Origin of the sequence: Pseudoxanthomonas composti (assembly GCF_004122095.1) — a bacterium.
GTDB classification, from domain to species: Bacteria; Pseudomonadota; Gammaproteobacteria; order Xanthomonadales; family Xanthomonadaceae; genus Pseudoxanthomonas_A; species Pseudoxanthomonas_A composti.
Genome location: NZ_SAWZ01000003.1, coordinates 57,672 through 113,985, shown reverse-complemented (window position 1 = coordinate 113,985; position 56,314 = coordinate 57,672). Strand labels below are relative to the sequence as shown.

Annotated in this window: 51 protein-coding genes and 1 pseudogene (2 of these 52 only partly in view); 37 read left to right on the top strand and 15 right to left on the bottom strand. The window is 67.5% G+C overall.

Annotated features, from left to right (window positions below):
- The 5 genes from bamE to EPA99_RS06990 all read left to right on the top strand — a co-directional run.
- A protein-coding gene (gene bamE, locus EPA99_RS07010) for an outer membrane protein assembly factor BamE domain-containing protein (protein ID WP_129470500.1) crosses the window boundary here: on the top strand, positions 1-146 show its 3' portion. 430 nt of this gene lie to the left of the window's left edge; the window shows 146 of its 576 coding nt (coding positions 431-576); its start codon lies beyond the left edge, outside the window; the stop codon is at positions 144-146.
- A 75-nt stretch (positions 147-221) separates the two neighbouring features.
- Positions 222-1,133, top strand: a complete 912-nt coding sequence (gene ttcA, locus EPA99_RS07005; RefSeq protein WP_129470499.1) for a tRNA 2-thiocytidine(32) synthetase TtcA — start codon at positions 222-224, stop codon at positions 1,131-1,133.
- 75 nt (positions 1,134-1,208) lie between these two features.
- The gene (locus EPA99_RS07000) at positions 1,209-1,916 is read left to right on the top strand and encodes a hypothetical protein (protein ID WP_129470498.1); all 708 of its coding nucleotides are present in this window, start codon (positions 1,209-1,211) and stop codon (positions 1,914-1,916) included.
- 54 nt (positions 1,917-1,970) lie between these two features.
- A complete protein-coding gene (locus EPA99_RS06995; RefSeq protein WP_129470497.1) occupies positions 1,971-2,876 on the top strand; it encodes a recombination-associated protein RdgC in 906 nt (301 codons plus the stop codon).
- Positions 2,877-2,938: 62 nt separating this feature from the next.
- The gene (locus tag EPA99_RS06990) at positions 2,939-3,718 is read left to right on the top strand and encodes a M48 family metallopeptidase (protein WP_129470496.1); all 780 of its coding nucleotides are present in this window, start codon (positions 2,939-2,941) and stop codon (positions 3,716-3,718) included.
- Between the two features lie 58 nt (positions 3,719-3,776).
- On the opposite strand, the gene EPA99_RS06985 is transcribed toward EPA99_RS06990, so the two are convergent.
- Both EPA99_RS06985 and hemH read right to left on the bottom strand, forming a co-directional pair.
- Complete coding sequence (locus EPA99_RS06985; protein WP_425479185.1) at positions 3,777-4,634, bottom strand: alpha/beta fold hydrolase; 858 nt, start codon at positions 4,632-4,634, stop codon at positions 3,777-3,779.
- A 17-nt stretch (positions 4,635-4,651) separates the two neighbouring features.
- Positions 4,652-5,629 (bottom strand): ferrochelatase, encoded by a 978-nt coding sequence (gene hemH, locus EPA99_RS06980; protein ID WP_425479178.1) that lies wholly within the window; start codon positions 5,627-5,629, stop codon positions 4,652-4,654.
- A gap of 210 nt (positions 5,630-5,839) precedes the next feature.
- On the opposite strand from hemH, the gene EPA99_RS06975 reads away from it, so the two are divergent.
- From EPA99_RS06975 to tatC, 4 genes are all read left to right on the top strand, one after another.
- Complete coding sequence (locus EPA99_RS06975; protein WP_129470494.1) at positions 5,840-6,736, top strand: lipid-binding SYLF domain-containing protein; 897 nt, start codon at positions 5,840-5,842, stop codon at positions 6,734-6,736.
- 109 nt (positions 6,737-6,845) lie between these two features.
- On the top strand, positions 6,846-7,064 hold the full coding sequence (tatA, locus tag EPA99_RS06970; protein ID WP_129470493.1) for a Sec-independent protein translocase subunit TatA: 219 nt from the start codon (positions 6,846-6,848) through the stop codon (positions 7,062-7,064).
- 23 nt (positions 7,065-7,087) lie between these two features.
- On the top strand, positions 7,088-7,501 hold the full coding sequence (gene tatB / locus EPA99_RS06965; RefSeq protein WP_129470492.1) for a Sec-independent protein translocase protein TatB: 414 nt from the start codon (positions 7,088-7,090) through the stop codon (positions 7,499-7,501).
- Positions 7,485-8,252 (top strand): twin-arginine translocase subunit TatC, encoded by a 768-nt coding sequence (gene tatC / locus EPA99_RS06960; RefSeq protein ID WP_129470491.1) that lies wholly within the window; start codon positions 7,485-7,487, stop codon positions 8,250-8,252. Before tatB ends, tatC begins: the two co-directional genes overlap by 17 nt.
- Before the next feature lie 292 nt (positions 8,253-8,544).
- Here tatC and EPA99_RS06955 read toward each other — a convergent pair whose 3' ends face one another.
- From EPA99_RS06955 to EPA99_RS06945, 3 genes are all read right to left on the bottom strand, one after another.
- Positions 8,545-9,480, bottom strand: a complete 936-nt coding sequence (locus tag EPA99_RS06955) for a BPSS1780 family membrane protein (RefSeq protein ID WP_129470490.1) — start codon at positions 9,478-9,480, stop codon at positions 8,545-8,547.
- Between the two features lie 43 nt (positions 9,481-9,523).
- Positions 9,524-10,252, bottom strand: coding sequence for a glutamine amidotransferase (locus tag EPA99_RS06950; RefSeq protein WP_129470489.1), 729 nt, complete (start codon positions 10,250-10,252; stop codon positions 9,524-9,526).
- A 117-nt stretch (positions 10,253-10,369) separates the two neighbouring features.
- Positions 10,370-12,172, bottom strand: a complete 1,803-nt coding sequence (locus EPA99_RS06945; protein ID WP_129470488.1) for a GspE/PulE family protein — start codon at positions 12,170-12,172, stop codon at positions 10,370-10,372.
- Between the two features lie 85 nt (positions 12,173-12,257).
- Between EPA99_RS06945 and glyQ the strand changes: the two genes are divergently transcribed.
- The 15 genes and pseudogenes from glyQ to EPA99_RS06870 all read left to right on the top strand — a co-directional run bounded on the left by glyQ (position 12,258) and on the right by EPA99_RS06870 (position 30,664).
- Positions 12,258-13,181 (top strand): glycine--tRNA ligase subunit alpha, encoded by a 924-nt coding sequence (glyQ, locus tag EPA99_RS06940; protein WP_129470487.1) that lies wholly within the window; start codon positions 12,258-12,260, stop codon positions 13,179-13,181.
- A 27-nt stretch (positions 13,182-13,208) separates the two neighbouring features.
- On the top strand, positions 13,209-15,524 hold the full coding sequence (glyS, locus tag EPA99_RS06935; RefSeq protein WP_425479177.1) for a glycine--tRNA ligase subunit beta: 2,316 nt from the start codon (positions 13,209-13,211) through the stop codon (positions 15,522-15,524).
- 150 nt (positions 15,525-15,674) lie between these two features.
- Complete coding sequence (locus EPA99_RS06930) at positions 15,675-17,711, top strand: autotransporter assembly complex protein TamA (protein ID WP_129470485.1); 2,037 nt, start codon at positions 15,675-15,677, stop codon at positions 17,709-17,711.
- Between the two features lie 29 nt (positions 17,712-17,740).
- Positions 17,741-21,586, top strand: a complete 3,846-nt coding sequence (locus EPA99_RS06925; protein ID WP_129470766.1) for a translocation/assembly module TamB domain-containing protein — start codon at positions 17,741-17,743, stop codon at positions 21,584-21,586.
- 59 nt (positions 21,587-21,645) lie between these two features.
- The gene (locus tag EPA99_RS06920) at positions 21,646-21,936 is read left to right on the top strand and encodes a type II toxin-antitoxin system Phd/YefM family antitoxin (RefSeq protein ID WP_129470484.1); all 291 of its coding nucleotides are present in this window, start codon (positions 21,646-21,648) and stop codon (positions 21,934-21,936) included.
- Between the two features lie 16 nt (positions 21,937-21,952).
- Positions 21,953-22,495 carry a demethoxyubiquinone hydroxylase family protein gene (locus EPA99_RS06915; protein WP_206733713.1) on the top strand — a complete coding sequence of 181 codons (543 nt, stop codon included), beginning with the start codon at positions 21,953-21,955 and terminating at the stop codon, positions 22,493-22,495.
- A gap of 321 nt (positions 22,496-22,816) precedes the next feature.
- The gene (locus tag EPA99_RS06910) at positions 22,817-23,413 is read left to right on the top strand and encodes a hypothetical protein (RefSeq protein ID WP_129470483.1); all 597 of its coding nucleotides are present in this window, start codon (positions 22,817-22,819) and stop codon (positions 23,411-23,413) included.
- A complete protein-coding gene (locus EPA99_RS19065) occupies positions 23,410-23,778 on the top strand; it encodes a TonB family protein (RefSeq protein WP_129470482.1) in 369 nt (122 codons plus the stop codon). Before EPA99_RS06910 ends, EPA99_RS19065 begins: the two co-directional genes overlap by 4 nt.
- A 46-nt stretch (positions 23,779-23,824) precedes the next feature.
- The gene (locus EPA99_RS06900) at positions 23,825-24,202 is read left to right on the top strand and encodes a VOC family protein (RefSeq protein WP_129470481.1); all 378 of its coding nucleotides are present in this window, start codon (positions 23,825-23,827) and stop codon (positions 24,200-24,202) included.
- Between the two features lie 778 nt (positions 24,203-24,980).
- Entirely contained in the window at positions 24,981-26,207 is a 1,227-nt protein-coding gene (locus EPA99_RS06895; protein ID WP_129470480.1) for a pyridoxal phosphate-dependent aminotransferase, read from the top strand.
- Between the two features lie 128 nt (positions 26,208-26,335).
- On the top strand, positions 26,336-26,746 hold the full coding sequence (locus EPA99_RS06890; protein ID WP_129470479.1) for a GFA family protein: 411 nt from the start codon (positions 26,336-26,338) through the stop codon (positions 26,744-26,746).
- 72 nt (positions 26,747-26,818) lie between these two features.
- The gene (locus EPA99_RS06885; RefSeq protein WP_129470478.1) at positions 26,819-27,070 is read left to right on the top strand and encodes an SHOCT domain-containing protein; all 252 of its coding nucleotides are present in this window, start codon (positions 26,819-26,821) and stop codon (positions 27,068-27,070) included.
- Between the two features lie 319 nt (positions 27,071-27,389).
- Positions 27,390-27,938: a GNAT family N-acetyltransferase gene (locus EPA99_RS06880; RefSeq protein WP_129470477.1), complete on the top strand. Its 549-nt coding sequence runs from the start codon at positions 27,390-27,392 to the stop codon at positions 27,936-27,938.
- A 91-nt stretch (positions 27,939-28,029) separates the two neighbouring features.
- The gene (locus EPA99_RS06875) at positions 28,030-30,192 is read left to right on the top strand and encodes a S46 family peptidase (protein WP_129470476.1); all 2,163 of its coding nucleotides are present in this window, start codon (positions 28,030-28,032) and stop codon (positions 30,190-30,192) included.
- Positions 30,193-30,203: 11 nt separating this feature from the next.
- Positions 30,204-30,664, top strand: a pseudogene (locus EPA99_RS06870) (VOC family protein).
- A gap of 66 nt (positions 30,665-30,730) precedes the next feature.
- Here the strand turns inward: EPA99_RS06870 and EPA99_RS06865 are convergent.
- Both EPA99_RS06865 and EPA99_RS06860 read right to left on the bottom strand, forming a co-directional pair.
- Positions 30,731-30,904 (bottom strand): DUF1328 family protein, encoded by a 174-nt coding sequence (locus EPA99_RS06865; protein WP_129470475.1) that lies wholly within the window; start codon positions 30,902-30,904, stop codon positions 30,731-30,733.
- Between the two features lie 97 nt (positions 30,905-31,001).
- Complete coding sequence (locus tag EPA99_RS06860) at positions 31,002-31,811, bottom strand: AraC family transcriptional regulator (protein WP_129470474.1); 810 nt, start codon at positions 31,809-31,811, stop codon at positions 31,002-31,004.
- 84 nt (positions 31,812-31,895) lie between these two features.
- Here EPA99_RS06860 and EPA99_RS06855 point away from each other — a divergent pair, with 84 nt between their 5' ends.
- Positions 31,896-33,110 carry an MFS transporter gene (locus tag EPA99_RS06855; RefSeq protein WP_129470473.1) on the top strand — a complete coding sequence of 405 codons (1,215 nt, stop codon included), beginning with the start codon at positions 31,896-31,898 and terminating at the stop codon, positions 33,108-33,110.
- A gap of 10 nt (positions 33,111-33,120) precedes the next feature.
- Here the strand turns inward: EPA99_RS06855 and EPA99_RS06850 are convergent, their stop codons facing one another.
- Complete coding sequence (locus EPA99_RS06850; RefSeq protein WP_129470472.1) at positions 33,121-34,047, bottom strand: LysR family transcriptional regulator; 927 nt, start codon at positions 34,045-34,047, stop codon at positions 33,121-33,123.
- 95 nt (positions 34,048-34,142) lie between these two features.
- Between EPA99_RS06850 and EPA99_RS06845 the strand changes: the two genes are divergently transcribed.
- The 3 genes from EPA99_RS06845 (at position 34,143) to EPA99_RS06835 (ending at position 38,546) form a co-directional block, all read left to right on the top strand.
- Positions 34,143-35,372 (top strand): MFS transporter, encoded by a 1,230-nt coding sequence (locus EPA99_RS06845; RefSeq protein WP_241688303.1) that lies wholly within the window; start codon positions 34,143-34,145, stop codon positions 35,370-35,372.
- Between the two features lie 103 nt (positions 35,373-35,475).
- Positions 35,476-37,833 carry a Tex family protein gene (locus EPA99_RS06840; protein ID WP_129470471.1) on the top strand — a complete coding sequence of 786 codons (2,358 nt, stop codon included), beginning with the start codon at positions 35,476-35,478 and terminating at the stop codon, positions 37,831-37,833.
- Positions 37,834-38,018: 185 nt separating this feature from the next.
- Positions 38,019-38,546 carry a DUF6538 domain-containing protein gene (locus tag EPA99_RS06835; RefSeq protein ID WP_129470470.1) on the top strand — a complete coding sequence of 176 codons (528 nt, stop codon included), beginning with the start codon at positions 38,019-38,021 and terminating at the stop codon, positions 38,544-38,546.
- Between the two features lie 357 nt (positions 38,547-38,903).
- On the opposite strand, the gene cap2-3 is transcribed toward EPA99_RS06835, so the two are convergent.
- Positions 38,904-41,153 (bottom strand): anti-phage 6A-MBL system cap2_3 protein, encoded by a 2,250-nt coding sequence (gene cap2-3 / locus EPA99_RS06830; RefSeq protein ID WP_129470469.1) that lies wholly within the window; start codon positions 41,151-41,153, stop codon positions 38,904-38,906.
- Complete coding sequence (gene mblB / locus EPA99_RS06825; protein ID WP_129470468.1) at positions 41,154-42,329, bottom strand: anti-phage 6A-MBL system MBL-fold protein; 1,176 nt, start codon at positions 42,327-42,329, stop codon at positions 41,154-41,156. It abuts the gene before it with no gap.
- Positions 42,330-42,454: 125 nt separating this feature from the next.
- Between mblB and EPA99_RS06820 the strand changes: the two genes are divergently transcribed.
- The 3 genes from EPA99_RS06820 to EPA99_RS06810 all read left to right on the top strand — a co-directional run bounded on the left by EPA99_RS06820 (position 42,455) and on the right by EPA99_RS06810 (position 45,139).
- Entirely contained in the window at positions 42,455-43,351 is an 897-nt protein-coding gene (locus EPA99_RS06820) for a BrxR family helix-turn-helix transcriptional regulator (RefSeq protein ID WP_129470467.1), read from the top strand.
- Between the two features lie 40 nt (positions 43,352-43,391).
- On the top strand, positions 43,392-43,994 hold the full coding sequence (locus tag EPA99_RS06815; RefSeq protein ID WP_206733712.1) for a hypothetical protein: 603 nt from the start codon (positions 43,392-43,394) through the stop codon (positions 43,992-43,994).
- Positions 43,995-44,098: 104 nt separating this feature from the next.
- Positions 44,099-45,139 (top strand): hypothetical protein, encoded by a 1,041-nt coding sequence (locus EPA99_RS06810; protein WP_129470465.1) that lies wholly within the window; start codon positions 44,099-44,101, stop codon positions 45,137-45,139.
- 227 nt (positions 45,140-45,366) lie between these two features.
- On the opposite strand, the gene EPA99_RS06805 is transcribed toward EPA99_RS06810, so the two are convergent.
- On the bottom strand, positions 45,367-45,624 hold the full coding sequence (locus EPA99_RS06805) for a hypothetical protein (protein ID WP_164978587.1): 258 nt from the start codon (positions 45,622-45,624) through the stop codon (positions 45,367-45,369).
- Between the two features lie 365 nt (positions 45,625-45,989).
- Between EPA99_RS06805 and EPA99_RS06795 the strand changes: the two genes are divergently transcribed.
- The 3 genes from EPA99_RS06795 (at position 45,990) to EPA99_RS06785 (ending at position 48,902) form a co-directional block, all read left to right on the top strand.
- A complete protein-coding gene (locus EPA99_RS06795; protein WP_129470463.1) occupies positions 45,990-46,712 on the top strand; it encodes an XAC0095 family protein in 723 nt (240 codons plus the stop codon).
- Between the two features lie 218 nt (positions 46,713-46,930).
- Positions 46,931-47,722 (top strand): type I 3-dehydroquinate dehydratase, encoded by a 792-nt coding sequence (gene aroD, locus EPA99_RS06790; RefSeq protein WP_241688302.1) that lies wholly within the window; start codon positions 46,931-46,933, stop codon positions 47,720-47,722.
- 247 nt (positions 47,723-47,969) lie between these two features.
- Positions 47,970-48,902, top strand: a complete 933-nt coding sequence (locus EPA99_RS06785) for an alpha/beta hydrolase (RefSeq protein WP_129470462.1) — start codon at positions 47,970-47,972, stop codon at positions 48,900-48,902.
- A 126-nt stretch (positions 48,903-49,028) separates the two neighbouring features.
- On the opposite strand, the gene mnmG is transcribed toward EPA99_RS06785, so the two are convergent.
- Both mnmG and EPA99_RS06775 read right to left on the bottom strand, forming a co-directional pair.
- The gene (gene mnmG, locus EPA99_RS06780) at positions 49,029-50,939 is read right to left on the bottom strand and encodes a tRNA uridine-5-carboxymethylaminomethyl(34) synthesis enzyme MnmG (RefSeq protein WP_129470461.1); all 1,911 of its coding nucleotides are present in this window, start codon (positions 50,937-50,939) and stop codon (positions 49,029-49,031) included.
- Positions 50,940-51,429: 490 nt separating this feature from the next.
- Positions 51,430-51,981 (bottom strand): hypothetical protein, encoded by a 552-nt coding sequence (locus tag EPA99_RS06775; RefSeq protein ID WP_206733711.1) that lies wholly within the window; start codon positions 51,979-51,981, stop codon positions 51,430-51,432.
- A 181-nt stretch (positions 51,982-52,162) separates the two neighbouring features.
- On the opposite strand from EPA99_RS06775, the gene EPA99_RS06770 reads away from it, so the two are divergent.
- Genes EPA99_RS06770 through EPA99_RS06760 form a run of 3 tightly spaced genes read left to right on the top strand, consistent with a single transcriptional unit; the run spans position 52,163 to position 54,189 of the window.
- On the top strand, positions 52,163-53,125 hold the full coding sequence (locus tag EPA99_RS06770; protein ID WP_129470460.1) for a pyridoxal-phosphate dependent enzyme: 963 nt from the start codon (positions 52,163-52,165) through the stop codon (positions 53,123-53,125).
- Positions 53,122-53,730: a YdcF family protein gene (locus EPA99_RS06765; RefSeq protein ID WP_129470459.1), complete on the top strand. Its 609-nt coding sequence runs from the start codon at positions 53,122-53,124 to the stop codon at positions 53,728-53,730. The genes EPA99_RS06770 and EPA99_RS06765 overlap by 4 nt, the downstream gene beginning before the upstream one ends.
- Before the next feature lie 36 nt (positions 53,731-53,766).
- Positions 53,767-54,189, top strand: coding sequence for a ketosteroid isomerase-related protein (locus EPA99_RS06760; protein WP_241688301.1), 423 nt, complete (start codon positions 53,767-53,769; stop codon positions 54,187-54,189).
- A gap of 150 nt (positions 54,190-54,339) precedes the next feature.
- On the opposite strand, the gene bioC is transcribed toward EPA99_RS06760, so the two are convergent.
- Together bioC and bioF are read right to left on the bottom strand one after the other, a co-directional pair.
- A complete protein-coding gene (gene bioC / locus EPA99_RS06755) occupies positions 54,340-55,218 on the bottom strand; it encodes a malonyl-ACP O-methyltransferase BioC (protein WP_129470458.1) in 879 nt (292 codons plus the stop codon).
- A 337-nt stretch (positions 55,219-55,555) separates the two neighbouring features.
- Positions 55,556-56,314 carry the 3' portion of an 8-amino-7-oxononanoate synthase gene (gene bioF, locus EPA99_RS06750; protein ID WP_129470457.1) on the bottom strand. The gene runs 462 nt beyond the window's last position, so the window shows 759 of its 1,221 coding nt (coding positions 463-1,221); its start codon lies off the right edge, out of view — the gene reads right to left on this strand; it ends in the stop codon at positions 55,556-55,558.

The window sequence follows — 56,314 nt, the reverse complement described above, 5'->3', positions numbered from 1 at the left end:
TGAGCAGCGAGAACCCGAACCTGGATGCGAAGATCTGGCGCTACTGGCGCAGCAGCTTCAGCGAGTTCCAGGTGCAGTTCAACGGCGACCGGGTCAGCGATGTCACCACCGACCCGCAGACCAAGAACCTGATCTGGGTCGACTGAAGGTCCGTCGACGATCTCCCGGGCGCGGGCGTCGCGCCGCGCCCGGATACGCCGCGCCGCTAAACTAGCGGGCTGATGAGCACCCCCCTGCCCCTTCCCCAACTGCTGGCCGACCCCGCCCCGCGGCGAGCGGCGGCCGACCCGCGCCGCCACGCGCGCGAGCACGACAAGCTGGCCAAGCGCCTGCGCCGCCAGGTCGGCCAGGCCATCGCCGATTTCGGCATGATCCAGGCCGGCGACAAGGTCATGGTGTGCCTGTCCGGCGGCAAGGACAGCTACACCCTGCTGGACGTGCTGCTGCAGCTCCAGAAGAAGGCGCCGGTGCCGTTCGAGCTGGTGGCGGTGAACCTGGACCAGAAGCAGCCGGGCTTTCCCGAGCACGTCCTGCCCGACTACCTGGGCCAGCTGGGCGTGGCGTACCACATCATCGAGCAGGACACCTATTCGGTGGTCAGCCGGGTGGTGCCGGAAGGCAAGACCATGTGCTCGCTGTGCTCGCGCCTGCGCCGCGGCGCGCTGTATGCCTACGCAGCCGCGCACGGCTTCACCAAGATCGCCCTGGGTCACCACCGCGACGACATGGTGGCGACCTTGTTCATGAATCTGTTCCACCACGCCAAGCTGGCGGCCATGCCGCCCAAGCTGCTGTCCGACGACGGCCAGCACGTGGTGATCCGCCCGCTGGCCTATGTGCGCGAGGCCGACATCGTCGACTACGCCGCCGCGCGCGCATTCCCGATCATTCCCTGCAACCTGTGCGGCAGCCAGGAAAACCTGCAACGTCGCCAGGTCGGCAACATGCTCAAGGCCTGGGAGAAGGAACACCCCGGGCGCATCGAACAGATCGCGCGCGCCATGGGCGATATCCGCCCCTCGCAGCTGGCCGATCCCAGGCTGTTCGATTTCATGTCCCTGGGACACGCGGCCGATACCGCCCTGCCCGATGCCCGCGCGTGGCTGACGGGCCAGGCCACGGACGAGCACTGACCCATCCCGCAAGACGTTTTTCGAACGGCTGCCGCCCGGTGGCCATGCACCCACGGTAGAAAAAGGAGTTTGCACGTGTCCAGGTCGATCGTTGTCCCCGCCTCGCTGATGCTGCTGTCCGCCCTGTCGCTGTCCGCCTGCAAGAAGGCAGAACCCGAGGCCGCGCCGGCCCCGGCCGAGGCCGCCTCGCCCGCCACCGAAGCGCCCGCGCAGACCGAGCGCGCGCCTGCGACCCCGGCCGAGCCCACCGAGGCCGAGCGCCTGGCCGCGGAGAAGCAGGCCAAGATCCAGCGCGCGCTGGACAACCAGAAGATCCTGGACGACGCCGATGGCCAGTGGGCCAGCAGCGCCACCGCCAGCACCACCTACGCCACCTTGATCAAGAACGACCAGCATCACTACGAGGCCGTCGCCGCCACCGGCGTGCCCGATGCGGAGAACACCAGCAGCACCGACGTGGCCTGGGCACCGGAGAAGGCCAACGCCGGCATCGAGTGGCTGGAGCTGGGCTACGACAAGCCGGTCAATGCCACCGAGGTGCGCGTGCGCCAGGTCAGCGGCCCCGGTGCGATCATCAAGGTCGAGCTGCTGGACGACGCCGGCGCCAGGCACGTGGTCTGGGAAGGCAGCGACACCGACGCGTACGAACCCAACGAGATCAACTGGTTCATGCGCAGCTTCCAGGCCACCCCCTACAAGGCCAAGGGCGTGCGTCTGACCCTGGCGACCAACGCCATCGACAACCGTCCTGGCATCGACGCCGTCCAACTGGTCGGCAAGTGACCCTCCCGCGGGCGCCGCGCAAGCCGGCGCCCGCCCACCTCAACTGGATGTTCGATGTTCTTTCGCAACCTGACGCTGTTCCGCTTCCCTACCTCGCTGGACTTCTCCGAGCTGGACACCTTCCTGCCGCCGGCCGCGCTCAAGCCGGTCGGCCCGCTGGAAATGAACTCGCGCGGCTTCGTCCCGCCCTTCGGCCGCGGCGACGAGGCGTTCTCGCATCGCGTGGGCAACGCGATCTGGCTCAGTTCCGGGGCCGAGGACAAGATCCTGCCCGGCGCGGTGGTCAACGAGATGCTGGCGCGCAAGCTGGACGAGATCGAGGAAAAGGAAGGCCGGCGGCCGGGCGGCAAGACCCGCAAGCGCCTGAAGGACGACCTGCTGCACGAGCTGCTGCCGCGCGCCTTCGTCAAGCCCTCGCGCACCGATGCGCTGATCGACCTGGATCACGGTTTCATCGCCGTGGACAGCTCCTCGCGCAAGAGCGGGGAGACGGTGGTGTCCGAGGTCCGCCGGTCGATGGGCAGCTTTCCGGCGATGCCGCTCAATGCCGAGGTCGCGCCGCGTTCGATCCTGACCGGCTGGATCGCCGGCGAGCCGCTGCCCGAGGGCCTGTCGCTGGGCGATGAGTGCGAGATGAAGGATGCGATGGAAGGCGGCGCGGTGGTGAAGTGCCAAAAGCAGGAGCTGCGCTGCCAGGAGATCGACAAGCACCTGGAAGCGGGCAAGCAGGTGACCAAGCTGGCGCTGAACCTGGATGACCACGTGTCCTTCGTGCTGGGCGATGACCTGATCATCCGCAAGCTCAAGTTCCTGGACGGGGCGGTGGACGAGCTGGAAAACACCGAGCGCGATGACATCCGCGCCGAACTCGATGCGCGCTTCACCCTGATGTCGGCCGAGGTGCGACGCATGTTCGTGCTGCTGGAAGGCGCGCTGAAGCTGAGCAAGGTCGACGGCTGATCCATCGCGCGCCACCGCGCTGACCTCACGCCGCCGGCCGACGCCGGCGGTATGCTTGGCGCATGCCCAAGTTGCTACGACGCCTGATCGCGCCCCGGCCGCAAGTGGTCGAGCGCGACACCGTGCGGCTCTCGCTGGCGTCGGGCGAGATCGAAGTCCTGCGCGTGCGCGATCCGCGCGCGCGCCGCATCCGTTTGAGCGTGGACGAGCGTGGCGCGCGCCTGACCCTGCCGGTGCGGGCAAGCCTCATCGCCGGCGAGCGCTTCCTGCGCGAGCACAGCGACTGGCTGGTCGAGCAGCTGGCGCGCTGCCGCCACGACGATGTGCTGGTGCCACTGCAGCGCGGCGAAGATGGCGTGCTGCCCCTGCGCGGACAGCTGGTGCCGCTGCGCTGGCAGGAAGGCCGCTTCGCGCGGCTGTCGCTGGACGATGACGGGGCGCTGTTCCAGCTGCCCGAGCGCGCCAGCGAGGCGGTCATGCGCCGCAACGTGCGCGAGTTCTACGAGGCGCAGGCGCGCGCCGATGTCGGCCGCTGGATGCCGCGCTACCTGGCTGGCCTGCCGCGCGCGCCCTCGCGACTGCGGCTGAAGGTGATGTCCTCGCAATGGGGATCGCTGGCCCCGGACGGCGCGCTGGCGCTGGACCTGGCGCTGGTGCTGGCGCGGCCCTCGGCCTTCGAGTACGTGCTGGTGCACGAGCTCTGCCATCTCATCCAGGCCAATCACTCGCCCGCGTTCTGGCACGAGGTCGAGCAACGCTTCCCGCAGTGGCGCGCCGAGCGCGACTACTTCCACCAGCAGGGCCGGCCGTTGAAGGCGCAGTTGCGCCTGCTGCTCGGCTGAGGGCAAGGTTCAGTCTCGAAAGAGCGGTCCCGCGCGCAGGCTTCTTCCCGCGTCGCAGTCAAGCCACCGCAAACGGCGCCAGGAACTCGCGCACGATGCGCGCCACCGGCTGCGGGTCTTCCATGTGCAGGTGGTGCATGCCGGGCAGCAGCGCCAGGCGGCCATCGCGCAGCCGGGCCACGCGGCGCTGGCGCATCTGGTGCGGGAAATACGGCTGCGCCGGCTCGGCGAAGATCACCTGCGCCGGGCACTCGATCGCCGCCAGCAGCGCCTCGGCCTGGTCCTGGGTCTGCCGCACCAGCGTGGGCAGGGTCAGGCGCTGGTCGGTGCTCCAGACGTAGCCATCGTCCAGCGCGCGCACGCCGCGCTCGACCAGCAGCCGTGCATTGGCCTGCGACAGCGCGTTGGCCTGCATGCGCGCGCGCACCGGCGCGGCCAGGTCGGCAAAGTGGCGCAGGCGCCGGTTGGGCAGCTCGCGCGTGGCGGCAAGGCCATCGCGCAGGCGTTCGGCAGTGTTCTCAACCGCCTCGCCCAGGGCGCCCAAGGCCTCGATCGCCACCAGCGCACGCACGCGCTGCGGACAGGCCGCGGCGAGCAGGCTGGCAATGCCGGCCCCCATCGAATGGCCTAGGAGATGGAAGCGCGTCCAACCCTGCGCATCGGCCACGTCGAGGATGGCGTTCAGGGCCGTGCCCAGCGTGTATTCGGCGCCCGCGCCCAAATGCGGGCTGCGGCCGTGCCCGGGCAGGTCGATGGCGATGAAATCCCACTCGGCCGGCAGGTGCGCGGCCAGCGGCACGAAGCTGGCCGCATTGTCCAGCCAGCCATGCAAGGCGATCACCGGCAGGCCGCCGGGCGTGCCGCCGCGCAGCGCGGCGATCGGCCCGACCGCCGCGGGGATGGCGACCTCCTGCAGCGACAGCCCGGCCGCGCTCACGCCCATGCGTGCAATTCGCGCTCGATGCACTGGGCCAGCGCGTCGGCGTGTTCGGCCGAGGCGTTCAGACAGGGAATGTAGCGCAGCTGCCCGCCGTGTTCGGCAAAGCCCTCGGCGAACTGCATGCCCACTTCCTCCAGCGTCTCCAGGCAGTCCACGGCAAAGCCCGGGCACGCCACGTCCACGCGCTTGATGCCGCGCTCGGCCAGCTGCTTGAGCACCGCATCGGTGGCCGGCTGCAGCCAGCGCTCGCTGCCGAAGCGCGACTGGTAGGTGAGCGTCCAGGCCTCCGGCGGCAGGCCCAGCCCCTGCGCGATCAGCGCCGCGCTGCGCTCGCACTGCTGCGGGTAGGGGTCGCCGTTGTTGGCCACGCGCTGGGGCAGGCCATGGAAGGAGAACAACAGGTGCTCGCCGGCCCCGTGCTGCTGGCGCCAGGCGGCGATGCTGTTCACCACCGCCGCGAGCCAGGCCGGGTCCTCGTAGTAGTGCTCGATCATGCGCGTGCCGGCGGCGTGTCGGGCCTGGGCGACATCGCCGATCGAGGCGGTGGTGGTGGTCGAGTACTGCGGATACAGCGGCAGCAGCAGCACCCGGCGCCCGGCCTGGCGTGCGGCGTCCAGGCGCGCGCGCAGCGAGGGCGCGCCATAGCGCATGGCGTAGTCCACTTCCAGCTCCGGCAGGCGCTGCTGCACGGCCGCGGCCAGGGCCCGGGTGTAGACCAGCAGCGGCGAGCCACCGTCCATCCAGATGCTGGCGTACTTGGCCGCCGACTTCGGGCCGCGCAGCGGCAGGATCAACCCACGCAACAGCGGCTGCCAGAACAGCGGCGGAATGGCGACCACGCGGCGGTCGCTGAGGAACTCGGCCAGGTAGCGGCGCACGGCCGGCGCGGTCGGCGCCTCGGGCGTGCCCAGGTTGACCAGCAGGACGAGCGGATACGCTGAAGGGGTCGGCATGGCGGCGGCTTGGTTCATGCCGGAATGATGACAGAAGCCGGCGCGATCACCGATGCCGCGCCCCCTGCGCGAGTCCTCTGCGAGCGTTGCGGGGCGGGGCTGACAGCGGCTTCCAACTCATGGCAGATTCACGCGTCGCTGACTACGGTGCCAAGGCAGGCCGCGTTCGTGGCCGGACCGCCGTCCACGCTGGTTTCCAGCGCCCCCTTCGAGTCTTCCGGAGCATCCATGCATCTCAACGGTTTCCGTCGCGCGCGCATTGGCGTCACCCTGCTGCTGGCCCTGGCCGCGGGCCATGCCTGGGCCGGCTCCACCGAGGACGAGCGCGCCCGCAACGCGGTGCGCGTGCTGCAGGACATCCGCGAGATTCCCGAGCAGGCGATCCCGGACAAGCTGCTGGACGAGGGCCGGGCCATCATCGTCATTCCCGACACGCTCAAGGCCGGCCTGGTGATCGGCGGCCGCCGTGGCCATGGCCTGCTGTCGGTCAAGACGCCCGACGGCAGCTGGTCGCCACCGGTGTTCATCAAGCTCACCGGCGGCAGCATCGGCTTCCAGGCCGGCGTGCAGTCCTCCGACGTGGTGCTGGTGTTCCGCAACGACCGCACGCTCGACAGCATCGTCAACGGCAAGTTCACCCTGGGCGCCGACGCGGCCGTGGCCGCCGGCCCGGTGGGTCGCAATGCCGCTGCGGCCACCGATGGCCAGCTCAAGGCCGAGATCTGGTCCTGGTCGCGTGCACGCGGCCTGTTCGCCGGCGTGGCGCTGGATGGCGCGGTGCTGTCCATCGACCGCGAGGCCAACGCCGCGGCCTACGGCAGCAAGGCCACCCCGCGCGCGATCATGGAAAACCGTGGCGGCACGCCCTCGGGCGATGTGATCGCCTTCCGTGACGAGCTGGAGGAGTCCACCAACGCCGCCCGGGTGGCGCGTGGCACCGATGGCGTGCGCCCCAGCGTGACTTCTTCGGCCCCGGTGGCGCCGCCTGCGCCGACGCAGCGCCCGGGCGTGGAAACCCAGGGGCTGAACGGGCAGCCGGCGCCGCAGCCGGCCCAGCAGACCCAGGGCTTCCAGCCGGTGGAAGCCGGCGATATCCGCACCGAGCCGCTGAGCGATTCGCCCTGAGCGCGTGATGGCTGACCCGGAAGCGCCGCCGCCACTGCGCGCGGGGCGCACCGGTCACACGCCTGCGCTATGCTGGCGGTCCCCTTCGCAGGTTTGAACGAGTACTCCCATGGGCGGCATGAGCATCTGGCATTGGGTCATCGTCTTGGTCGTCGTGCTGCTGGTGTTCGGCACCAAGCGCCTGACCAGCGGTGCCAAGGACCTGGGCAGCGCGGTCAAGGAATTCAAGAAGGGCATGAAGGACGAGGAGCCCAAGGGCCAGCTTTCCGACGAGAAGCGCAAGGAAGAGCAGGTCCGCGAGGACGCCCGCGAGCGCGATTCGCGCTGACCGCGCGCTAGCTTCCGTCCGCAATGTTCGAATTCAGTTCCGGCGAACTGCTGGTGATCGCCGTGGTGGCGCTCGTGGTCCTGGGCCCGGAGCGGCTGCCCAAGGCCGCGCGCTTCGTCGGCATGTGGGTGCGCAAGGCGCGCAACCAGTGGAACTCGGTGCGTGACGAGCTCGAACGCGAGCTCGCCGCTGAGGAGCTCAAGCGCGAGCTCAAGGCCGCCCAGGACAACCTGCGCAAGGCCGAGGAAGAGATCCGTCAGCACACCCACGAGGCCGGCCACGATTTCGGCCAGGTGCGCGATGAGGTGCGCGACGCCGTGGAGGATCGCCCCGCCCCGCCCCCGCCGCACCCGGATGAGCCGGTCAAGGTGAACCCGGACGTCGCCTCCCCGCAGGCGCCGCCCAAGCAACGAGATTCCGATGTCCCTACCGGCTGACGAGCAGGCCGAGAGCAGCCTGCTGGAACACCTGCTGGAACTTCGCGCGCGCCTGCTGCGCGGCATCATCGGCGTGGCCGTGGTCATGGCCTGCCTGCTGCCCTTCACCAGCAAGCTCTACAACTGGGTCGCGCTGCCGCTGCTGTCGCAGCTGCCCGTCGGGCAAACCTTCATCGCGGTCAATCCCACCGGCGCGTTCTTCGCCCCGGTCAAGCTGGCCCTGTTCGTGTCGGTGTTCCTGGCCGCGCCGTGGCTGTTGTACCAGGCCTGGTCGTTCGTGGCCCCGGGGCTGTACCAGCGCGAGAAACGCCTGGCCATCCCGCTGCTGGTCTCGGCGGTGCTGCTGTTCTACATCGGCTGCGCCTTCGCCTACTTCGGCGTGCTGCCGGCGATGTTCCACTTCCTGACCACCTTCAAGCCCGACGCGATCTCGATCACGCCCGATGCCACGACCTACCTGGACCTGGTGACGGTGATCTTCCTGGCGTTCGGCTTCTGCTTCGAACTGCCGGTGGCGCTGGTGATCCTAGTGGCGCTGGGCGTGGTGACGCCCGAGCAGCTCAAGGAAGGGCGCGGCTACGCCATCGTCGGCGTGTTCGTGATCGCCGCGCTGCTGACCCCGCCGGACGTGGTCTCCCAGCTGATGCTGGCCGTGCCGATGTGCCTGCTGTACGAGGCCGGCATCATCGCCGGCCGCTGGGTCGTGCCCAGGCCGGGCGATCAGCGGCGCTTCGGATCAAGCGAGGAGTGAGTGGGAGGAGCGAGGAGTGAGGAGTGAGCCAAAGCGGCGCTCTGCCTTTGCTCTTACTCACTTCTCACTCCTCTTCGCTCACTCCTGAACCTGATGCTGGCCGTGCCGATGTGCCTGCTGTACGAGGCCGGCATCATCGCCGGCCGCTGGGTCGTGCCCAGGCCGGGCGATCAGCGGCGCTTCGGGGGCAGCGAGGAGTGAGTGGGAGGAGCGAGGAGTGAGGAGTGAGCCAAAGCGGTGCTCTGCCTTTGCTCTTACTCACTTCTCACTCCTCTTCGCTCACTCCTGAGCCTTATGCGGCAAACGTTCCCGGATCCTGCGGCGCCGGCACCCCCGGCGGCAGCCCGGCGGGCTCGAAGATCTGATGCCAGGCGTGATACGCGGCGGCGGCCACCAGCGGCATCAGCACGCCCATCATCACCAGGTTGATGACGAACATCGCCACCATCGGCCCCAGCACCGCCTGGATCAGCAGGCCGATCACCTGCAGCACCAGGCTGGTGGCGAAGAACACCACCGCCAGGATCACCGCGAACAGCAGCATCGCCGGCAGGTTGCGCAGGTTGGCCACCAGGCTGTCGCGCAGCGCGGTGCCGCCGTGGGTGCCGGAGAACACGATCTGCGGGATCGCTAGCATCACCAGGCAGATCACCAGCGGGGTGGCCGCCACGATCAGCATCAGCCACAGCAGCATGCGCCCGGCCGGCAGCTGCGCCACCAGCGCCTGCACCTGCACCGGGTCCGGTTGTTGCCCCTCGGCGGTCATCGCCTGCAGCTTCTGCAGGACATCCAGGATCTGCTGCACGCCCTCGGTGCCCAGCAGGGCCATCAGCGCCAGCGCCGCCAGCACCACCGCCACGAACTGCGGCAGGGCGGTCACCAGCAGCGCGCGCATGCGCCGGCTGGCGAAGCCCTTGAGCAGGTGCCGCGGCAATGCCGGGCGTCCCTGCTGCACCTCGCGCACGGCCCACAGGATGCCGGCGAACACGAAGCTCGGCACGCCCAGCGCCAGCACGCAGTACAGCGCCAGCGGCAGCAGCGACAGCGGAAACGGGACGCCGGCGGTGAGCTGCATCATCAGGCTGCCCAGCAGCGTGGCCATCAGCGCCAGGGAGAAGCCGAGCACGCTCACGCGCGCCAGGGCCAGCGGGGCGCGGCGGAACAGCACGAGGCCATCCAGCAGCCATTGGGCACCGGCGCTGGCTGGCACCTGGTTGATCTTGGACATCGAAACGACCGATTCGGTGGGGACTTTCGTCCGGGAGCTGGAACTAGCGCCCGCTCAGGCCACGGGCATGGCGGATGAAGCGCCGCAACAGTTTGCGGGCTAGCGGCGCGGCCGTCACGTCCCGCGCGATGGTGCGGGCGCAACGGCCCTCGCTGCGCAGGTGGTCGGCCCTGGCACGGACGTAGCCGCGCATGTGATGCGTGGCGAATTCAGGATGGAACTGCACCCCCCAGGCGCGGTCGCCCCAGCGGAAGGCGTGGCAGGCGTCCTGCACCGAGCGCGCCAGCACCGTGGCCCCTTCCGGCGCGCGCACCACCGTCTGTACATGGGTGGCGTGGGCGGCAAAGCGCAGCGGCATCTGCGCGAACAGCGGGTCTTCGGCCGCCGGCGGGTGCAGGTCGATGTGCACCGTGCCCGATTCGCGCCCGGCCGGGTTGTAGTCCACCTCCCCGCCCAGCGCGTGCGCCAGCAGCTGGTGGCCGTAGCAGATGCCCAGCAGCGGCACCTGCTGGTGGGCGGCCTGGCGCAGCCACTGGGCGCTGCGCTCGGACCAGTCGGCACGGTCGGTGACCATGGCGGCCGAGCCGGTGACGATCACCCCGGCAAAGGCGTCGCTGTCGGGCAGGGCCTGGCCCTGTTCGACATTGCTGACCACCGCCTCGTGCTCGGCCAGCCCGGCGGCCACGCGGATCCAGTGCGGGAACCGACCGTAGCGCCGCATCGCGGGCACCGGCTGGCCGGTTTCGACGATGAGGAAGGGGCGCTGGATCATTGCAGGGGACAGGATTGCGCGAGTGGGCTTGCGAACGATTAGACCGCCCGTCGCAGCGCGCTTCAACCCTTTGGCAGGCCAATGGCGCCCCTGGGCTGATAACCGAATCGCATGGCCTCATTCCCGCGGCGGCAGCACCGTGATGACTTCCTCGATGGTGGTCAGGCCGCGGGCGACCATCTCCAGCGCCGCATCGCGCAGGGTACGCATGCCCTGCACGCGCGCGGCGCGGGTGAAGGCGGCCAGGTCCATGTCGCCCTTGATCATGCTGCGCAGCTGCGGCGAGAGCAGCATCAGCTCGTACAGGCCGATGCGGCCCATGTAGCCGGTGTTGCGGCATTCCAGGCAGCCCACCGCCGTGTGCGGGTCGGCCTCGTCCGGCACGCTGCGGCCGGTCTCCAGCACCGCCTCCCAGGCGTAGGCCGGCAGCGGTTCGGGCCGCTTGCAGTGCCTGCACAGGGTGCGCACCAGGCGCTGGGCGAGCACGCCGGTCAGGGTGGAGGCGACCAGGTAGTGCGGCATGCCCAGGTCGAGCAGGCGCGTGACCGCTGATGGGGCATCGTTGGTGTGCAGGGTGGACAGCACCAGGTGGCCGGTGAGCGAGGCCTGCACCGCCATCTGCGCCGTTTCCAGATCGCGGATCTCGCCGATCATGATGATGTCCGGGTCCTGCCGCAGCAGGGTGCGCACGCCGGTGGCGAAATCCAGGTCGATGTTGTGCTGGACCTGCATCTGGTTGAACTCGGTGGAGATCATCTCGATCGGATCCTCCACCGTGCACACGTTGACGTCCGGGGTGGCCAGCGTGCGCAGCGTGGAATACAGCGTGGTGGTCTTGCCCGAACCGGTCGGCCCGGTCACCAGCACGATGCCGTGCGGCTGTTCCACCAGCGCCTGCCACCCGGCCGCCTCGGTGGCGCTGAAGCCCAGCTCGGCGATCGGCTTGAACGCGGTGTCCGGGTCGAAGATGCGCATCACGCACTTCTCGCCGAAGGCGGTGGGCATGGTGGACAGGCGCATCTCCACCTCGCGCCCGCCCGGCGAGCGGGTCTTGATGCGGCCGTCCTGCGGGCGCCGGCGCTCGGCCAGGTCCATGCGCCCGAGCACCTTGATGCGCGCCACCGCCGCGGTCATCACCGGCGCCGGCAGGTCGAACACCTTGTGCAGCACCCCGTCGATGCGGAAACGGATGCGCCCGGTGTCGCGGCGCGGCTCCAGGTGGATGTCGCTGGCGCGCTGCTCGTAGGCGTACTGCAGCATCCAGTCGACGATGTGCACGATGTGCTGGTCGTCGGCCCCGACCTCGCCGGCCTTGCCCAGGTCCACCAGCGCCTCGAAGCTGGGCATGGCGCCGCCCTGCTCCTTCTCGCGCAGGTCCTTGGCCCCGCGCACCGAGCGCGTCACGCCGAAGAACTCCATCGTGTAGCGATGCAGGTCCAGCGGATTGATCAGCACCGTCTCGATGTTCCGCCGCGCCAGGTGCTGCAGGTCGGACATCCAGCTGGTGTCCAGCGGCTCGCTGGTGGCGATCAGCAGGTGCTCGGGACGCACGTCCAGCGGCAGGATGCGGTGGCGGCGGGCGTAGGCGTGGGAGACCACGCCGGTGACCGCGGCCACGTCCACCTTGGTCGGGTCCACGCGCAGGTAGGGCACGCCCAGCCTGCCGGCCAGCCATTCGGTCAGCCGCTCCAGCCCCAGCACGCCACCGGCGCGGCCGGCCAGCTTGAGATTGGCCAGCAGCACCAGCGGATGCACGTCCGTAGCGCTGCGCGCGCCCTGGGCGGAGAACTGCAACCGCGCCTCGTCGGCCTCGGCCACCAGGCGGTCCTGCCGCAGCAGCTGCGCCACCCGCGCGAAGTCCAGCTTTCCCGCCGGCATCACGCCGTCCTGGGGAAATCGGGTTGCGCCACGCTGGTCCATGCTGCCCCTTTCGCCTCGAGTCGCGGGATGGGCCCGCTGGTGCGCCCGTATACTAGCCCACCCTCTTTTGCGTCCCTCCCGCCGTATGAGTGCAGCGCCGGCCACCGCGACCACCTTGAAGGGCCTGACCTTCCAGGGCTTGATCCAGACCCTCAACCAGTACTGGGCCGGGCAAGGCTGCGTGCTGATCCAGCCGCTGGACCTGGAAGTCGGCGCGGGCACCTTCCACCCGGCCACCTTCCTGCGCGCACTGGGCCCGGAGCCGTGGAATGCGGCCTACGTGCAGCCCTCGCGCCGCCCCACCGACGGCCGCTACGGCGAGAATCCCAATCGCCTGCAGCGCTACTACCAGTACCAGGTGGCGATGAAGCCCAACCCGGACAACATCCAGCAGCTGTACCTGGATTCGCTCAAGGCGCTGGGCATCGACCCGCTGGTGCACGACCTGCGCTTTGTCGAGGACAACTGGGAATCGCCCACCCTGGGCGCCTGGGGCCTGGGCTGGGAAGTGTGGTTGAACGGCATGGAAGTCACCCAGTTCACCTACTTCCAGCAGGCCGGCGGCATCGAGTGCAAGCCGGTGCTGGGCGAGATTACCTACGGGCTCGAGCGCCTGTGCATGTATCTGCAGAACTGCGACAACGTCTACGACCTGGTGTGGACCTTCGGCCCGGACGGCACGCCGGTGACCTATGGCGATGTCTACCACCAGAACGAGGTCGAGCAGAGCACCTACAACTTCGAGCACGCCGACGTGGCCGAGCTGTTCCACCGCTTCGATGCCTGCGAGCGCGAGGCGCTCAAGCTCATCGAGGTGGGCCTGCCGCTGCCGGCCTACGAGCAGGTCACCAAGGCCAGCCACAGCTTCAACCTGCTCGATGCGCGCCGCGCGATCAGCGTGACCGAACGCCAGCGCTACATCCTGCGCGTGCGCGCGCTGGCCCAGGGCGTGGCCAAGGCCTACTACGCCCAGCGCGAGAAGCTGGGCTTTCCGGGGTTGAAGCAGTAGTCGTCGCGGCCTCCCCATCGCGGGGGAATGTTCCTAGGCGCCCGAAGGGCGGATAAGGGCAAGTCCTCCCGCGTCGTGGCAAAACCTCCTCATCCGGCGCTTGGCGCCACCTTCTCCCGCCAGCGCGAGCAGGGAACAACGCAAGTCAGGGTTTCCGACATGAGCCAACACCTTCCCCTCCTGATCGAACTGGGCACCGAGGAACTGCCGGTCAAGGCGCTGCCCGGCCTGGCGCAGGCGCTGTTCGACGGCATCGTCGATGGCTTGGGCAAGCGCGGCGTGGCCGTGGACCGCGGCGATGCGGTGCCGCTGCACACCCCGCGCCGACTGGCGGTGCTGCTGCCCGGGGTGGCGACCGAGCAGCCGGAGCAGACCTCCGAGGTGCTGGGCCCCTACGTCAACATCGCCCTGGACGGGCAGGGTCAGCCGACCCGGGCCCTGGAGGGCTTTGCCGCCAAGGCCGGGGTGGACTGGACCGCGCTGGAGCGCACCAGCGATGCCAAGGGCGAGCGCTTCGTGCATCGCGCGGTCAAGCCGGGCGCGGCTACCGCGGCGCTGCTGCCGGAGGTGATCGCCGAGGCCATCGCCGCCATGCCCATCCCCAAGCCGATGCGCTGGGGCGGCCACGACTACGCCTTCGCCCGCCCGGTGCAGTGGCTGGTGGTGCTGCTGGGCAGTGAGGTCATCGAGGCGGCGCTGCTGGGCGTGAAGTCCGACCGCATGAGCCGCGGCCACCGCTTCATGCACGACAAGCCGGTGTGGGTGAACACCCCCGGCGACTACGTCGATGCCTTGCGTGGGGCCAAGGTGCTGGTCGACCCGGCCGAGCGCCGCGCGCGCATCGCCGCCGAGGTCGAAGCGGCCGCCGCCACGGCCGGCGGCAACGCGCGCATCACCGAGGACAACCTGGAACAGGTCGTATGCCTGACCGAATGGCCGGCCGCGGTGCTGTGCGGGTTCGAGGCCGAGTTCCTCGCCGTGCCGCAGGAAGCGCTGATCGAAACGATGGAGGTCAACCAGAAGTTCTTCCCGGTGCTCGATGCCGGCGACAAGCTCACCGAGCGCTTCATCGGCATCGCCAACATCGAATCCAGGGACGTGGCCGAGGTGGCCAAGGGCTACGAGCGGGTGATCCGCCCGCGCTTTGCCGATGCCAAGTTCTTCTTCGATGAGGACCTCAAGCAGGGCCTGGCTTCGATGGGCCGGGGCCTGTCCACGGTGACCTACCAGGCAAGGCTGGGCACGGTGGCCGACAAGGTCGCGCGGGTGGCCGCGCTGGCCGAGGCGATCGCCCCGCAGGTCGGCGCCGATGCGCAGCTGGCGCGCCGCGCCGCCGAGCTGGCCAAGAACGACCTGCAGTCGCGCATGGTCGGCGAGTTCCCGGAACTGCAGGGCATCGCCGGCCGGCACTACGCCGTGGCCGCCGGTGAGCCGGGCGAGATCGCCCTGGCCATCGACGAGGCCTACCAGCCGCGCTTTGCCGGCGACGATGTCGCCCTCTCGCCGCTGGGCAAGGTGCTGGCCATCGCCGAGCGCCTGGACACGCTGGCTGGCGGCTTTGCCGCGGGCCTGAAGCCCACCGGCAACAAGGACCCCTTCGCCCTGCGTCGTAATGCGCTGGGCCTGGCGCGCACGATCATCGAATCAGGCTTTGATCTGCACCTGCGCGAGCTGTTGGCGCTGGCACGCCGTGCCGCCCTGTCCAGCGCAGCGGGCATCGCCGAGAAGTCGCTGGCCGCGGCCAAGTCGGACAAGGAGCGCGAGACGGCCGACAAGCTGCTCAAGCAGACCATCGCCCAGCGCGATGGACAGGCGCAGGAAGCGGTGGACGAGCTCTACGACTTCATCATCGATCGCCTCAAGGGCTACTACGCCGACAAGGGCGTGCCGGCCACGCAGTTCAACGCCGTGGCCGAGCTCAGGCCCGCCTCGCTGTACGACTTCGACCGTCGCATCGATGCCATCGGCCAGTTCGCCGCGCTGCCCGAAGCGTCGGTGCTGGCCGCGGCCAACAAGCGCATCGGCAACATCGTGCGCAAGGCGCAGGAAGAAGGCTTCCAGATCCCCGACCACGTCCAGCGCGGCCTGCTGAACCACCCGGCCGAAGCCGCCCTGGCCGAGGCCGTGGAAGCGGCCGTGGGCGACACCGACGATGCCCTGCACCGCCACGACTACGTGCAGGTGCTCTCGCGCCTGGCCTTGCTGCGCCCGCAGGTCGATGCCTTCTTCGACAGCGTGATGGTCAACGCCGAAGACCCGGCCGTGCGCGGCAACCGCCTGGCGCTGCTGCACCGCCTGCATGCGCGCTTCAGCGCGGTGGCGGATATCGGGCAGCTGTCCTGAGGCCAGGAACGAGTGCGGAGGAACGAGGAACGAGTGAAGCGCCGACCTGGGTCGCTCTTGCCCTTCCTCGTTCCTCGTTCCTCTCCACTCGTTCCTAGTCCTTACCCCGCCTTAACCAGCCCATTCACAGGCGCCGGTTATCCTGCGCCCATGCGGTTCCTCCCCCCATTCATTTTCGCCGCCGCCCTGTTGACCCTGTCCGGCCCGGCGGTGGCGGCGGGGGTGATCGACAAGGTGGTCATCCGTGGCCTCGATGAAGACGACGCGACCCAGCGGCGGATGATCGAGAACATCCGCGTGGCGCTCTCGCTCAACGACACGCTGGGCCAGCGGCTGGGCGAGTCGCGCCTGGAGTACCTGCTGCAGGAGGCGGCCACCGAGGCGGCCGGGGCGCTGGAGCCGTTCGGGTACTACTCCCCGCAGGTCCGCGTGGAAGCCCCGCGCACGCGCAGCGCCGAGCAGGTCGAGGCCGAGGCCCAGGCCGAGCGCAGCAGCGAGGAGGCCAGCCCGCGCCCGACGCCGCCGGCCGTGGCCGCCGCCGAGCGCGAGGCGGACCAGGACGACGATGACGATGACGACGACGAGCAGGCGCGCAAGGACAGCGGCGAGCCTGCGACCGTGATCGCCGCGGTCGACCCCACGCCCGAGCCCGCCCCGACGCAGAACCAGGGCACTCGCCCGCGCAGCCCGGCCGACCACCTCACCGTGACCCTGCACGTGACGCTGGGCGAGCCGGTCAAGGTGCGCAACCGCGATATCCGCATCGAAGGCGAAGGCGGCCGCGACCGGTATCTGTCCGAAGACATCGCCGCGTTCCAGCCGCAGCAGGGCGCGGTGTTCGACCACGCCACCTACGAGGCTTCCAAGCTCAAGATCGTCAACCGCCTGGCCGAGCGCGGCTACCTGGATGCGGACTTCCAGACGCGCAAGGTCGCGGTGACGCGCGCCGAGCATGCCGCCGATATCGACCTGTCCTGGGTCAGCGGCATCCGCTACGACATGGGTCCGACCCACTTCAACCAGGACTACTTCCGCCCGGGCCTGCTCGATCAGCTGGTCTACTGGGACGAGGGCAGCTATTACCACCAGGGCAAGCTGGACCGGCTGCGGCAATCGCTGAGCGGCCTGGATTATTTCTCCAGCATCGACATCCAGCCCGACCCGGAAAACGCCGTGGACGGCCGCGTGCCGGTGGAGGTGAACCTCAAGCTCGCCCCGCGCAACATCTACAGCGCCGGTGTGAGCTACGGCACCGAGTTCGGCGCCGGCTTCCTGGTCGGGCTGGAGCGGCGCTACGTCAATTCCCGCGGCCACAAGCTCAAGACGCTGCTGGACTACGCGCAGAACCGCAAGACGCTGACCACCGCCTATCGCATCCCGGCGTTCAAGTGGCTCGACGGCTGGTACACCGCCTCGATCCAGCTCTACGACGAGCAGACCGACTACATCGACACGCGCCTGATCAAGCTCACCGGCAGCCGCAGCGGGCAGCTGTCCGAGCGCTGGACCGCCACCGCCTCCATCCACGCCCTGCGCGAACGCTGGCTCTACGAGCTGGTGGATGATGGACAGGGCGATGCCATCGCCGCCCAGTACCGCTACGCCAGCTACCTGTATCCCGAGCTGCAGGCCAAGTACGTGGGCGTGGACGACCAGCTGTTTCCGCGCCGGGGCTTCACCGGCACCATCACCGCGCGTGGCGGCTCCGGTGGCGATTCCACCACCTTCGGTCAGCTGCACGCGCTGGGCTACTGGTTCAAGGGCATTGGCGATGACTCGCGCCTGATCGTGCGCGGCGAGATCGGCCGCACCTGGACCAACACCTTGTCCGACCTGCCGCCCAGCCTGCGCTTCTACGCGGGCGGCGACCGCAGCATCCGCGGCTACCAGTTCCGCGAGGTGGGCCCGCGCATCAATACCGAGGGCGGGCGCTATTCGGTGGGTGGCAAGAACGTGATCACCGGCAGCGTCGAGTTCGAGCACTACTACAAGGGCGGCCCGCTGGGCGGGGCGGTGTTCGTGGACAGCGGCAGCGCCTACGACAACGACATCGACGTGCATACCGGCGTGGGCATCGGCGTGCGCTACCGCTCGCCCATTGGCCCTGTGCGCGTGGATATCGCCCACGGCCTGGATTCGCCGGACTCGGTGGTCGGCCTGTACCTCAACATCGGGACCTCGCTGTGAGCCGGCCGCCGGATCGCATCGACCCGACGATGGGCACGCCGGATAGCGGTGCGGGTGCCCCGCCGCCGGGCGCTCCGCCGCCGCGGCGCCGCCGTTTCTATCGGCGCAAGCGGTTCTGGCAGTGGTCCGGCGGTGCGGTGGCGCTGGGCGTGCTGCTGCTGTTGTTCGCCGCCTACTGGCTGCTGCAGACGGTGGCAGGGCGCGACGTGCTGCTGGCGCAGGTGATTGCGCGCCTGCCGGCAGGCTCCAGCTTCACCTGGGGCAGTGCCGAGGGCCCGGTGGCCGGCCCGCTGACGCTGCGCGATGTGGACTTTCGTTTCGACCAGATCCACTTCACCGCCAAGCGCGTGACCCTGGATCCGGACCTGCGCCCGCTGCTGGGCAAGCGCCTGCGGCTGGACGTGCTGGAAATCGAGGATGCCGCGCTGTCGCTGCCGCCCAGCGCTGAGGAACCCTTCAAGCTGCCGCGCTGGCCGGACGTGCTGCCGGCTATCGTGCTGCCGCTGAACATCCAGGCCGACACGCTGGTGGTCGACGGCTTCCGCGTGTCCCAGGAGGGCAAGCAGGTGATCGACGTGCGCCGCGCGCGTGGCGGCATCGATGTCGGCGATGGCTACGCGCATGCCGAGCGCCTGGCCGTGGACAGCGACCTGGGCATCTTCGGCGTGCACGGCGACTACACCCCGGGCAGCAACTACAAGACCGACCTTGCGGCCACGGCCGTGTTCCCCGCGCCGCGCGGCCGCACGCGGGCGCGCCTGGGCCTGATCGCCAAGGGCAACCGCGACAAGATGCAGGTCGGCATCGGCGGCGCGGCGCCCGCGCCGCTGCGCGCGGTGCTGGACCTGCGCGGAGCCACCGAGCCGGACTGGGATTTCCGCGGCAGCACGCAGGCGCTGGACCTGTCGCTGCTGGGCATCGCCGGCATGACCACCCCGCTGTCCTTCGACCTGTCCGCCAGCGGCACGCAGGGCGCGGCCACGCTGCGCGGCACCGTGGTGCAGGGCCAACAGCGCATCGTGGTGGAGCCCTCCACGCTGCGCATCGCCAATGAAGTGCTGACCGTGGCGCCGCTGGCCGTGCAGGTGCTAGAAGGCCGCGTGGTGCTCAACGGCCGCGCCGACTTCACCACCCCGGACAACCCGGTGTTCCGCTTCGCCGTCAACGCGCGCGGGCTGCGTTGGGGCACTGGCACCGAGGCCCCGGCCGTGCAGGCCGATGCCGACCTGGGCGTGGCCGGGCAGATGAAGGACTGGGCCGCCATCGGCCAGGCGCGCCTGGCCCGCGACGGCCAGAAGGCCACGCTGGATTTCGACAGCCGCGGCAACGATGTGCACGCCGACATCAAGACGCTCAAGGCGTCCATGCCCACCGGCACGCTGGAGGCCACCGGGGCGGTGGACTGGTCGCCGCTGCTGGCCTGGACCCTGGACGCCAGACTGGCCGGCTTCGACCCGGGCTATTTCGCGCCGGGCTGGGATGGCCGCATCGATGGGCAGTTCAGCAGCCAGGGCAAGGCGCGCGATCCGGCGGCCAACCAGGGCGAAGGCTTCGATGCCACGCTCGACATCCCGCGCCTGACCGGCAACCTGCGCGGCCGCGCGCTGGATGGCCGTGGCAAGTTCGCGCTGGCCGGCGAAAGCGGCAACGGCGAGCTGGCCCTGTCCCTGGGCAGCAGCCGCGTGCAGGCCAAGGGCCGCGTGGGCGACACCCTGGATATCGCCGCCGACCTGCAGCCGCTGCAGCTGGCCGACCTGCTGCCGGGCGGGGCCGGCAACCTGAGCGGTTCGCTCAAGCTGACCGGCCCGCGCAACACGCCCACCGTGGAAGCGGACCTGTCCGGCACCGCGCTGAAGTACGACACCTATGCCGCCCAGACCCTGAGCCTGCGCGGGCGCCTGCCGTGGAAGGGCAGCGACGGCAACCTCAGCCTGCGCGCCACCGCGCTGCAGGCCGGTCTGGCGCTGGACACGCTCAGCGCCGACGCCCGCGGTGCGGTGGAGAACCTGCAGCTGCAGCTGGCCGCGCGCAACCCGATGATCGATGCCGCGCTGTCCGGCAGCGCCCGGCGCAACGGCGCCAACTGGGAAGGCGGCCTGGACACGCTACGCCTGGCGCCGATGAAGGGCGATGCCTGGGCGCTGCAGGCGCCGGCGCGTTTCGCCCAGCGCGGCCAGGGCTTCACCCTGTCCGACTCTTGCCTCAAGGCCACCAGCGGCGCCAGCCTGTGCGTATCGGCCGACTGGCCGCAGCAAGGCTTCAAGGCCCACTCCGATGCCTTGCCCCTGGCCCTGGTGCAGCCTTGGTTGCCGGACATGGACGGCCGTCCGCTCAACCTGCGCGGCGAGCTGTCGCTGGACGCCGACTTCCGCCCGCGCGGCAACGCCTGGCAAGGCGAGGTGCACCTGGCCTCGAAGGAAGGCGGCCTGCGCATGGGCAGCAACACGCGTGGCGAGCTGATCCGCTACGACCAGTTCAGCTTCGACGTGGTGTTCGACCCGCGGCGGATCGAAGGACGACTGGGCACCGGCTTTGCCGGCGACGGTTACGTCGATGCCAAGTTCAACACCGGCTGGGAAGATTTCGCTCCGCTCAACGGCGACCTGTACTTCTACAACTCGCGGCTGTTCTGGATGGAGCTGTTCTCCCCGGACCTGGTGCGCCCGCGCGGCAAGCTGGCCGGCCATGTCGGCCTGGCCGGCACCCGCGGCCAGCCCGCCCTCAGCGGCCAGGCGCAGCTGAGCGAGTTCACCGGCGAGCTGCCCGCGCTGGGCATCACCTTGGTCGATGGCACCGCCAGCCTGGATGCCCTGCCCGACGGCAGCGCCAAGATCACCGGCGTGATGAAGTCCAACTCCTCCACCGGCGGCCAGACCCCGGCCAATGGCAGCCTGAACATCAACGGCTCGCTCGGCTGGAAGGGCGATGACGTGCCGCTGCGTTTCAACGTGCGCGGCGACAACTTCCTGGTGTCCGATACCACCGAGCTGCGCGCGGTGGCTGCACCGGACCTGCAGATCCAGCTGGCCAACAACGTCATCCAGGTCGGCGGCAGTGTCACCGTGCCCTACGCGGTGATCAACCTGGAAAAACTCAGCGAGGGCGAATCGGTCTCCGAGGACGTGGTGGTGCTGGACCCGGCCGATCCCGAGCGCGCGCCCAGCTCCCTGCTGGACCTGGACCTGGCCGTCACCCTGGGCGACAAGGTGCGCATGAATGGCTTCGGCCTGGAAGGCGCGCTGTCGGGCACGATGAAGGTGCGCTCGCGCCCCGGCCGCTCCATGTCCGCCAGCGGCGGGCTCAACGTCGATGGGCAGTACACCGCCTACGGCCAGAAGCTCAACATCACCCGCGGCGAGCTGACCTGGAGCAACAGCGACGTCTCCGACCCCAACATCAACCTGCGCGCCGAGCGCGAGGTGGTCAGCGCCGGTGTCACCGCCGGCATCGACGTCACCGGCCGCGCCACCGCCCCACGCGCGCGCATCTGGTCCAACCCGGAGATGAGCGAATCGGACGCCCTGGCCTATCTGGTGCTGGGCCGCTCGCTCAACACCGCCAGCAGTGATGAGAGCCAGCAGATCAATGCCGCCTCCTCCGCCCTGTCCGCCGGTGCCGGGCTGCTGGCCTCGCAGCTGGGCGCCAAGATCGGCCTGGACGATGCCGGCGTGCTGGAATCGCGCACGCTCGGCGCCTCGGTGTTCGGCTTCGGCAAGTACCTCTCGCCCAAGCTCTACGTCAGCTACGGCGTGTCCATGGTCGGCAGTGGCTCAGTGGTCACGCTGAAGTACCTGCTGCGCAAGGGTTTCAACGCCGAGGTGGAGTCTTCCACCATCGAGACGCGCGGGTCGTTGAACTGGCGGAAGGAGAAGTAGCCAGGCGTGTCGGCTGCGGCTGAGTTGCAGCGCTGTGCTTGGCACTTCAGTATCCCCGCATGCGCACCGTCTGCCTCACCACGCTCATGGATCAGGCCACCGAGCTCCTGTCGGATCTGGCGCGCGACCGTGAGCCGATCCTGATCACCCGGCACGGCCTGCCCAGCGCCTGTCTGGTCGACGCGGAAACCTATCGGGCGATGCAAGAGCGGCTGTCGATCCTGGAAGGCATTGCAAGGTGTGATCAGGCGCTTGCCGAAGGCAGGACTGTCGCCCATGCGCAGGCCAGGCGCTGCATGGGAAGGTGGCTCAACTCGTCCGGACGCTCGCTAAGTGAGCTTTCCTTCTGACGGACACGGGGCGAGCATGAGAATGGTCGCGCGCCATGAAGCCACCAAGGATCTTGGCGATCGCATCCTCAAGGTCGATCACGCCGGTGAGCACGGCGCCGTCAACATCTATCGCGGGCAGATCCTCATTGCGCGGCTGACCGCGCGCCACCTGGTGGACGAGCTCAAGGCGTTCGGTGCGCACGAGCAACGGCACCGCGCCATCTTTGCCGCCGAGCTGCATCTCCGCGACCTGCCACGCTGTCGCAGCTATCTGCTGTGTGGGATGAGTGGCTACGCCCTGGGACTGATCACCGGGCTGCTGGGCGCCGGCGCAATCTCGGCGACCACGGCGGCCGTCGAACGTGTTGTGCTCCGGCATCTCCAGCATCAACTTGCGGTTCTCAGGGACAACGACCCGCACGCTGTCGCTGCGATTTCCGCAATCATCGCGGATGAGCAGCAGCACCATGATGCGTCGGCGCTCCATCTCGATGGCGATGCGATCTGGCCGCGCATCCTGTCGCCGCTGGTTTCGGCGTCTACCGAGGCGGTGATCTGGCTCGGCATGCGGCTGTGATGTCGATCGCGAGTCGTGCACTGGGATCAAGCTTGTGGCCCGTCGACCCTCAGGGGTTCGATACAACTCTGCATGGAGCCTCTTTGTGAGACTGACAGATCGAACCGCCGCGCACAGGACAAAGTTGCTGCTTGCGCCGGGGCTGATCATGGCCGCGCACCCTGCCGCTGGTGCCCAACCGCGAGCCTGCTGCCGGAACCGCCGCCTGGGCCGCCGCCATCCAGCAGGCGGTCATGTCGCGATGGACGTATCCGGGCTTCATCAATCAGGACAGGAACGCGATACGTTCGAGGGCGCGAATTTAGTCAGGCGGAAGAAGATATGGATCACATCAACATGCAGAGTCAGCGCGAATTCTGGAAATGGTTCGAAGCGAACGCGGACCGCTTCAAGGAGATCGAGGTCGAGGAAAGGGAAGCGCTTCTGGACGAGTTGCTGGAAAACCTCCACAACTACTGCCCTGATCTGTGGTTCGAGACAGGGCGCGCCGATGATGGGATCAGCGAGTTGATCATCTCAGCCGAGGGCAACGTAGATCACTTCTCGGCCGTGCGTACGCTGATCGCCACCGCCCCGGACGTTCCCAACTGGCGTTTCATTGCGTTCAAGCCTGCGACGGGTCTGGAGTTCAGCACGTCATACGCTGGGCTCACATTCGATCCAAGCACGGCGTGGTTCCTGCCTTTGCGATCGAACAGCGATCCCACGAGGAGAGGTGCAAGGATCGGGTACTCCCACTTTGAGAGCGCCAGATCGGAGGAGTTCCTGACGGGCACTTTCATTATGCTGGAGAGCGTGATCGGTGAGCTCAGTCTGGCTGAGCGATTGCACCATGTGGAAGTCGGGCCACTACCGTCCAGTCCCGGATCGAGTGGATACCTTCCCCTGCGGGACCTCGAAGACTGGCTGGATTCATGACTCGCTCGACAGGCCGTTTCAGGTCGCTCCTCACGCTGAGCCTGCTGCTTGTTGTGCATGCCGCGGCTGCCACACACTCCGAGGCCGACGCTGCTGGCACCGCCGCCTGGGCAGGCGCCATCCAGCAGGCGGTCATGGCGCGGTGGACGTATCCGGACGGGGAGGTTCAGAACGTGCCGTGCCGCCTGTCGCTGACACTCTCTGCAAGCGGCATCGTCGAATCGGCGTCGCTGGTGGCGCCCTGCGGCACGCCGGCCCTGGAGCGCTCGGTGGTCCGGGCCGCGCTCAGCGCCTCGCCGCTGCCCCTGCCCAAGGACCGCAAGCTGTTCCGGCGCGAACTGATCCTCAGCTTTTCAAAGCCCTGAGAACGGCGCACTATCGCCCGCGCACATCCATCACCGGAGGCGGGCGATGCAACGTGTCACAGGGATTGGCGGCATCTTCTTCAAGGCGCGCGATCCGGCCGCGCTGGCGGCCTGGTATCGGGAGCACCTGGGGCTGGACGTGGGCGACTGGAACGGCGCCATCTTCCAGTGGGGCGGCGAGGGCAGCCAGCCCGGCATGACGATCTGGAGCCCGTTCGCCGCCGATACCGACTACATGGCGCCGAGCACCTCGCCCTTCATGATCAACTTCCGCGTGGCCGACCTGGATGCGCTGCTGGCCGCACTGAAGGCCGAAGGCTGCCATGTGATCGACAAGACCCAGGTTTCCGAGCAGGGCAAGTTCGGCTGGGTCATCGACCCCGAAGGGAACAAGGTCGAGTTGTGGGAGCCGGGCGACGAATGACCGAGGCTCGGGTTGCGACCGGCGCGAGGCCCTCGGCGATCAGATGCGCGGTCCGTATCCTGCCAGGTAAGATCGCGTCGCCCTCACCAGATTCACCACGTCAAGGAAAGATGCCATGAGGATTCTCGCGCTCCCCCTTCTGTTGGTGTCATTGACCGCCTTGGCGGCCAGACCGGATCACGTCCAGTTTGTAGGCAAGATTCAGTACGAAGGTACCTCGCCTTACGTGTTCGACCTCAATGTGCCATCCAGGCAGAGCGCAGACCTGGAGCTGCAGGATGGAACTCGCCTCGAGCTGGCAACGCCTGGAAGCGCTCAGAGCCCCGAGGCCGTGAGCATTCGCCTAGTGTCTTCCAGTGGCGTAGTACTGCATACCGCCACGATCCCAGACGCTGGGTTGGCCAGCACATCCTTCGCTTACCTGATTTGCGGGGGACAAGTGCGTTACATCAACCCGGCCCCGGTGGCAGGTCCGCGTTGCGCTCTGAAGTGATGGACTGAAGAGAAGCACTTGAGCGATCCCCATGCATGGCTGAGATCGCATTCGTAGTGGCGCTCGCCATCTAGCGGCAGCACCACGCGTGTTCAGGCATCTAGGTCCGGCTGTCCTACCCGGCCACCCAGGCCCCACCCGCCCGCGCTGCGAATCGACGCGACGCGCAACCTATAGTCCGTAGCGCACCCGCAGGGGCGGCGCTTTCGCCATGGAAGAGCGCCAGACAGCCACAGAATCACCGGTGCGTCGGCCGTCACCGACGCGACACTCGAGGACAGGTCGATGGACACCAAGCAGTCACGCCGCAAGTTCCTGCAGGGCTCGGCGTATGTCGCCGGCCTGGTAGGGGTCGGGCTCCAGGTCGCCGGCAGCCGTGCCGCCGCGCAGGATGTCGCGCCCGGGCGGGTCGGCGCGGCCAAGCCGGAGGTCATCAACCTGGGCGCCAACACCTTGTCCATTGGGCCGGCCAAGTCCGCGCTGCAGCAGATCGCCGAATCGGCCCCCGACAGCGGCGGCTATCCGGGCAAGGAGGCGCGCGACTTCATGAGCACGCTGTCCGAGCAGCTGGGCGTGCCGGAAGACCACATCAGCGTGTATCCGGGCTCGGGCACGCCGCTGGGGCTGGCGGTGATGACCTTCACCGGACCGGAGCGCTCGCTGGTGACCGCCGACCCGACCTACGAGCAGTCCTGGCGCACCGCGCCCAAGGTTGGCGGCAAGGTCATCAAGATTCCCCAGCGCGCCGACAACTCGCACGACGTGCAGGCCATGTGCGCGGCCGATCCCAAGGCCGGCATCGTCTACATCTGCAATCCCAACAATCCCACCGGCGCGATCACCACGCGCAAGGACATCGAGTACGCCTTGGCGCACAAGCCGGCCGGCAGCATCCTGCTGATCGACGAGGCCTACATCCACTTCTCCGACAACGCCGCCAGCGTGGTGGACCTGGTGCCCACGCACCCGGACCTGCTGGTGCTGCGCACCTTCTCCAAGCTCTACGGCATGGCCGGCCTGCGCCTGGGCTATGCGGTGGCGCAGCCGGCCACGCTGGAGAAGATGAACTTCTATGGTGGCGGCAGCGTGGCGTTGACCACGTTCGTGGCCGGCACCGCCAGCCTGCGCGATGCGAAGCTGGTGCCCGAGCGTCGCAAGATGATCGCCAAGGGTCGCAACGAGACCATCGCCTGGCTGGAGAAGAAGGGCCACCGCTGCACCAAGTCCGAGAGCAACTGCTTCATGGTCGAGATCGGCCGCGACGCCAAGGAGTTCCAGAAGGCCATGGCGACCTGGGGCGTGATGGTCGGCCGCAGCTGGCCGGGCTTCGAGACCTGGCCGCGCATCAGCGTCGGCACCGAGGAAGAGATGGCGCGCTTCCGTGCGGCTTTCGTGCAGGTCATGGCCGGCCGCACCGGCCCGCTGCCGCCGCCGCCCTCGCGGCGCACGGCCTCGCTGGATGGCATGGAAGTGGAGCTGAGCCAGGCCGGGTCGGCGCACCTGGTCTGCTGAGCCCGACGCGCCAGCGGCAAGAGGCCGCTGGCGCACACGGCGGTTCGCCCGTCGCAAGATGACGTGGCATGCTCCTGGCCCCGCCGGAACGCAGCGAGCTGCCTTCCGGCATGCGTTCGGGAGGCTCCATGATCAAGTCTGTCGCCGGCATCGCCGTGCTGCCGGTGCACCGCGCGTCCTGCCATTGCGGTGCAATCGTGCTGGAACTGGATCTACCTGACGGCATCGTCGATCCACGCCGCTGCAACTGCTCGATGTGCCGACGCCGTGGCGCCATCGTCGGGTCGGTCCCGCTGGCCGGCCTGCGCATCATCGAAGGCGCCGAGCAGCTGCGCCTGTATCAGTTCAACACCTTCACCGCCAGGCATTACTTCTGCGGCCGATGCGGCATCTATACGCATCATCAGCGCCGATCCAATCCGGAACAGTACGGCTACAACGTGGGGTGCCTGGAGGGGATCGACCCGCTGGCGCTGGGCGAGGTGCCGACCAGCGATGGGGTGCATCATCCGGCGGATCATGCGGATCGGGGCCTTTGATCCTGCGCTCTGGCATGAAGGCATAGACTCACACCTCCACCGGCGAGGCCGGCACACCACAGGGACGCGGACATGGGCGGCTTCAGCATCTGGCACTGGATCATCCTGCTTGCGGTGATCGCGATCCCCGTCGTGGCGGTGTTCCTGATCGTCGTGCTGGTCAATCGCAGCAACAAGCCTCCGGCGGCCACCGGTGCGGCGCCGCCGCCGATCGGGCAAAGCATCGAGGCCCGGCTGCGCGACCTGGACGCTCTGCGCGCGCGCGGTGTGGTCACCGACGCCGAGTATGCCGAGCGCCGGGCGGCGATCCTGGGGTCGTTGTGAGCGGGGAGGAAGGTCTTGAGGAAGGTCTTGAGGAACGTCTTGAGGAACGTCTTGAGGAACGTCTTGAGGAACGAGCGGAGAGGAACGAGAAACGAGTCTGGCTCTGTTGAGCTATCAGGGCCTTCACTCGTTCCTCGTTCCTCGTTTCTCGTTCCTCGTTTCTCGTTCTCGTTTCCCCGTTCTCGCCTCATCCCACCCACACCCTGCCTTCCCACCTCTGCTCGCGCGCAGCTGATCACGGTGCGCCAGAGCTTTAACGCGACGATGCGTAGGCGACCAAGCAAGTCGCTCTGCGTGACTTGACCCGAGGAAATTCCCGATGACCGAGGCTGTGCCGACGCTGGAGACCGAACGCCTACGCCTGCGCCCCTACCACCGCGCCGACTTCGACGCCTTCGCCGCGCACTTGGCCGATCCGGTCAGCGCAGCGCACATTGGCGTGTCCGATCGCGAGACGTCCTGGCGCCGCTTCACTTCCCACGCCGGGATGTGGCTCATCGATGGTGCAGGCTGGTGGTCGGTCGAACTTCGCGAAAATGGACAGCTGGTCGGCAACGTCGGCGCGTTCTTTCGCGAGTCCACGCACGCGATCGAGATCGGCTGGAACACGTACCGGGACTACTGGGGACACGGCTACGCACGCGAAGCCGCCCAGGCCGCGCTGGGCTGGGCCTTCGACGCGCGTGGCGAGCCGCGCGCGCATGCGTTGATCGCCCCCGGCAACGCGTCGTCCATCCAGGTGGCGACCCGACTGGGCATGTCGCTGGATGGCCAGACCGTGAGCCAGGGCAAGGCCGTCGACGTTTACGTCATCCGTCGTTCGGGGGTCGCAACGCCTGCCACTGGCCGTTCAGACGCTACGCCCTGACGCTGGAACACGCGGCTTTGCCGCTGCGCACATTGCCACCGACGGTAACAGCCACTACCGTGCCGGCTCCGCTGGTTCCAGAAGTCGTCCCATGTCCCGCCGCCTTGCCCTGAGCGTCATGAGCCTTGCGCTGTCCCTGCCCCTGTCCGCCCGTGCCGATGAAGGCATGTGGATGCCTTCGCAGCTGCCCGAGCTGTCCACGCAACTGCAGGCGGCCGGCTTTCGCAGCGATCCGCGCGCGCTGGCCGATGTCACCCGGCCGCCGCTGAGCGCGGTGGTCAAGATCGGGGGCGCCACCGGCTCCTTCGTCTCGCCCGACGGGTTGCTGCTGACCAACCACCACGTCGCCTACGGCGTGATCCAGTACAACACCAAGCCAGGTGCGAACCTGATCGATGACGGCTTCGTCTCGCACAGCCGCAGCGAGGAGCTGCCGTCCAACCCGGATTTCCGCGTGCTGGTCACCACCGCCTTCGACAAGGTCACCGACCAGGTGCTGGCGGCCGCAAAGGGTAAGACCGGCAAGGCCTACTACGCGGCCGTGGATACGGCCAGCAAGCAGCTGGTGGCGCAATGCGAGGCCGAAGGCGGCGTGCGCTGCAGCGTGGCCAACATGTACTACGGCAGCGATTTCTACCTGATCAAGCAGCTGGAGCTGCGCGACATCCGCCTGGTCTATGCGCCACCGCGCGCCATCGGCAACTACGGCGATGAAATCGACAACTTCATGTGGCCGCGCCACTCCGGCGACTTCACCGTGCTGCGCGCCTACGTCGGCAAGGACGGCAAGCCGGCCGACTACAGCCCGGATAACGTCCCCTACCGCGCGCCCGCCTTCCTGAAGATCGCAACCGATGGTCCCAAGGCCGGCGACTTCGCGATGCTGGCCGGCTACCCGGGTATCACCTACCGCCATCGCACCGCCGCCGAGTTCGCCTCGCAGGTCGGCCACACCCTGCCGCAACGCGTGGCGCTGCTGGATACGCTGATCGAGGCCATCGAGCAGCGCGGCAAGGCCAGCGCCGAGTCGCGCACGCGCTATGCCTCGCAGCTGGCCTCGCTGAAGAACAACCGCAAGCGCGCGGCCGGCGAACTGGAAGGCCTGCAGCGCAGCGATGCGGTGCGCCTGCGCGAGCAGGACGAACGCGCCATGTTGGCCGCGACCAAGGGGTCAGAGGCGCGCAGCATCGCGCAGCTGCAGCAGATCCTGGCCGAAGGCAGCGCCATGGGCGATCGCGACGTGCTGCTGGGGCTGATCGCCACCCAGACCCAGCTGATGCGCTCGGCGCTGATGCTCGAACGCCTGCGCGAGGAATCGCGCAAGCCCGATGCGCAGCGCGAGACCGGCTACCAGCAGCGCGACCAGGCGCTGATCGAGGGTGTGCTCAAGCAGGTGCAGCGGCGCTTCGATGCGGACACCGAGAAGACGCTGCTGACCCTGCTGCTGGGCCGCTACCAGCAGCTGCCCAAGGACCAGCGCGTGCCGGAATTCGACGCCGCCTTCGGCCGCGATGCCGACAGCCTCAAGGCCGCCCTGGACACGCTTTACGCCAACACCACGCTGGGCACCGAGGCCGAGCGCCTCGCGCGCTTTGCTGCCGCACGCGAGGGCAAGCCGTTGGCGGCCGATGCCCTGATCGACCTGGCGGTCAAGCTGGTGCCGGCGCAAATCCGTCTGGACGATGCGCGTAAGGATCGCGAAGGCGAGCAGCTGCGCCTGCGGCCGGCCTACATGCGTGCGCTGTTCGCCTGGCGCAAGCAGCAAGGCCGCGCGGTCTATCCCGATGCCAACAGCACGCTGCGCGTGAGCTACGGGCAGGTCACCCCGCTCAACCCGCGCGATGCGGTCAGCTATGCGCCAGTGACCACCGTGGCCGGCATTGTGGAGAAGAACACCAACGTCGAGCCCTTCGACGCGCCCAAGCCGCTGTTGACGGCCATCGCCAAGGGCGTCTATGCCGGCACCGAGGACCCCGCGCTGAAGACGCAGACGGTGAACTTCCTCACCAACCTGGATACCACCGGCGGCAACTCCGGCTCACCGGTACTCAACGCGCGTGGCGAATTGATCGGCCTGAACTTCGACAGCAACTGGGAGTCGGTGAGCGCCAGCTGGTGGTACGACCCACGCTACAAGCGCGCCATCCACGTCGACACGCGCTACATCCGCTGGTTGATGGACAAGGTCTACCCGGCGCCGGATCTGCTGCGCGAGATGGGCGTACCGGCGCAGTCGACCGGCCCGTCACGGTGAATTTTTCGGCCATGACCAAGACCACGCCTGTCACTGCTGTGGATCACGCGGGCTTTGCCGTGCCCTCATTGGACGACTCCATCCGCTTCTGGACCCAGGCGCTGGGTTTCACGCTGCAACGGCACTCGGAGATGGGAGGCGATTTCCTGTATCAGGTGACAGGTGTCGATGATCCGAAGGTGCGGGCGGCCATCGTCAGGCCCCGGACGGCTTCGTGGTCGAACTGCTGGAGTATTCCAAGGGTCGCCAGCATGGGGCCGCGCCGGAGAGCGCCGGTGCGATCGGTGCCGCACACCTGGCTTTGACCGTGGAGGACATCCACGCCGCCATCGCGCGCGTGGAGGGCGCAGGGTGGGAAGCCAAAGGCAGCCCCCAGCCCATCCCAGGCGGGCCACGCAAGGGGATCCTGGCGGCCTACGTCTCCGGCCCCGATCACATCACGATCGAGTTCATGCAACCGCCGGGCGAATGATCGGCGTGCGGAGGCGTGAGTCCTGCAGCCTCCCCCTGCTGCGCAGGGGGAAGACAAGGCGAAGCGCTAGGTGACCTTCTTGAACACCGTCACGCCCAGCAGGAACAGGATCACGGCGATGGCGATGAAGGCCCAGAACAGGAACTTGGCGATGGCGAAGGCACCGCCTGCGATCCCGCCGAAGCCCAGCACGCCGGCGATGACGCCAATGATGGCGAAGATGATGGCCCACTTGATCATGTGACACGTCCCGCTTTGGAAAGCGCATCACGCTAGCCCTTCGAAAGTGACGGGGCTGTCATCCACGGTGAGATCCTGATGCACGCGTGCGCACGCTTCAGCGAAAGAACTGGCTCGGCGTCTGCCCGAAGCGACGCTTGAACATCGTCGCGAATGCGCTGGGACTGTCATAGCCCAGCGCCAGCGCCACGTCGATCACCTTCTCGCCCACGGCCAGGCGTTCCAGCGCGCGCAGCAGCCGCGCCTGCTGGCGCCACTGGCCGAAGGTCATGCCCAGTTCGCGCGCGCACAGGCGCTGGATGGTCTTGACATCGATCTTCAAACGCCCCGCCCAGTCCTGCAGCGTGGAGGCATCGTGCGGGTGCGATTGCAGGCGCTGTCCGATCCTGCGCAGCCGTGCATCGCGCGGCTCGGGCAGGTGCAGCGGCAGTACCGGCAGGGTCTGCAGTTCGTCCAGGATCAGCCGCATCAGCCGGCCATCGCGCGAATCCTGCGCGTAGGGCTGCGCCACCTGGGCCGCATCGTGGATCAAGGCGGCCAGCAGCGGCGTGACCGAGACGGCGGAGGCTTCGGCCGGCGGACGGGCGATGGCCTGCGGCAGGATGTACAGGCTGCGCATGCGCACCTGGCCGATGCAATTGACGGCGTGCCCCATGCCGGCCGGCATCCAGATTGCGCGGGTGCTGGGCACGACCCAGCGGCCATGGCCGGCCGTGACCACCAGCACGCCGGTCTCGGCGTAGACCAGCTGATGCCGGTCGGGATGGTGGTGCAAGGGGATCTGGGTATCGCGCGGGTAGTCGCGGGCGCGGCAATAGACCGCCGTGCCGGGCGCTTCGGCCACGGGTCGCTTTCGCCCGGACTGGGCGCCGTCGGCCCGCGGAATGTCCTTTTTGGAAGAGGCCATGACCAGATCGCGCAGGAAGGGCGGCGCCGCGCACCCTACCATGCGCCGCGTCCGCGCAGTCCGCGCGCCTGGCCCGCACCCATCATGTCCACCGCCACGCTCTCCTCCCAGGCTGCCGCCACCACCCGCCGCCCCGTCGCGGTCGGCATCCTGGCCGCCATCACCGGCTCCCACCTGGTCAACGACATGATGCAGTCGCTGATCCTGGCGCTGTATCCGATCCTGAAAGGCCAGTTCCAGCTCAGCTTCGCCCAGGTCGGCCTGATCACCCTGACCTATCAGCTGACCGCCTCGCTGTTCCAGCCCTTGATCGGCCTGCGCACCGATCGCAGGCCCGCGCCCTATTCACTGCCGTTCGGCATGGGCTCCACACTGTGCGGGTTGCTGTTGCTGGCCTATGCGCCCAACTTCGCCATGGTGCTGTGCGCGGCGATGCTGGTCGGCATCGGTTCGGCGATCTTCCATCCCGAATCCTCGCGCATCGCGCGGCTGGCCTCCGGTGGCCGTCATGGATTGTCGCAGTCGGTGTTCCAGGTCGGTGGCAACACCGGCACGGCGATCGGGCCGCTGATCGCCGCGGCGGTCATCGTGCCCAACGGCCGCACCAGCGTGGCCTGGTTCGCCGGCGCGGCGCTGCTGGGCATCGGCTTGCTGAGCTACGTCGGCCGCTGGTACCAGCAGCATCTGACAGCAAGCGCCGCCACCAAGCCGGCCACCACGCACCGCCAGGCCGCAGCTTTGCCGCCGCGGACCGTGGCCTGGGTGATCGCGATCCTGCTGGTGCTGATCTTCAGCAAGTACTTCTACATCGCCGGCCTGAGCAGCTACTACACGTTCTATCTGATCCAGAAGTTCCAGGTCTCGGTGCAGAGCGCGCAGCTGCATCTGTTCGGTTTCCTGCTGGCCTCGGCGGCCGGCACGCTGATCGGTGGACCGGTCGGCGACCGCATCGGCCGCAAGCCGGTGATCTGGGCTTCGATCCTGGGCGTGGCACCGTTCGCGCTGGTGCTGCCCTACGCCGACCTGGGCTGGACCACGGTGCTGACCATGCTCATCGGCTTCGTGCTGTCCTCGGCGTTCTCGGCCATCCTGGTCTACGCGCAGGAGCTGATGCCCAACCGCATCGGCACGGTGTCGGGCCTGTTCTTCGGGTTCGCCTTCGGCATGGGCGGGCTGGGCGCGGCGGTGCTGGGCGTGATGGCCGACCACACCGGCATCTTCCGCGTGTACCAGATGATTTCCTTCCTGCCTCTGCTGGGGATCGTGGCCGCCTTCCTGCCCAGCCGCCGCCACGCCTGAGGCGCCGGGCTTACGGCTCCGGCAGCTGGAACATCGCGTTGGACGCGCGCATCAGCTCGATGAAGCGGCGCAGCTTGGCCGGCTGGTAGCGCGCATGCGGGTAGACCACGAAGGCCGGCAGCGGCGTGGGCCGCCAGGCCGGCAGCAGATGCAGCAGCCGCCCCTGTGCGATGTCCTCACGTACCACCCAGGCCGAGACCAGCGCCGCGCCCAGGCCGGACAGCGCCGCCTCGCGCAGCGGATACAGGCTGTCGGTGCTCAGGCGCGGGCGGATCGCAAAGCGCACCGGCCGGCCATCGCCGGTGTGATGCAGCACCACCTCGTCGCGGTAGAAGGTCTTGATCGCCAGCCATGGCAACTCGGCCAGCGCCTCAGGCGACTGCGGCAGCGGCCGCCCCTCCAGCAGGGCCGGCGCGGCCACCACGATGCGCGGCACCTGGCCGATCTGGGTGGCCACCACGCCGTCGTCCTCCAGTGTGCCGACGCGGATGGCGCAGTCGATGCCCTCGGCGATGAAATCCGGGCTGCGGTCGTGCAGCAGCCACTCCACCGACACGCGCGGGTAGGCCTGCAGGTATTCCAGCAGCGGTTCCAACAGCTGCGACTGGCCAAAGGCATGCGGCACCACCACCCGCAGCAGGCCTTCCGGCTCATCCTCCGCCCCGCGCAGGCCGGCCTCCATCTGCTGCCAGCGCGCCAGCAGGTCGGTGGCCTGTTCGTAGCAGCGCCGGCCGTCCTCGGTCAGGGTCATGGCATGGGTGGAGCGGCGCAGCAGGCGCAGGCCGAACAACGCCTCCAAGGCCTTGAGCCGGCGGCTGACGGTGGGCTGGCTGGTGCCGAGCCCGACGGCGGCGGCCGACAGGCTGCCGGCCTCGACGATGCGCACGAAGGTCTGCAACAGGACGATGCGATCGAAGGACAACGACGGCTCTTGCATGCATATGGCGTATGAAGCTTGTCCGGGTCGCGAGGCTACCACGGCGGTCCGATGCGGCAGAGACTGGCGCCCTCCTCCCTCTCCCTGTTCCCGTCATGTCCAAGATGCATGAAGCCACGGCCGCTCCAACCGGCCTGTCCCGCGCGCTGGTGCTGCTGCTGGCCACCGGCGCCGGCGTCTCGGTCGCCTCGCTGTACTACAGCCAGCCCATGCTGGAGGTACTGGCGCGCGACCTGCACGTGCCGGCCTCGGCCGCCGGCATGCTGCCGATGCTCAACCAGCTGGGCTACGCGCTGGGCATCGCCCTGCTGGCACCCCTGGGCGACCGCTACGACCGCCGCCGGGTGATCCTGGTCAAGTCCGTACTGCTGGCCCTGGCGATGCTGGGCAGCGCCCTGGCCACCGGCTTGTCCTGGCTGCTGGCCGCCGGGCTGGCGACCGGGCTGGTGGCCACGCTGGCGCAGGATTTCGTCCCCGCCGCGGCCACGCTGGCGCCGGCCGCGCAGCGCGGGCGCATCGTCGGCACGGTGATGACCGGACTGCTGCTGGGCATCCTGCTCTCGCGCGTGGCCAGCGGCCTGATCGCCGGGCAGTTCGGCTGGCGTGCGGTCTACCTGCTGGCCACCGCCGCGGTGGTGGCGGTCGGGCTGGCGTCCTGGCGCCGGCTGCCGGCGTTTGCCGCCACCACCCAGCTGGGCTACGGCGCGCTGCTGCGCTCGCTGGGGACGCTGTGGCGGCAGCATCCGGCCCTGCGCCGGGCGGTGGTGGCGCAGGCGCTGCTGTCGGTGGGCTTCAGCGCGTTCTGGTCGACCCTGGCGGTGATGCTGGCGCAGCCGCCGCTGCAGCTGGGCAGCGCGGTGGCCGGCGCCTTCGGCCTGGCCGGCGCGGTGGGCGCCATCGCCGCGCCGTTGGCCGGGCGTATCGCCGACCGCCACGGGCCTGGCTACGTGGCCCGTGCCGGCGCCGCGCTGGCCGCTGCGTCCTTCGCGGCGCTGGCGCTGATGCCGTGGCTGGCGCCGCAGGCGCAGCTGATCCTGCTGGTGGTGGTGACGATCGGCTTCGACCTGGGCGTGCAGGCCAGCCTGATCGCGCACCAGAGCATCGTCTATGGCCTGGACCCGGCCGCGCGCAGCCGTCTCAACGCGGTGCTGTTCACCGGCGTGTTTGTCGGCATGGCCGCCGGTGCGGCGCTGGGCGCACTGGCCCTGGCGCGTTTCGGCTGGATGGGCGTGGCCGGCGTGGCCACGCTGGCGGCCCTGGCCGGCCTGGGCGTGCGCCTGCTGCCGCAGGGGCTCGCTTCGGCGCGGGCCTGCCAGCAGGGGTAAGGCGCCGCGCTGGCAACCCTGCAAGGCGCGCCTTGTCAACGCCTTGGATCACCCGGGCAACGGGGCCACAATCGCCGGCCCCGTCGTCCAGTTGAACCCACGCATGGCAGAACTCTCCGCAGCGCTCGCGCGCCAGATCGCCCAGACCATTGCCGAGGAGATCGGCGCACAAGCCGCACAGGCGCAGGCCGCCATCGCGCTGCTGGACGAGGGTGCGACCGTGCCGTTCATCGCGCGCTACCGCAAGGAGGTCACCGGCGGCCTGGACGATACCCAGCTGCGCAACCTGGAAACGCGCCTGGTCTACCTGCGCGAGCTGGAAGACCGGCGCGCGGCGATCCTGTCCAGCATCGAGGAACAGGGCAAGCTCACCGATGAGCTGCGCAACGACCTCCTCGCCGCCGACAGCAAGTCGCGGCTGGAGGATCTGTACCTGCCCTACAAGCCCAAGCGCCGCACCCGCGCGCAGATCGCCCGCGAGGCCGGGCTGGAGCCGCTGGCCGATGGCCTGCTGCAAGACCCCACCCGCGTGCCGGACACCTTCGCCGCCGACTTCGTCGATGCCGACAAGGGCGTGGCCGATGCCAAGGCTGCCCTGGAAGGCGCGCGCGCGATCCTGATGGAGCGCTGGGGCGAAGACGCCGCGCTGCTGGGCGAGCTGCGCAGCTGGCTGGAGCGCGAAGGCGTGATCCGCGCCAAGGTCATCGAAGGCAAGGAAGAAGCCGGTGCCAAGTACCGCGACTACTTCGACCACAGCGAGGCGCTGTCCAGGATTCCTTCGCATCGCCTGCTGGCGCTGTTCCGCGCGCGCCGCGAGGAGTTCATCCAACTCGAGCTCGACCCGGGCAGCGACATCGATGCCGGCAACGCCTACGCCGAGGGCCGCATCGCCCTGGCCGCCGGCATCCGCCCGCAGGGCCGCCCGGCCGATGCCTGGCTGAGCCAGGCCTGCCGCCTGACCTGGCGCGCCAAGCTGCACCTGCACCTGATGCTGGACCTGTTCAACCAGGCGCGCGAGAAAGCCGAAGGCGAAGCGATCAATGTCTTCGGCGACAACCTCAAGGACCTGCTGCTGGCCGCCCCGGCCGGCCCCAAGACCGTCCTGGGCCTGGACCCGGGCATCCGCACTGGCTGCAAGATCGCCGTGGTCGATGCCACCGGCAAGCTGGTGGCCACCGACACGATTTATCCGCACGAACCCAAGCGCCAGTGGGAGCAGTCCCTGCAGACCCTCAAGCGCCTGTGCCAGCAGCACGACGTGGCGCTGATCGCCATCGGCAACGGCACCGCCAGCCGCGAGACCGACAAGCTGGCCGGTGAGGTCATCAAGGCCTGCAACAACCCCAAGCTGCAGAAGATCGTGGTCAGCGAGGCCGGCGCCTCGGTGTACTCGGCCTCGGAGACCGCAGCCAAGGAGTTTCCCAATCTGGACGTGTCCATCCGCGGCGCGGTCTCCATTGCCCGCCGCCTGCAGGACCCGCTGGCCGAGCTGGTGAAGATCGAGCCCAAGGCCATCGGCGTGGGCCAGTACCAGCACGACGTGGACCAGTTCCGCCTGGCGCGCGCGCTGGATGCCAAGGTGGAGGACTGCGTAAACGCCGTGGGCGTGGATGTGAACACCGCCTCGGCCGCGCTGCTGACGCGGGTCTCGGGCCTGTCCTCCACGGTGGCCGACAACATCGTCAGCTACCGCGACCAGAACGGCCCCTTCCCCTCGCGCAAGGCGCTGCTGAAGGTGCCGCGCCTGGGCGAGAAGACTTTCGAGCAATGCGCCGGCTTCCTGCGCATCAGCGACGGCGAGCAGCCGCTGGATGCCTCCTCGGTGCACCCGGAAGCCTATCCGGTGGTCGAGCGCATCCTCGGCCAGGCGCAGGGCAAGGGCGTCAAGCAGATCATCGGCGACCTGGCCTTCCTGCGCAGCCTCAAGGCCGAGCAGCTCACCGACGACAAGTTCGGCCTGCCCACCGTGCGCGACATCCTCAAAGAACTGGAAAAGCCCGGCCGCGACCCGCGCCCGGAGTTCAAGGCCGCACGCTTCGCCGAGGGCGTGGAGGACATCAAGGACCTGCGCGAAGGCATGATCCTGGAAGGCGTGGTGAGCAACGTCGCCGCCTTCGGCGCCTTCGTGGACATCGGCGTGCACCAGGACGGCCTGGTACACATCTCGGCGCTGTCGGACACCTACGTCAAGGACCCGCGCGACGTGGTCAAGGCTGGCGACATCGTCAAGGTCAAGGTGCTGGAGGTGGATGTGGCCCGCAAGCGCATCGCCCTGACCCGGCGCATGGACGACGTGCCCGGCGCGGCCACCAGCGGCCCGCGCGAGGAGCGTGGTGCGCGCGGCAACGACCGCAGTGGGCGCCCCGGTGGCGGTGGCGGCAACACGCGCCCGCCCAAGCCGACCGCGCCGCCGGCGGATAATGCGCTGGCTGCGGCGTTTGCACGCGCGCGGGGAAAGTAACCGCGCGCGCCTCCCGGTGCGGGTAATGTAACGGGAGGCGGTTCAAGTCGGGTCGGTGACTTCTGCTCTTAGGAGCCGAGCGCGTGCCTTGCTCAGGCCGTGAATGCAGGAAAGCTTCCGCGCGACGTCAAGCTCGAAGCTCAGCAGATCGAGCACTGCACGCAGACCCTTGCTTCCGGTTCTGCGTGCCTGCCGCTACCTGTCTTTTATTGACCGGCGCGGAGCGGAACCCTTTTTCCGCAGAATCTAATAAGAAATTGATTTTAAACGACTTTTTTGGATTCGGAATCGCTTGTGGGACACAGATCGGGACACTCCCGATGCGACTCCCCCACAACCTGGTTCGTAATCCCTCAGGCCGTTCCGTTTTCCGCCTGCGTGTGCCTCGTTCACTTCAAGCACTGACAAAGCGCTTAGTCATCAAGCACGCCTTGTGCACGACAGATGCGCGTCTCGCACAGCAACAAGCACTTGGGTTGGCCGCCCGCTATGCTCAACTTTTCGAGCAGCTCGGTTGGCAAGGAATGCCCAAACCTCCAAAGCCTGAGGAAATCCTCGCCAGCGTGCAGGCTAACGGCCTGAGCCGGTATGAGCTGGACCTGCAAACGGGCCTCCTGAAAACCGACGGGCCTGAGGACCACGCGCTCGCCATGGACGCCCTGGCCCGGATCGGTTCAGTCGGCTTCCTGGCTCACTTCAAAATGCGGCGCTAGCCGCGCCGCCGAGACTCAGCAGCGATCTGAGCGGCGCGAACAAAATTATCGTAACGCTCAGCATCCGTCTCAATCGGCGCTCGAGCATGGGTTCGCCATCGAGCTTGGTAACGCTGCAAGGCGGACTCGGCCTGCATAGCTGCTTCTACACACGCCATCGAGTTAAGAGCGCGCAAATATGCGCGCAACCAGATGGCATGCTCGTTCTCCTGCGCTTCGCTGGTAAGTTGGTATCCCATTGCTCGCTAGTTGCTATCTTCGTGCACCAAACTAAGCGGGGCGCAGTCGTTGTCAATTCGGCTTGACGCTATGTCTGTGAAATCCTCCGCGCTACATCTTCTTAGGCAGAGATATTTTTCAGTCGATCGCACGAACTTCCCCAAGCGATACACCCACGCCTTGTTCGGACACAATCACCATCAACGCGGGGATGCCGTCTGCGGCTAACCGGGCAGCAAGCGTCGCCAAGAGACCTACGTCTGTGGAACTCGGGTCTGATGAGTATCCGTTGGGGTGCGAGTGCCACTCCCCTACATAGCTCACCATGCCGCCAGTCAGCTCTTCGCACCGCAGCACCATGTCCTGACCACCCTCGCCACGGACGAAACTGGTGGCATCGGCGGAACTATCAGGCGGCGCATCGGAAGCGTCGACGATGCTGATCGTGCGCAACTTCTGGTCGATAGTGCCCAGCAACACGCCCCCTGTTTCGGACGGCAAGCACGCGTCGCGCATGCCATGCAGTTTTGCTTCAACTCCAGCATCCCAACGAACCTCCCAGTCGCCACGAGAAATCGACCTGACAGGCTGAACTTCTATGGACACTGCCGATATCGATCCTGTGTCGTCGTCCAAAGTCCAGACCTGGATGGCTCCCTGCTCAGAATCAACAGCTTTGCGAAGACGTCTTGCAAGGTGGGCTGCATGCAGCTTTACGAGTTCATAAGGCAAGACAAGGCTATGGTCGCGACAGCCTGCTCCAACACGCAACTTTCCCGGTCTTTGGAGGTGGTCAGCACCCCAAGGCTCGGTGAGGATAGCGCGGTAATACTGCGCTTCCAGCGAAGAAAGCCTGACGTCGCGCGCTTGGTCTTCTAGCAACAGAACCGCACTCATGCCGGAGTGGGTGAAAAAGACAGACGCACTTCGCGGCAGTTCATTCTCCGACCAGTCGCGTGGCACGGTGATCGTCGTTGAGGCATCGATGAGCAACTGGGCATTACCCAGCGCACTTGCTACATCAGCGCGCCCTAGGTCATTTGCGGACGCGGCAATTGCAGTTGAGACGTCTCGGTCATACCCGAGCGCATGAGCAACATGCGCTCGTGCCCATTCGACTTTCAGAAACCCGATCGCACCAGACATCGCAGCATGTCGAACCAGGTTATGTGGTGCCACTTCATCAGGATCAATGAAGGCCCAACGGCCCCATCCCTCCCGAGCCCAGATGTCAGCGAGAGCGCTCCCAAGCGAGCCCACCCCGGCTAAGACTCCGGCGAAATCGGCTCCGTCCCTGGGTAGTCCTGACAGCATGCGAGCGAACTCGCGGCTGGGCATGTGTCGTAGATCAACCAGTCCCACTGAGATCGAACGCCATGCCGTCTCCGGAGCGAGCGCCATACCGCCGATGGCCAAGTCGTCAGCGACAGATGCCGCACCGCCAGGCACCGGGCGGCATAGGGTGCCGAGCTTGATCCCCACATCCTCAAACTTCTCGGCGACGAGGAGGCCGCGACAGTCTAAGCGCTCGATCTTGCCATCGCGCGTGCGCGGGATGCGCACGATGAGCAACATCTGTCCGTCAACACCTTGACCTTGGCTGCTCAGGCGAAATTGTCGTTTGAACGCAGTCTCAAAGGATGTTTGGAACTCCACGCCAATACGCGCAAGGTGATCGTCCAGTTCACCTAATGTCCTTGGCCCTCGCTGGATCGGAATGTTCGCGACAGCAGAAAGATCGACCACAAGCGGTTGGATCGATGCGGCTTGCCTATTGGGCTTTGTGGACGTTGCGACGAGATAAAGCCTGCCATCAGGTCGCTCCACTGCCTGGAAGTAGATAGCACCCAGCTCATCTGCGGTCCGCTCTTCGAACTCCGCTGGAAGCACTACGGTGTGACCGGTGGAATAAAACAGCTGTTCGAGCGCTTGATCTTGTGCGTGGAGCGTGCCATCCGCAGTGCATCGCAGCCACCATAGGATACGGGACAGATGTCGCTGCGGCGTCCAGCGTCGCTCCTCAAATGCCCAGTCCTCATAAAGGCAAAGCGACGCCGGTTCGCCGTCGTGGACGCCATTGAGGTGAACGACGTCAGGAAAGTCTGCTCGTAGTGCGCGCACCTCGGCAGGCGTAATCTCGCCAGGAAGAAATGTCAGGCAGAGGCGTTCGCGCGGCAAGATACCGGCCTCATTCCGAGGCGCTACCGTGCCATCGCCCGCTTCAACGACGATAGCCGCGCGCGGATGCGCGCCGGAGATCCGCCGCAGCTCAACGATCTGGAAATCGCGATGATCGTGGCAAGCGCGAAGGAGTCCGAGTAGTTGTGGATTAGCCAGCTCGTCGGGAATGCTCTCGATGCGCTCGCCCCACTGGATGAAGTCGATCATTCACCCCGCCCGCGGCGCCGCCGCGGCAGCTGTCGCGGCCGCGGCCGTAGCCGCCTCGGCGACGCGCACCTTGGGCCCAGCTGCGAGGATGTCGATGTCAATCGGCGCCGGGGCCCACGTGTAAGGTGTCTCGCCCGTGCAGAGAAACTTGCCATAGACGGGATCAAGGATGCTCTCATATTCCCGCTTGGCACGCGTGCACGGCGGGTCGCCGTCGCCTTCCTTGATGGGCTTGCAGCTCGCGATAATCTTTGCCCCATACCGGGCCTGACCGAGCGCCGACCGCGCCGCTTCCGACACCTCGGCGTCCTCGCCGCAATCTGACCAGCTGTCCCACGAGAGAACGCGCCAGGAGCAGTGGTGTGGCGTTTCGAGGACATCGTATTCGAGCACCTCGGGCTCGTCCTTGTAGCGCTCCCAAAGCCGCTCCCAGATGGCCACCTCCGCGTCGCCAGCCGTGAGGAAACGATAGCGGTTCATCCCGACGTGCGTCGCTACGATGTCGAAGTTCAGGATCACACTCGACTGATTCTTTGCGCGGAGTTCGACCTCTTCGTCGTCCTCGCACACAAGGCTCGGGGCGAGAAGGTGTGCCTCGAAGTAGCTGTTTGGCATCCCGTTGAGGCGGGCGAACTTCTCACCGCTCTTGACAAGAATGGCTTCAAGTCCATCGGTCTTGCCGACTTTGTCTTCACCGAGGATCAAGATGCGATCACCCTCTCCCGCCCAGCCTTTGTCGCGGAAGTGCTTGACCCGGCGCCGAGCCTCCGTTGCCCAAGCCTTCGCGTCATCGCAAAGGACGTGATGGATCTTTCGAGCACGTCGAAAGACGATGGGTGAGGACCACATCTCGCGGATCACGATCTTCTTTTCAGCATCGGGCTTTTTATCGTCGGCGTAGTCTTCCAACGGCCCGAGATGGAAGTGCGTGCAAAGACCAGAGCAGTGGTCCTTATCAGGATGGCTCAGGAGGAAGGCGTCGACGTAGGGGCGACCGCTTGAATCTCGGGGCAGCCGGGCACGCAGGTCTTTGGCAACGTCGCGGGTCTCTTTGTCCGCCGGGTCATCGGCAGCCTTACGGATGTTGCAATCAACCAGGATCGTGGCGCCATCAAGCAGCTTCACCAAGGCCATATCGCCATTGCCGACCGGGAAGAACGAGAGAGTCGGGTTCATTCAGGTGTCCTGTTTCCATTGCGTCCCCCGTTCGTCGGGCCGCCAGTGGTAGAATGAATACAACTTTTAGACGGGTCTAGTCAATATGCGCTTGTCCACTATTCGTATTCTCACGGGCTCTTGAGATGACGGACTCTGCAGGCCAAAGGCGCCGCGGCCGCTGGGGCCAAGATCGCCGTCTCGAATTCATCGACTCGCGGCTCTATTGGAACGGCCGGGTGAACCGGTCGTCGCTCACCGACTTCTTCGGCATATCGGTGCCACAGGCATCGCTTGATCTGACCGAGTATCAGAAGCGGGCGGAGCACAACACCGTCTACGATCGGACCGAGAAGGCCTATGTCGCGACGCCTCACTTCAAGCCGATCTTCGTCGACCCGACGAGTGGTCGATACCTCGCCGAGCTTTACGCATTGACGACCGGTACGATCCCTTCCGACATCAGCTTCCTCGGTGAACCACCGACGACGGCAATCGTCAAGCACCCGACGAGATTGGTGTCGCCTGAGTTGCTTCGGTCAGTGCTGCATGCGATCCATTCCGGCTCTACGCTGGAGATCAATTATCAATCCATGAGCAGACCGGAGCCGAGCCTTCGCGCGATCAGTCCTCGCGCACTCGCTTATGACGGCTACCGCTGGCATGTCCGTGCCTACTGTCACAAGAGAGAGCGCTTTTGCGACTTTGTTTTTGCGCGCATCCTTGAGCACGCCGGCCCGCATCCGCCACAGCCAATCCCAGAGATAGATCAGGAGTGGGATCGCATTCTGACGATCGTGATCGGTCCAAATCCAGGCCTGCCACCCGGACCGAAGAAAGCAATTGAACTCGATTACGGAATGGTCGATGGCCAGCTTGCGATCGAGACGCGTCAGTGCCTTTCCTATTACCTACTGCGCCGGCTTGGCTTGCATAGATCGACTGACCGGCTCTCAGCAAATGAACAGCAAGTCGTCCTTCTCAATCGCGACGAACTCACTCCCTTCGTTCCTGAGCTCGCTCAGCCTGCTTCTGACTCGTGACCCTCTTCAAATGGCCCGATCGCTGAAAGATTCATATCGTATGCAGCTGTTCGCGGCTCTCGCGGCGAACCTTGCGCTCTACTACGCGCTCGTAAAGGGTCTCAGCTTCTCCGAGTTCAAGATGGAGACTGCTACGGCCCATCTCAGTGCACTTCTCCCGGGTGGTCTCGCAGTAGCGTTGTGTGGAATCTTGAACTCCCAGCTGACCTACCTGCAGAAGGCACGTATCGTTTTTCTTCGGTGGCGTGATCCATTGCCTGGATGCCGTGCCTTCTCGCACTACGTCGCCAAAGATCCACGGATAGACATGAAAGCTGTGCGGGCCAAGTGGTCGCCGCTCCCAAAGGGCGCCCAACAACAGAACGCGCTGTGGTATCGCATCTATCAACAAGAACAGGGAACGGAGGCTGTTAACCACCTCAACAGACATTGGCTGTTTGCTCGCGACTACGCTTCAATTTGCGTGCTGCTCTTGATTGCGCTGGGAGCGCTTGGCATCTACCAAATGCCAAGCGCCCTATCGTGGTTTGTATTTGTAGGCATTGTCCTCACGCAATTCTTCTTCGCCAGACGATCAGCAGTGAATCATGCCGAGCGCTTCATTCTGACCGTGATCGCGCAGGCGGCTGCCAAGCCTAACTGACTTCAATCCTTGCTGCGCAAAAGGCTACTTGCCAGAGCAAGAACCAAAATTGCCACCTGCATGCGCAGCATCCTTGTCCTTGAATGCGAAGCATCTAGGTCTCTATGACTTCCAGATATATTAGTGCTCGAACTGAGCTCGATCCTTATTACAACTTTTGGTTCGTTCAAGTCCTTGTCGCGAAAGGTGGATCGCCTCCATCTTGGCGGCGACACCACCCGAACGACACACCCAATATTCCTGCCAGGGCTTTTTCTACACGGGAGGAGGCGCAGGCGCGCGAACATGAACTCAATGCATTTTTTGATCAGGAACTCGCCAATGAGCCTGACGCCGAACGCCGCCTTTCTCTTCAACTTCGAGCTCAAAAAGCTCGGCAGTCGCACCAACGCTTGCAGCAAGAAGAAGAACTAATGCTGGCAATTGGGCGAGCCCGTGGGTTGTCTGAGACTCCTGTCGCCATGCTGCCCGCTCGACTGCATCCGGATGACGAAACCTACCGTATAGAAATCGAAACGGCACTCACTCAGCATCCTTATATTCGCTCAATCGCATTTGGCGATGGGCGACGCAGACGCATGGCTATACGGCGCGATGGTGGCTCTTGGTCCAAGTCTTTTCTCGCTAGTCGCAAGGGCCTCAGAGGTGCTCGCCGAGCCCCGATTGCAAACGGGTTCGGCCTGAACGAGTTCGATCACTACGGAAGAACGAAGGCGGCGATCAGGCAGATGCTGCTTCCCGAGGCCAGTCGCATCCTCACGATGCGTGGTGTGCAGCAACTCTTGGCAGACGCACTAACACGCGGCAAACCTGCCGTAGTTTGGGGCAGCTACGTATTCTGGTATGAACAAGGCGGTATTGGCTGGCAAGTGAAGGAGCGCAGTGGAAGCGCAGACAGCGAGGATGACGAAGCAATCTGGTTCGAAGGCAAGATACATTCGGCGAACTTCGGCCGAATTGTCGTCCTCCCCTATATCAAGTCGAACGGTGAGCGGGTCCGGGGACACACCAAGAACGCACCGCATGATGGTCCAGCGAAGCCGCGGGCACCTGGCGAGGAACTCGTTCTCGAGTTTGAACAGCTTGATGGGGATCTCATGCGGAGGCTGCTCGGAGAGTTTCGCTACGAGAAGGGGTTTGGCTAACCCGAGCGGCGCCATCTTGCTTCACCAGCTTGACAGTTGGACTGGCTGCTCTACCCTCCGCTTATCGGGTCCTTCCCCGCGATCGCGGGAGTGTTCCCTCGTTCACCGCCGCAAGGCGGCTTAGAAGAAAAACGACCCGATAAGAGCCCCCGAAGGGGGCTCTGCTTTTTTCGAAGCGTCCACAAATGGAATGGGCGCCAGCTATGTGATCAGGGCTAGACCCTCACCTATTCCTCTTCTCCAAAAACCGCCGGATACAACACCGTGTTTCGCGAGGGCGAATACTGCGCTCCCGCCCGAACTGCTTCCAGCAGAGTCGCTTCTTCCCAACCCTGTCCTACAAGTTGGCCGATGATGTCGGGGGTGATGTCCACGACATCTTCGCGACCAAAGATTTTCTCGATGCGTTTATCGGCAGACCGGACTCGTTCTAAGGTTTCTCGCAACATATCTAGCGGATAGCCCGCAATGTAGCGGGGACCCACGCCAGGGTGATCGGTGCGAACGGCGAAGGGAAACAGGGGGCGGAGTCGATTAGAACTCTCCGTCCATCGGTAAAAGTTCAAGTGGCTTCCTTTAGCAGTTGACACTGACACCTCGCAATAGCAATCTCCTCATCAAGGAGCCTAGAAACTCCTCGAGTAGCGGCACCCACCTCCGTCAAACCGGTGGGTTTTTTGTTCCTGCACGCTTGCAGGGACGACCGACGCGCTGCCTGCGTCGGGAGGGCGGCTAATACAACACCCGCAAGGGGAATACGCCCGCCGGCTACTCGCGGTTTCTAGCCTCCCGACTTCCCGTCCGCCGATCACGGCGGGCGGTCACTTCATGGTGAGAAGGAGAGGCGACGATGTCAGAGCATGCGTTCGACGATAAGGAGATGACGGGCTACTACCTGCCCGAGGACAGTCAGCGATTGCTGACGCAGATCAGGCACCACATCCACTTCCTGGCACGGCTGGCGACGTCGCGCAGCGCGGATGAAACGCAGGAAGCGGCACCTGCCATGGACATGGCGGAGTTGAAGTTCTGCCTGGAGCAGCTGGCCGGGCTGCTGGATCTGGTGCTCCAAGCAGTGCCCAAGCTGAAACGAGCGCAGCCGCTCCAAGCGTCGAGCGACAAGCTCGAGGCGGACGGCGAAGACAACGACGAAACGATCAGCGATGACATTGACGAGAAAGACGACGCCCCTGTGCACACGTACGCCATGCAAGCCGACGCCGAGCACCTTGTCCTCGGTGTCACCCTGGACCAGTTCGACAAGCTCAAGCTGCTGGTCGCCAGCATCAAGGCCTTTGGCGATGCGGTGTATGCCGACGCGACGGCCGAGTTCGCTAAGGGCACCTTGTCGATGCTGGGCTACACCATCTTCGACCGCGCCGAAGAGGTGGATGACATCCTGAGCGAAATCGATGCCCAGACGCTGCCGCAGCGGCCCGTGCGCCATTCGGTCAAGGAAGAGCCTGCGACTTATGGCGCGCAACCGTGGTTTGCATCAGTACGCCTTGGGAACACTGACCCGATGGCATGGCCGATCGCACAGACACGGTCCGCCATGTCGCCCCTCCACTGAGCCTTCAGCGGACTAGAAGGCGGAAAGCCTAAGTCCGCTTTCTCAACGCCCGGAGAGCGGGGGCAGAAGCGTCTCTACAAGAGAGGCAGTGGGAACTGCACTCTGACCGCGGTTTTCGGAAAGCTTCAGACGAAGCTGCGCCGTACTACCCTAGTAGCCCCATGGTGTCGGTCATCGCCCTGATGACTTGCGCCACTCCTGCTCCCAGTACTGCCGACATGAGCCAGCCTTCCGCCCTGCCCGCCATCCGCACCATTGCCATCAAGGGGCTGGAGATCGGACCCGGTGCGCCCAAGACCATCGTGCCAATCACCGGCGCCACTGCGGAGGAGGCGCTGGCGCAGGCCCAGCGCATCGGTGCCAGCGCCGATACCGACGTGGTGGAGTGGCGCCTGGATTGCCTGGATATCGCCAGCGATGCCAGGGCCCTGGTCGCGCTGGCCCCGCAGATCGCCGCGGCTGCGGGCGGCAAGCCAATACTTGCCACCTTTCGCACCAGCGCCGAGGGCGGCAGCAAGGCGATCGCCGATGCCGACTACGGCGCGCTCTATACCGCGCTGATCCAGGCCCGGGCGGCGGATCTGTACGACGTGGAGATGTTCCGCGACCGGGCGGTGGTGGAGGCCATCGTCGCCGCTGCGCACGCGGCCGGTGCCTATGTGGTGATGTCCAACCACGACTTCCATGCCACGCCCGACACGACCGAGATCGTGGCCCGCCTGCGCCAGCAGCAGGCGCTGGGCGCGGACGTGCTGAAGATCGCGGTGATGCCGCAGAGCCCGGGCGATGTGCTCAAGCTGCTCGAGGCAACCTGGCAGCTACGCCAGACCAGCGACCGCCCGCTGCTGACCATGTCGATGGGGCCGATGGGCGTGGTCTCGCGCCTGGCGGGGGAGACCTTCGGCCAGGCCTTGACCTTCGGCATGCTCGGCAAGGCGTCGGCACCGGGGCAGATCGAGGTGGGGGCGCTGCGTGGCATTCTCGACACGCTGCACGCGGCCCACGCCTGATCCCTGCTGAGCAGGCGACTTCCACGCGTCCAGCGCAGGCCGTCGGGGTGAGCGCGGGCACTGCCCAGACAAGCGCGCGTGCCAGCTCTCCTGGCACCAGCCAGGACGTGGTCCGAAGAACGCTGGCGCTGATCGCGCCGGTGTGCGAAATACGAGGCAGCGGTCATGCCTCCATCGGCCCGCTGATCCTGTCGAGACCTCGCTGAATCCCAGGTTTGCCCTCCCCCTTGTCCCAGAGCCCCACAAGATGAAAGCCATCCGTCTGTTCGCGTTGTCGCTGCTGCTGGCACTCACCGCTTCCCCCGTGCTGGCGCGCAAGCCCGCGCCGGCGCTGCCGCCGGCCACCCACGCCACGGTCGTCACCGATGACGGCCTGCCGCTGGCGCTGTGGTCGCGCAGTGCCGCCCAGCCCACGCGCACCGTGCTGCTGGTGCATGGCCGCACCTGGAGCGCGCGTCCGAACTTCGACCTGCAAACCCCCGAGGGCGACCGCTCGGTCCTGAAGGACTTCGCCGAGCGCGGCTATGCCGCCTATGCGGTGGACCTGCGCGGCTATGGCGATTCGCCGCGCGATGCCAGCGGCTGGATCACGCCCGATCGCGCATCGGCCGACGTGGCCCAGGTGCTGCAGTGGATCCAGCGCCAGCACCCGGGCTTGCCGGCACCGGCGCTGGTGGGCTATTCGCAGGGTGCGGCGGTCGCGTTGCTTACCGCCCAGCGCGCGCCGCAGGCCATGTCCGCGCTGGTGCTGTACGGCTTCGCCGCCGATGTCGACGCCCCGCCCAAGGACCAGCCCACGCCCGCGCAGCCGCCGCGCGCCAAGACCACCGCGCAGGCCGCCGGTGAGGACTTCGTGGTCGAAAGCGCGTTCACCCCGCAGCTGCGCGATGCCTACGTGGCACAGGCCCTGGCCAGCGACCCAATCCGCAACGACTGGCGCAGCGCTTCGCAGTTCGTCTTCACCCCGGAGACGGTGCAGGCGCCGACGCTGCTGATCCGCGGCGCCCAAGATGGGTACAACACCCAGGACAAGTACGCGCGGCTGTTCCTGCGCCTGGGCAGCGAAGACAAGCGCTGGGTCACCCTGCCCAAGTCCGACCACGTCGCCCATGTGGAGAACACCCACGACGCCTGGATGGCCGCCATCACCGAGTTCATCGCGCGGCCGCAAGTCCGCTGAGGCTACGCCGGCCGCGCTGTGGCGGCCGCATCGGAGCTGGCGCCGGACGCCAGGTTCGGATCGCCGTCGGTCATCGAATGCGGAACAAGGCAGACAGCCCATCCAGTCCCTTCTGGATCGTGGCGCTCAAGCCACCTGGCTCTGCCCGCGCCGCGCGCGTTCCAGGTGCACTAGCAGCAGGGAGATGGCAGCCGGGGTCATGCCCGGGATGCGCTGGGCCTGGCCGACGGTCTGCGGGCGCACGCGCTCCAGTTTCTGCTGCACTTCGGCCGACAGGCCACGTACGCTGGCGTAGTCGAAGCCCTCGGGGATCGCGGTGCCTTCGTTGCGCTGCTGGCGTTCGATCTCCACGCGCTGGCGGTCCAGGTAGCCGGCGTACTTCACGCCGATCTCCACCTGCTCGGCCACCTGGGCATCGTCCACGCCCGGGCCGATGCCCTGCACCTGCATCAATGCGGCGTAATCCAGTTCCGGGCGCTTGATCAGGTCCAGCGCGTTGGTCTCGCGGCTGACGGCCACGCCGAGCGCGGCTTCCAGCTCACGGCCCAGTGCGTTGGCCGGCGTGGCCCACAGCGCGCGCAGGCGCTGGGTTTCCTGGGCCACGGCTTCGCGCTTGGCCTCGAAGCGCGCCCAGCGCGTGTCATCCACCAGGCCCAGCCCGCGCCCGACGGGCGTCAGCCGCGCATCGGCATTGTCCTCGCGCAGCTGCAGCCGGTATTCGGCGCGGCTGGTGAACATGCGATAGGGCTCGGTGGTGCCGTGGGTGATCAGGTCGTCCACCAGCACGCCCAGGTAGGCCTCGTCGCGACGCGGCGACCAGGGCTGAAGCTCGCGCGTGAAGCGCGCCGCATTGAGCCCGGCCAGCAGGCCCTGCGCGCCCGCTTCCTCATACCCGGTGGTGCCGTTGATCTGGCCGGCGAAGAACAGGCCCGACACCAGCTTGGTCTCCAGCGAGGTCTTCAGCCCGCGCGGGTCGAAGAAGTCGTACTCGATCGCATAGCCCGGGCGGGTGATGTGCGCCCGCTCGAAACCGCGGATCGAGCGCACCAGCGCCAGCTGCACGTCGAATGGCAGCGAGGTGGAGATGCCGTTAGGGTAGATCTCCGCCACGTCCAGGCCCTCGGGCTCGACGAAGATCTGGTGGCTGGCCTTCTCGGCAAAGCGCACCACCTTGTCCTCGATCGAAGGGCAGTAGCGCGGGCCGATGCCCTCGATCTGGCCGCTGTACAGCGGCGAGCGATGCAGGGCGGCGCGGATGATCTCGTGCGTGTGCTCGGTGGTGTGGGTGATCCAGCAGCTGACCTGGCGCGGGTGGTCGGCGACCTGCCCCAGGAAGGACATCACCGGCATCGGCGTATCGCCCGGCTGCTCCTCCATCGCTGCATAGTCCAGCGAGCGGCCGTCGATGCGCGGGGGGGTGCCGGTCTTGAGGCGGTCGATGCCGAAGGGGCGCTCGCGCAGGCGCGCGGCCAGGGTGCTGGCTGGCGGGTCGCCCATGCGCCCGGCGGCGTACTGGGTCTGGCCGATATGGATCTTGCCGGCCAGGAAGGTGCCCGCCGTCAAAACAATGGCGCCCGCATCGAAGCGCAGGCCGGTCTGCGTCACAACTCCGCGCACCACGTCATGTTCGATCACCAGATCGTCCACCGCCGCCTGGAACACGGTCAGCCCGGGCTGGGCCTCGACCATGCGGCGGATCGCCATGCGGTAGAGGTTGCGGTCGGCCTGGCAGCGCGTGGCGCGCACGGCCGGGCCCTTGGAGGCGTTGAGGGTGCGCCACTGGATGCCGGCCAGGTCCGCCGCGCGGCCCATGGCCCCGCCCAGGGCGTCGATCTCCTTGACCAGGTGGCCCTTGCCGATACCGCCGATGGCGGGGTTGCAGCTCATCGCGCCCACGGTCTCGATGTTGTGGGTCAGCAGCAGCGTGCGCGCCCCGGCGCGGGCCGACGCCAGCGCCGCCTCGGTGCCGGCGTGGCCGCCGCCGATCACGATGACCTCGTAGCGCTGGTCGTCTTGGAACAGGGAGGAGGCGTTCATGGCGTGGATTTTCTCATGCTTTGCGCACACCGACCGCGTGCGCCCAGGCGGGCGGTTGCAGTTGGCACGGATTCTGCGATTCCCCAATGGCACCCGAAGTGGCACGCGACATCAGGGGCGCCTAGGCTGGAATTGGAACAGGGGCCAGCCGCTGCGCACGTCGGGGACGCCCGGGGCCGGTAGTCGGGGGACTGCCGGCCCCAACTTTTATGCGCGATGGGCCACGCCGGTCGCACTGCGAACGGTGCGTGGCCGCGCCCCCCCCCCCCGAACGACGCGTCAGCCCCCACGAATCCCACAAAGCACAACGCCCGGCAGGACCGGGCGTTGTGGTGTTTAGGCGCCGACGTCCGGCAGGGCCGGAACAGGGGGGATCCAGAGTGTCCACCGGACGTCGACATGGAACGCTTTGACTTAAGGAGACGTCAGAAAACGACGCAACCGGTCAAGTCGCGCAAGCTTGCGTGGCGGCTGGCGTTAAAGCAAGCGCTCAAGGCTCGGCCTGACGCCTCCACGGCGGATTCTGCGACGGGCTTCTCGGAGTCACCGGCCGTGGCGCGCTGACCGGCCGGGGCGGGCGCGCCGCAGGCGCCGGGCGCATCGCCGGTGCACCGGCAGGACGTGGCGGGCGGGCGTCGTCCCGCGGCGGCCTGGACGGGCGGCCGACATTGGTCGGCGGGTTGCGCCACGGCGGCGCGTTGTCGCCGCGCGGCGGGCGCTGCGATGGCGGGCGGTCCGGCGGACGCGGGCCTTCCGGGCGTGGCGGCCGCGGACGCACCGGGTAGACCGGATACGGGTAATAGCCACCCCCGCCGTAGTAGGGATAGCCGCTCCAGCGGCCATAGCCGCCGTAGCCGCCGTAGTAGCCACCGCCGTAGTAACCGTAGCCGTAAGCCGGGTAGCCGTAGGGATCGTAGTAGCGCACCGACGGCGCGCCGCGGTAGTAGCCGCCGGCGCCACCGCCGCCGGCGTAGTCGTAGGTGGCGCAGCCCGACAGCGGGAGCGCGGCCACGGCGACAAGCAGGAGCGAGCGAAGCTTCATGGTGGACCCCCCGGTCGGCACCGTATGGAAGTTGGAGTCTGGGCACGCCGCATTGAATCCGTCCTTAATTTCCAGGGCTTTCCGCGCCCCGTGCGGGCCGGCCTCAGGCGCGCGATCCCAGGGCCGCACTTTGACACGCAGCGGCGCTGGACCGCCGTGACGATGGGTTAATCTTTTCGGCATGCCCAGCCAGCTCCCCACGTTCGACGACGTCATCGACGCCGCCGCCCGGATCGCGCCGCACGCCCAGCTCACGCCTGTCCTGACCAGCCGCACCCTGGATGCGCTCACTGGCGCGCGGCTGTTCTTCAAGGCCGAGCATCTGCAGCGGGTGGGCGCCTTCAAGTTCCGCGGCGCTTGCAACGCAGTGTGGTCGCTGCAGGCGGCCACCGCCGCCCGGGGCGTGGTGACGCATTCTTCCGGCAACCATGGCGCGGCCCTGGCCCTGGCCGCGCGCACGCGCGGCATCCCTTGCCATGTGATCGTCCCGGACAACGCCGTGGCCGCCAAGCGCGCCTCGATCGAACGCCAGGGCGCGGTGCTGCACTTGTGCGCGCCCAGCATCGAGGCCCGCGAGGCCATGTGCGCCCAGGTCCAGGCCGAGACCGGCGCCGAACTGGTCCACCCCTACGCCGACGCCCGGGTCATCGCCGGCCAGGGCACGGCCACCCTGGAGCTGCTGGCCCAGAGCGGCGGGCTGGACGTGGTCATCGCCCCGCTGGGCGGCGGCGGGCTGGGTGCCGGTACCGCCCTGGCCCTGCACGGGCGCGCGCCGCAGGCCGAACTGTGGCTGGCCGAGCCGGCCGGGGCCGCCGATGGCGCCGCCTCGCTGGCCGCCGGCGCGCTGCGCACCGACATCGTCCCGGACACGGTCTGCGACGGCCTGCGTGGCAAGCTCGGCGCGCCCAATCTTGCGCTGCTGCTGGCCCATCGCGCGCAGGCGGTCACGGTCGAGGACGCCGACACCATCGCCGCCATGCAGTTGCTGTGGCAGGTGCTCAAGCAGGTGGTGGAGCCCTCCTCGGCCATCGCCCTGGCGGCGCTGCTGTCGCGCCGGGAGGCGCTGGCCGGCAAGCGAGTCGGGGTCATCCTCAGCGGCGGCAACGTCGACCTGGCGGCCCTGCCCTGGCTGGCCGCCGCATGAGCCGGCGCCGGCGCCAGCGCACCGGCTTCTGGGGCTGGTGCTTGCGCCTGCTCGTGCTGGTGCTGCTGTGGCTGGTCGGCGTGGCCGGCTATATCGAGTGGACCGGCGCGCGCGATGATGCCGCTGCCTCGGACGTGATCATCGTGCTCGGCGCGGCCGCCTACGACGCCAAGCCCTCCCCGGTGCTGGAGGAGCGGCTGCGTCACGGCATCGACCTCTATCGCCGCGGGCTGGCGCCCAAGCTGCTGTTCACCGGCGGCTTCGGCACCGGCGCGCGCTTTGCCGAATCGCAGGTGGCGCGCCGCTACGCGCTACGGCAGGGCGTGCCCGAGGGCGACATCCTGATCGAGACGGTCTCGCGCACCACCCAGCAGAACATGCAGCAGGCCGCATTGGTGATGCAGGCCAACGGGCTGCACAGCGCCATCCTGGTCAGCGACCCGCTGCACATGGCGCGGGCCATGCGCCTGGCGCGGCAGAGCGGCATCCAGGCGCGCGTGTCGGCCACGCCCACCAGCGCGTTCCGCACCTGGAACACGCGCTGGAAATTCCTGGTGCAGGAGGTGTACTTCTTCCACCGGGACCTGGCCGAATCCTTGTTGTGAACCCCTTTCGCTTTCCCCACCCATGACGGTACCCCCATGACTGCCATGCACGACACGCTCGACCTGATCGACCGCTACTACCAAGCCTTCAACGCCGGACAGTGGGAAGCCATGCTGGCGCTGCTGACGGACGATGTGGCCCACGACCTCAACCAGGGCCCGCGCGAAACCGGTCGCGACACCTTCGCCGCGTTCCTGGCGCGCATGAATGCCAGCTACAGCGAGCAGCTGCGCGAGATCCGCATCATCGCCTCGGCCGACGGCACCCATGCGGCGGCCGAGTACGTCGTGCACGGTACCTACCACCACACCGACCAGGGCCTGCCCGAAGCGCGCGGCCAGACCTATGTGCTGCCGGGCGGGGCGTTCTTCGATCTCCGCGACGGTCGCATCGCGCGCGTGACCAACTATTACAACCTTGAGGATTGGATCGCGCAGGTAGGGGGAAGCGAGGAGTGAGCGCAGAGGAGTGAGGAGTGAGGAGTGAGACAAGCGCAAAAGCGGTGCAAGGTGCGCATGCCACTTCTCGCGACTCACCCCTTGCTCTTACTCACTCCTCACTCCTCCCCGCTCACTCCTCGCCTTTACTCACTCCTCACTCCTCTCCGCTCACTCCTTCTTTCTCCTGATAGGGATGCCCGCGATCGGGACCGAGGCGATATCGCGGCCGCCCTCGCGGATCGGCGCGCCGCCTTCGGGCGCCCAGGCGTGGGCGTAGATCACCTCCCAGGTGCTGGGCAGGGTGCCGTCGCTGCGGCGCTCTGCCTCATAAGCCTGGGTGGCCGCGGCGAACCGCGCGCGCCCGGTGAGGGTTCGGCGACGGGCCTGCAGGGCATTGGTGGCGCCGATGGCGCGTAGCTCGCGCATCAGGGCGGGCAGATCGGGATAGGTCAGGGTCAGGCGGTCGCGGTCCAGCACCGGGTCGCGAAAGCCGGCGCGCATCAGCGCATCGCCGAAGGAGGCGATCGGCGCGAACGGGCTGACGTGCGGGGCGGCATCGCCCGCGAAGGCCTCGCGCAGTTCCACCAAGGTCTCCGGGCCGAAGGTGGAGCACAGCAGCAATCCGCCGGGCTTGAGCACGCGACGGAAGCCGGCGAACACCGCCGGCAGGTCCTCGACCCATTGCAGGCACAGGTTGCTGAAGATCACATCGACGCTGTTGTCCAGCAGCGGCAGCGCCTGCGCATCGGCGCACACGCGGCCGAAGGGCTTCCACCAGCCGGACTGCTTCCTGGCCTGGCGCAGCATCGGCAAGGACATGTCCAGCGCGAGCACCTGCGCCTTGGGCCAGCGCTTGCGCATGGCGGCGGCGGCGTGGGCCGGCCCGCTGCCGACGTCCAGGGCCACCTGCGGCACGCGATCGGCCAGGTACTCCAGCGATTCCAGCAGGCGCTTTTCCACCTCGTGCTGGAGCACGGCGGCGTCATCGTAGGTGGACGCCGCGCGCGCGGTGGCGCAACGGACATGGCGGGGGTCGAACAAGGTCATGGCGAGAGCATCTTGGACAGCGGCAGCGTCGCCCATTGTCCCGCAGCGTGCGCCGGTGGTGGGCGCCGTGGGGTCAACGCTGTGTTGGGGTGGTGCGGGGGTGGTGCGGGGGCGGTGCGGTGCGAGAGGAGCGAGGAACGAGGAACGAGGAACGAGGAACGAGGAACGAGATAGAAGCATGGGCAGCGGCGATGGCGGATGCCCATTGCGAGGCGCGGGCGCGGTTGGCCTTGCGTTGGAAAGATCAGGCGACGACAGCTGCGGTGCGTGACGCCGCTGGGAGGCCGGGACACTTCGCCCTGCCTTTCGCTGATGCTGCTCGCTTCCCGGCTGGGTCCTAGCCTTCCAGTCCGGCCGGTTCGGCTGCGGCCGTGCGCACGGCCAGCGCGTCACGGGTGCGGGCGAGCGCGTCGACCAGGGCATCGACTTCGCCCGGCGCGTGCATGGCCGACAGGGTGATGCGCAGGCGCGCCTTGCCCTCGGGCACGCTGGGCGGACGGATGGCGGTGACCAGGTAGCCCGCCTGCTCCAAGGCGGCCGACCACGCCAGCGCCTGTGCGTCCTCGCCGCAGGCCAGGGCCTGGATCGGCGAATCGGACAGCGTCAGCTGCAGGCCCGCGGCCTGGGCGCGGTTGCGGAAGCGGGTCACCAGATCGCCCAGGTTGGCGCGGCGCCAATGCTCCTTGCGCGCCAGGCGCACCCCTTCCAGGCTGGCGGCCGCCACCGCCGGCGGCAGGGCGGTGGTGTAGACGTAGGGGTGGGCGGTTTCGGCCAGGTGCTGGATCAAGGCGTCCTGGCCCACCACCACTGCGCCATAGCCGCCCATGGCCTTGTCCAGCGTCACCAGCTGCAGCGGCACTTCCTCCAGGCCCAGCCGCGCCTCGGCCACGCTGCCACGGCCATCGGGTCCGCGCACGCCGACGCCATGGGCGTCATCGACATAGAACAAGGCCTTCTGCACGCGCGCGGCCAGGCTGAGCGCGCGCAGCGGGGCGACATCGCCCTCCATGCTGAAGACGCCATCGGTGACCAGCATCGCCGCGCCCTCGGCGGCACTGCGCAGCTGGCGGATCGCGCCCTCCGGGTCGGCGTGCGG

Excerpts from the sequence above, each read along its gene's own strand:
- EPA99_RS06855 (WP_129470473.1), top strand. The coding sequence starts at position 31,896 with ATGTCCACCGCCACGCTCTCCTCCCAGGCTGCCGCCACCACCCGCCGC.
- tatB (WP_129470492.1), top strand. The coding sequence starts at position 7,088 with ATGTTCGAATTCAGTTCCGGCGAACTGCTGGTGATCGCCGTGGTGGCG.
- EPA99_RS06975 (WP_129470494.1), top strand. The coding sequence starts at position 5,840 with ATGCATCTCAACGGTTTCCGTCGCGCGCGCATTGGCGTCACCCTGCTG.
- ttcA (WP_129470499.1), top strand. The coding sequence starts at position 222 with ATGAGCACCCCCCTGCCCCTTCCCCAACTGCTGGCCGACCCCGCCCCG.
- mblB (WP_129470468.1), bottom strand. The coding sequence starts at position 42,329 with ATGAACCCGACTCTCTCGTTCTTCCCGGTCGGCAATGGCGATATGGCC.
- EPA99_RS06920 (WP_129470484.1), top strand. The coding sequence starts at position 21,646 with ATGCGCACCGTCTGCCTCACCACGCTCATGGATCAGGCCACCGAGCTC.
- EPA99_RS06995 (WP_129470497.1), top strand. The coding sequence starts at position 1,971 with ATGTTCTTTCGCAACCTGACGCTGTTCCGCTTCCCTACCTCGCTGGAC.
- EPA99_RS06945 (WP_129470488.1), bottom strand. The coding sequence starts at position 12,172 with ATGGACCAGCGTGGCGCAACCCGATTTCCCCAGGACGGCGTGATGCCG.
- EPA99_RS06865 (WP_129470475.1), bottom strand. The coding sequence starts at position 30,904 with ATGATCAAGTGGGCCATCATCTTCGCCATCATTGGCGTCATCGCCGGC.
- EPA99_RS06795 (WP_129470463.1), top strand. The coding sequence starts at position 45,990 with ATGTCAGAGCATGCGTTCGACGATAAGGAGATGACGGGCTACTACCTG.
- hemH (WP_425479178.1), bottom strand. The coding sequence starts at position 5,629 with ATGAACCAAGCCGCCGCCATGCCGACCCCTTCAGCGTATCCGCTCGTC.
- EPA99_RS06820 (WP_129470467.1), top strand. The coding sequence starts at position 42,455 with ATGACGGACTCTGCAGGCCAAAGGCGCCGCGGCCGCTGGGGCCAAGAT.
- EPA99_RS06930 (WP_129470485.1), top strand. The coding sequence starts at position 15,675 with ATGCGGTTCCTCCCCCCATTCATTTTCGCCGCCGCCCTGTTGACCCTG.
- glyS (WP_425479177.1), top strand. The coding sequence starts at position 13,209 with ATGTTCCTAGGCGCCCGAAGGGCGGATAAGGGCAAGTCCTCCCGCGTC.
- EPA99_RS06880 (WP_129470477.1), top strand. The coding sequence starts at position 27,390 with ATGACCGAGGCTGTGCCGACGCTGGAGACCGAACGCCTACGCCTGCGC.
- EPA99_RS06955 (WP_129470490.1), bottom strand. The coding sequence starts at position 9,480 with ATGTCCAAGATCAACCAGGTGCCAGCCAGCGCCGGTGCCCAATGGCTG.
- aroD (WP_241688302.1), top strand. The coding sequence starts at position 46,931 with ATGAGCCAGCCTTCCGCCCTGCCCGCCATCCGCACCATTGCCATCAAG.
- cap2-3 (WP_129470469.1), bottom strand. The coding sequence starts at position 41,153 with ATGATCGACTTCATCCAGTGGGGCGAGCGCATCGAGAGCATTCCCGAC.
- EPA99_RS06815 (WP_206733712.1), top strand. The coding sequence starts at position 43,392 with ATGCAGCTGTTCGCGGCTCTCGCGGCGAACCTTGCGCTCTACTACGCG.
- tatC (WP_129470491.1), top strand. The coding sequence starts at position 7,485 with ATGTCCCTACCGGCTGACGAGCAGGCCGAGAGCAGCCTGCTGGAACAC.
- glyQ (WP_129470487.1), top strand. The coding sequence starts at position 12,258 with ATGAGTGCAGCGCCGGCCACCGCGACCACCTTGAAGGGCCTGACCTTC.
- EPA99_RS06785 (WP_129470462.1), top strand. The coding sequence starts at position 47,970 with ATGAAAGCCATCCGTCTGTTCGCGTTGTCGCTGCTGCTGGCACTCACC.
- EPA99_RS06770 (WP_129470460.1), top strand. The coding sequence starts at position 52,163 with ATGCCCAGCCAGCTCCCCACGTTCGACGACGTCATCGACGCCGCCGCC.
- EPA99_RS06765 (WP_129470459.1), top strand. The coding sequence starts at position 53,122 with ATGAGCCGGCGCCGGCGCCAGCGCACCGGCTTCTGGGGCTGGTGCTTG.
- EPA99_RS06885 (WP_129470478.1), top strand. The coding sequence starts at position 26,819 with ATGGGCGGCTTCAGCATCTGGCACTGGATCATCCTGCTTGCGGTGATC.
- EPA99_RS06895 (WP_129470480.1), top strand. The coding sequence starts at position 24,981 with ATGGACACCAAGCAGTCACGCCGCAAGTTCCTGCAGGGCTCGGCGTAT.
- EPA99_RS06990 (WP_129470496.1), top strand. The coding sequence starts at position 2,939 with ATGCCCAAGTTGCTACGACGCCTGATCGCGCCCCGGCCGCAAGTGGTC.
- bioC (WP_129470458.1), bottom strand. The coding sequence starts at position 55,218 with ATGACCTTGTTCGACCCCCGCCATGTCCGTTGCGCCACCGCGCGCGCG.
- EPA99_RS19065 (WP_129470482.1), top strand. The coding sequence starts at position 23,410 with ATGACTCGCTCGACAGGCCGTTTCAGGTCGCTCCTCACGCTGAGCCTG.
- EPA99_RS06775 (WP_206733711.1), bottom strand. The coding sequence starts at position 51,981 with ATGAAGCTTCGCTCGCTCCTGCTTGTCGCCGTGGCCGCGCTCCCGCTG.
- EPA99_RS06925 (WP_129470766.1), top strand. The coding sequence starts at position 17,741 with ATGGGCACGCCGGATAGCGGTGCGGGTGCCCCGCCGCCGGGCGCTCCG.
- EPA99_RS06950 (WP_129470489.1), bottom strand. The coding sequence starts at position 10,252 with ATGATCCAGCGCCCCTTCCTCATCGTCGAAACCGGCCAGCCGGTGCCC.
- EPA99_RS06850 (WP_129470472.1), bottom strand. The coding sequence starts at position 34,047 with ATGCAAGAGCCGTCGTTGTCCTTCGATCGCATCGTCCTGTTGCAGACC.
- EPA99_RS06840 (WP_129470471.1), top strand. The coding sequence starts at position 35,476 with ATGGCAGAACTCTCCGCAGCGCTCGCGCGCCAGATCGCCCAGACCATT.
- EPA99_RS06915 (WP_206733713.1), top strand. The coding sequence starts at position 21,953 with ATGAGAATGGTCGCGCGCCATGAAGCCACCAAGGATCTTGGCGATCGC.
- EPA99_RS06760 (WP_241688301.1), top strand. The coding sequence starts at position 53,767 with ATGACTGCCATGCACGACACGCTCGACCTGATCGACCGCTACTACCAA.
- mnmG (WP_129470461.1), bottom strand. The coding sequence starts at position 50,939 with ATGAACGCCTCCTCCCTGTTCCAAGACGACCAGCGCTACGAGGTCATC.
- tatA (WP_129470493.1), top strand. The coding sequence starts at position 6,846 with ATGGGCGGCATGAGCATCTGGCATTGGGTCATCGTCTTGGTCGTCGTG.
- EPA99_RS06810 (WP_129470465.1), top strand. The coding sequence starts at position 44,099 with ATGACTTCCAGATATATTAGTGCTCGAACTGAGCTCGATCCTTATTAC.
- EPA99_RS06900 (WP_129470481.1), top strand. The coding sequence starts at position 23,825 with ATGCAACGTGTCACAGGGATTGGCGGCATCTTCTTCAAGGCGCGCGAT.
- EPA99_RS06875 (WP_129470476.1), top strand. The coding sequence starts at position 28,030 with ATGTCCCGCCGCCTTGCCCTGAGCGTCATGAGCCTTGCGCTGTCCCTG.
- EPA99_RS06890 (WP_129470479.1), top strand. The coding sequence starts at position 26,336 with ATGATCAAGTCTGTCGCCGGCATCGCCGTGCTGCCGGTGCACCGCGCG.
- EPA99_RS06860 (WP_129470474.1), bottom strand. The coding sequence starts at position 31,811 with ATGGCCTCTTCCAAAAAGGACATTCCGCGGGCCGACGGCGCCCAGTCC.
- EPA99_RS06845 (WP_241688303.1), top strand. The coding sequence starts at position 34,143 with ATGTCCAAGATGCATGAAGCCACGGCCGCTCCAACCGGCCTGTCCCGC.
- EPA99_RS06910 (WP_129470483.1), top strand. The coding sequence starts at position 22,817 with ATGGATCACATCAACATGCAGAGTCAGCGCGAATTCTGGAAATGGTTC.